Source organism: Kitasatospora sp. NPDC048540, assembly GCF_040651175.1.
GTDB lineage: Bacteria > Actinomycetota > Actinomycetes > Streptomycetales > Streptomycetaceae > Kitasatospora.
This window is the reverse complement of record NZ_JBEZIR010000064.1, coordinates 1-47143: the sequence shown is the minus strand read 5'-3', so window position 1 is coordinate 47143 and position 47143 is coordinate 1. Positions and strand designations below refer to the sequence as shown.

The 47143-nt window shown below is 72.8% G+C and carries 36 protein-coding genes; 19 read left to right on the top strand and 17 right to left on the bottom strand.

The genetic code is table 11. The features are described 5' to 3' along the window. Positions 1–272 precede the first annotated feature (272 nt). The 8 genes from AB0D08_RS23795 to AB0D08_RS23760 all read left to right on the top strand — a co-directional run bounded on the left by AB0D08_RS23795 (position 273) and on the right by AB0D08_RS23760 (position 10234). The gene (locus tag AB0D08_RS23795) at positions 273–1172 is read left to right on the top strand and encodes a sugar ABC transporter permease (protein ID WP_233289184.1); all 900 of its coding nucleotides are present in this window, start codon (positions 273–275) and stop codon (positions 1170–1172) included. A 2-nt stretch (positions 1173–1174) separates the two neighbouring features. Further along, positions 1175–2056 carry a carbohydrate ABC transporter permease gene (locus tag AB0D08_RS23790; protein ID WP_033822516.1) on the top strand — a complete coding sequence of 294 codons (882 nt, stop codon included), beginning with the start codon at positions 1175–1177 and terminating at the stop codon, positions 2054–2056. A gap of 38 nt (positions 2057–2094) precedes the next feature. Beyond that, on the top strand, positions 2095–3498 hold the full coding sequence (locus AB0D08_RS23785) for a GH1 family beta-glucosidase (RefSeq protein WP_033822517.1): 1404 nt from the start codon (positions 2095–2097) through the stop codon (positions 3496–3498). A gap of 240 nt (positions 3499–3738) precedes the next feature. Beyond that, positions 3739–5097, top strand: coding sequence for a hypothetical protein (locus tag AB0D08_RS23780; protein WP_359891371.1), 1359 nt, complete (start codon positions 3739–3741; stop codon positions 5095–5097). A 6-nt stretch (positions 5098–5103) separates the two neighbouring features. Further along, entirely contained in the window at positions 5104–6492 is a 1389-nt protein-coding gene (locus AB0D08_RS23775; RefSeq protein ID WP_359891369.1) for a hypothetical protein, read from the top strand. Continuing rightward, positions 6489–7904 carry a CHAT domain-containing protein gene (locus tag AB0D08_RS23770; RefSeq protein ID WP_359891366.1) on the top strand — a complete coding sequence of 472 codons (1416 nt, stop codon included), beginning with the start codon at positions 6489–6491 and terminating at the stop codon, positions 7902–7904. Before AB0D08_RS23775 ends, AB0D08_RS23770 begins: the two co-directional genes overlap by 4 nt. Then, the gene (locus AB0D08_RS23765; protein ID WP_359891365.1) at positions 7901–9331 is read left to right on the top strand and encodes a hypothetical protein; all 1431 of its coding nucleotides are present in this window, start codon (positions 7901–7903) and stop codon (positions 9329–9331) included. Before AB0D08_RS23770 ends, AB0D08_RS23765 begins: the two co-directional genes overlap by 4 nt. Before the next feature lie 120 nt (positions 9332–9451). Then, positions 9452–10234 carry a glucosamine-6-phosphate deaminase gene (locus AB0D08_RS23760; protein ID WP_033822523.1) on the top strand — a complete coding sequence of 261 codons (783 nt, stop codon included), beginning with the start codon at positions 9452–9454 and terminating at the stop codon, positions 10232–10234. 102 nt (positions 10235–10336) lie between these two features. Here AB0D08_RS23760 and AB0D08_RS23755 read toward each other — a convergent pair whose 3' ends face one another. The 8 genes from AB0D08_RS23755 to AB0D08_RS23720 form a co-directional block, all read right to left on the bottom strand. Continuing rightward, positions 10337–10765, bottom strand: coding sequence for a MarR family transcriptional regulator (locus AB0D08_RS23755; RefSeq protein WP_033822524.1), 429 nt, complete (start codon positions 10763–10765; stop codon positions 10337–10339). 85 nt (positions 10766–10850) lie between these two features. Then, complete coding sequence (locus AB0D08_RS23750; protein WP_051813288.1) at positions 10851–11657, bottom strand: putative quinol monooxygenase; 807 nt, start codon at positions 11655–11657, stop codon at positions 10851–10853. Positions 11658–11726: 69 nt separating this feature from the next. After that, entirely contained in the window at positions 11727–12770 is a 1044-nt protein-coding gene (locus tag AB0D08_RS23745) for a beta-ketoacyl-ACP synthase III (RefSeq protein ID WP_359891361.1), read from the bottom strand. A 23-nt stretch (positions 12771–12793) separates the two neighbouring features. Beyond that, positions 12794–13459 (bottom strand): HAD-IB family hydrolase, encoded by a 666-nt coding sequence (locus tag AB0D08_RS23740; RefSeq protein WP_359891358.1) that lies wholly within the window; start codon positions 13457–13459, stop codon positions 12794–12796. Positions 13460–13502: 43 nt separating this feature from the next. Beyond that, positions 13503–14552, bottom strand: a complete 1050-nt coding sequence (locus tag AB0D08_RS23735; protein WP_051813292.1) for a ScbA/BarX family gamma-butyrolactone biosynthesis protein — start codon at positions 14550–14552, stop codon at positions 13503–13505. Between the two features lie 89 nt (positions 14553–14641). Continuing rightward, positions 14642–15712, bottom strand: a complete 1071-nt coding sequence (locus AB0D08_RS23730; protein WP_033822527.1) for an aldo/keto reductase — start codon at positions 15710–15712, stop codon at positions 14642–14644. A 34-nt stretch (positions 15713–15746) separates the two neighbouring features. Then, the gene (locus AB0D08_RS23725) at positions 15747–16697 is read right to left on the bottom strand and encodes an aldo/keto reductase (RefSeq protein WP_359891354.1); all 951 of its coding nucleotides are present in this window, start codon (positions 16695–16697) and stop codon (positions 15747–15749) included. Positions 16698–16751: 54 nt separating this feature from the next. After that, the gene (locus AB0D08_RS23720) at positions 16752–18260 is read right to left on the bottom strand and encodes an MFS transporter (RefSeq protein WP_233289181.1); all 1509 of its coding nucleotides are present in this window, start codon (positions 18258–18260) and stop codon (positions 16752–16754) included. A gap of 97 nt (positions 18261–18357) precedes the next feature. On the opposite strand from AB0D08_RS23720, the gene AB0D08_RS23715 reads away from it, so the two are divergent. From AB0D08_RS23715 to AB0D08_RS23675, 9 genes are all read left to right on the top strand, one after another. Next, positions 18358–20037, top strand: coding sequence for an FAD-dependent monooxygenase (locus AB0D08_RS23715; protein ID WP_359891351.1), 1680 nt, complete (start codon positions 18358–18360; stop codon positions 20035–20037). A gap of 79 nt (positions 20038–20116) precedes the next feature. Next, positions 20117–20437, top strand: a complete 321-nt coding sequence (locus AB0D08_RS23710) for a putative quinol monooxygenase (RefSeq protein WP_033822529.1) — start codon at positions 20117–20119, stop codon at positions 20435–20437. Continuing rightward, positions 20434–21318 carry an NAD(P)-dependent oxidoreductase gene (locus tag AB0D08_RS23705; RefSeq protein WP_033822530.1) on the top strand — a complete coding sequence of 295 codons (885 nt, stop codon included), beginning with the start codon at positions 20434–20436 and terminating at the stop codon, positions 21316–21318. Before AB0D08_RS23710 ends, AB0D08_RS23705 begins: the two co-directional genes overlap by 4 nt. Positions 21319–21413: 95 nt before the next feature. Further along, positions 21414–22322, top strand: a complete 909-nt coding sequence (locus tag AB0D08_RS23700) for a zinc-binding dehydrogenase (RefSeq protein WP_033822531.1) — start codon at positions 21414–21416, stop codon at positions 22320–22322. 483 nt (positions 22323–22805) lie between these two features. Continuing rightward, positions 22806–23594, top strand: a complete 789-nt coding sequence (locus AB0D08_RS23695) for a hypothetical protein (protein ID WP_033822532.1) — start codon at positions 22806–22808, stop codon at positions 23592–23594. A 416-nt stretch (positions 23595–24010) separates the two neighbouring features. After that, on the top strand, positions 24011–25288 hold the full coding sequence (locus tag AB0D08_RS23690; protein ID WP_149038362.1) for a hypothetical protein: 1278 nt from the start codon (positions 24011–24013) through the stop codon (positions 25286–25288). A 91-nt stretch (positions 25289–25379) separates the two neighbouring features. Continuing rightward, on the top strand, positions 25380–25685 hold the full coding sequence (locus tag AB0D08_RS23685; protein WP_033822534.1) for a GNAT family N-acetyltransferase: 306 nt from the start codon (positions 25380–25382) through the stop codon (positions 25683–25685). 847 nt (positions 25686–26532) lie between these two features. Continuing rightward, entirely contained in the window at positions 26533–33036 is a 6504-nt protein-coding gene (locus AB0D08_RS23680) for an RHS repeat-associated core domain-containing protein (protein ID WP_359891345.1), read from the top strand. Positions 33037–33060: 24 nt separating this feature from the next. Beyond that, entirely contained in the window at positions 33061–33492 is a 432-nt protein-coding gene (locus AB0D08_RS23675) for a hypothetical protein (RefSeq protein ID WP_359891342.1), read from the top strand. Positions 33493–33592: 100 nt separating this feature from the next. Here AB0D08_RS23675 and AB0D08_RS23670 read toward each other — a convergent pair whose 3' ends face one another. From AB0D08_RS23670 to AB0D08_RS23640, 7 genes are all read right to left on the bottom strand, one after another. Beyond that, entirely contained in the window at positions 33593–35092 is a 1500-nt protein-coding gene (locus AB0D08_RS23670; RefSeq protein ID WP_359891339.1) for an NCS1 family nucleobase:cation symporter-1, read from the bottom strand. Positions 35093–35185: 93 nt separating this feature from the next. Then, positions 35186–36202 (bottom strand): TIGR03842 family LLM class F420-dependent oxidoreductase, encoded by a 1017-nt coding sequence (locus tag AB0D08_RS23665; protein ID WP_359891336.1) that lies wholly within the window; start codon positions 36200–36202, stop codon positions 35186–35188. Positions 36203–36217: 15 nt separating this feature from the next. Continuing rightward, positions 36218–37618 carry a dihydropyrimidinase gene (gene hydA, locus AB0D08_RS23660; RefSeq protein WP_033825523.1) on the bottom strand — a complete coding sequence of 467 codons (1401 nt, stop codon included), beginning with the start codon at positions 37616–37618 and terminating at the stop codon, positions 36218–36220. 11 nt (positions 37619–37629) lie between these two features. Further along, positions 37630–38472 carry a nitrilase-related carbon-nitrogen hydrolase gene (locus tag AB0D08_RS23655; RefSeq protein ID WP_033825522.1) on the bottom strand — a complete coding sequence of 281 codons (843 nt, stop codon included), beginning with the start codon at positions 38470–38472 and terminating at the stop codon, positions 37630–37632. A gap of 137 nt (positions 38473–38609) precedes the next feature. Beyond that, complete coding sequence (locus AB0D08_RS23650; RefSeq protein WP_359891332.1) at positions 38610–39275, bottom strand: hypothetical protein; 666 nt, start codon at positions 39273–39275, stop codon at positions 38610–38612. Positions 39276–39434: 159 nt separating this feature from the next. Then, positions 39435–40238, bottom strand: coding sequence for a hypothetical protein (locus tag AB0D08_RS23645; protein ID WP_359891329.1), 804 nt, complete (start codon positions 40236–40238; stop codon positions 39435–39437). Between the two features lie 194 nt (positions 40239–40432). Next, complete coding sequence (locus AB0D08_RS23640; protein ID WP_359891327.1) at positions 40433–41008, bottom strand: helix-turn-helix domain-containing protein; 576 nt, start codon at positions 41006–41008, stop codon at positions 40433–40435. A 197-nt stretch (positions 41009–41205) separates the two neighbouring features. Here AB0D08_RS23640 and AB0D08_RS23635 point away from each other — a divergent pair, with 197 nt between their 5' ends. Both AB0D08_RS23635 and helR read left to right on the top strand, forming a co-directional pair. Beyond that, a complete protein-coding gene (locus AB0D08_RS23635) occupies positions 41206–42006 on the top strand; it encodes an SDR family oxidoreductase (RefSeq protein ID WP_051814260.1) in 801 nt (266 codons plus the stop codon). A gap of 151 nt (positions 42007–42157) precedes the next feature. Beyond that, positions 42158–44350 carry an RNA polymerase recycling motor ATPase HelR gene (gene helR, locus AB0D08_RS23630; protein ID WP_359891323.1) on the top strand — a complete coding sequence of 731 codons (2193 nt, stop codon included), beginning with the start codon at positions 42158–42160 and terminating at the stop codon, positions 44348–44350. A gap of 61 nt (positions 44351–44411) precedes the next feature. Here helR and AB0D08_RS23625 read toward each other — a convergent pair whose 3' ends face one another. Beyond that, a complete protein-coding gene (locus AB0D08_RS23625; RefSeq protein ID WP_033825518.1) occupies positions 44412–44786 on the bottom strand; it encodes a hypothetical protein in 375 nt (124 codons plus the stop codon). A 25-nt stretch (positions 44787–44811) separates the two neighbouring features. Further along, a partial coding sequence (locus AB0D08_RS23620) for a polymorphic toxin-type HINT domain-containing protein (protein WP_359891320.1) occupies positions 44812–47143 on the bottom strand: 2332 nt, incomplete at its 5' end.

The window sequence follows — 47143 nt, the reverse complement described above, 5'->3', positions numbered from 1 at the left end:
GTCGCTCGACCGTCACGTGCTCGGGCACGGCGACGGTCAGGTCGCCCGCCTCAACGACGGCGCTCACTGCGGCCAGGACTGCCTGGGAAAGCTCTACCACCCTTCGCCCCCTCGCGCCTCCGCCCCTCGCGCCTCCGCCCTGCCGGAGGCAGCCACCCCGAGAAGGACTCCCCGTGGCCTCCACCCTCCGCGCGCCCGCCGAGGACAGCCCGCCCCCGCCGGACCGGCCCGGCCCCGCCGCTGCGGCCGGGCGCCCCGCCTGGCGCTCCCGGCTGCACCGCCTCGACCTCAAGGCCTCGCCGTACGTCTTCATCGCGCCGTTCTTCCTGTGCTTCGCGGTCTTCGGTCTCTTCCCGCTGGTCTGGACCGGCTGGCTCTCGCTGCACCGGGTCGACCTGCTCACCCCGGACGTCGCCGAGTGGCGCGGGTTCGGCAACTACACCCGGCTGTGGGCGACCGACCAGTTCTGGAACGCGCTGCGCAACACCGTCACCATCGGTGTGCTCTCCACCGTGCCGCAGCTGCTGATGGCGCTGGTCCTCGCCCATCTGCTCAACTACCGGCTGCGCGGCCGCGGTCTCCTGCGGGTCGCGGTGCTGGCGCCGTACGCCACCTCGATCGCCGCCGCGACGCTGGTCTTCGTCCAGCTGTTCAACCCCGACTACGGGCTGGTGAACTGGTGCCTGTCGGGGCTCGGGCTGGCGCACACCGACTGGTACGCCGACACCTGGCCCTCGCAGATCGCCATCGCGACCATCGTCACCTGGCGCTGGACCGGCTACAACGCGCTGATCTACCTGGCCGCGATGCAGGCCGTCCCGAAGGACCTGTACGAGGCCGCCGCGCTGGACGGTGCCTCCCGCTGGCAGCAGTTCACCCGGATCACCGTGCCGTCGATCCGGCCGACCATCCTGTTCACCGTCGTGGTCTCCACCATCGGGGCCACCCAGCTGTTCGGTGAGCCGCTGCTGTTCGGCGGCGGTGTCGGGGTCAGCGGCGGATCCGCCCACCAGTTCCAGACCCTCGGCCTGTACATGTACGAACTCGGCTGGCCGAGCCGCCAGTTGGGCCGCGCCTCGGCGGTCGCCTGGACGATGCTGCTGCTCCTGCTGCTGATCGGCGCCGTCCGGTACCTGTTCGCCCGCCGCCACCGCCTCGAACCGAAGGGCTGACCATGGCCGCCACCACCGCCCCCGGCGCGCTACGGCGCCGTCTGCGCCCCGGCGCCGGCGCCCAGGACAAGGCCGGTCCGGTCACCTACCTGGTGCTCGGCCTCGCCGCGGTCGTCTCGCTGTTCCCGCTGTACTGGACCTTCGTCGCGGCCACCTCCACCGGCGACCGGGTCGCCCAGTCGCCGCCGCCGCTGGTGCCGGGCGGCGAGCTGTGGAACAACGTCCGCACCGTCTGGGACCAGGCCGACATGGGCACCGCGCTGCTCAACTCGACCGTGGTGGCCGGCTGCGTCGCGCTGTCCACGGTGCTGTTCGCCACCCTGGCCGGGTTCGCCTTCGCCAAGCTGGCCTTCCGCGGCCGGGGCGCGCTGCTCTCGCTGGTGGTCGCCACCATGACGATCCCGCCGCAGCTCGGCGTCATCCCGCTGTACCGGATCGTCACCGGCCTCGGCTGGGGCAACCACCTCCAGGCGGTGGTGCTGCCGTCGCTGGTGGCCGCGTTCGGGGTGTTCTTCATGCGGCAGTTCCTCGCCGAGGCGGTCCCGACCGAGCTGATCGAGGCCGCCCGGGTGGACGGGGCGCACAGCCTGCGGATCGTGTGGCACGTGGTCCTGCCGATCGCCCGCCCCGCCATGGCCGTCCTCGGCATGCTGGTCTTCGTGCAGTCCTGGAACGACTTCTTCTGGCCCTTCGTGGTCCTCACCCAGCAGAACCCGACCGTACAGGTGGCCCTGGCCGGCATCGGCGGCGGCAGCGCGTACGAGATCAACCAGGCCGTCATCATGACCGGCGCCCTGGTCGGCACCCTTCCGCTGCTGCTGGTCTTCGCCGTGCTGGGTAGGCACATCGTCGGCGGGATCACCGCCGGCGCGGTCAAGAGCTGACCCCACGCACCACCGCATCCCACAGAGGAGCCCACCGCATGACCGTCAACAGCCGACGCTTCCCCCCGGGTTTCGTCTGGGGCGCCGCGACCGCCGCGTACCAGGTCGAGGGCGCCGCCGCCGAGGGCGGCCGGACCCCCTCGATCTGGGACACCTTCAGCCACACCCCGGGCCGGACCGTCAACGGCGACACCGGCGACCGGGCCGTCGACCACCTGCACCGCTTCAGGGAGGACGTCCGGCTGATGGCCGGCCTCGGCCTCACCTCGTACCGCTTCTCGCTGTCCTGGCCGCGGATCCAGCCCACCGGCCGCGGCCCGGCCCTCGAACGCGGCCTGGACTTCTACCGGGCGCTCGCCGACGAACTGCTCGCCCACGGGATCACCCCCGCCGCCACCCTCTACCACTGGGACCTGCCGCAGCACCTGGAGGACCGCGGCGGCTGGCCGGTCCGCGACACCGCGTACCGCTTCGCCGAGTACGCCGCCCTGGCCGCGGAGGCGCTCGGTGACCGGGTGCCGACCTGGATCACCCTCAACGAGCCCTGGTGCAGCGCCTTCCTCGGCTACGGCTCCGGGGTGCACGCCCCCGGCCGGACCGACCCGGTCGACGCGCTGCGCGCCGCCCACCACCTCAACCTCGGGCACGGCCTCGCCGTCGACGCGCTGCGCGGCGCGCTGCCCGCCGCCGCCCGGATCGCCGTCTCGCTGAACCTGCACGCGGTGCGGCCGCTCGAGGGGCGGCCCGAGGACCTGGATGCAGCCCGCCGGATCGACGCGGTCGGCAACCGGATCTTCACCGGCCCGATGCTGCACGGCGGCTACCCCGAGGACCTGCTCGCCGACACCGCGCACCTGACCGACTGGGAGTTCGTCCGGGCCGGCGACCCCGCCCGGATCGCCCGGCCGATCGACCTGCTCGGGCTGAACTACTACACCCCGACCGTGGTGTCGGCGGCGCCGCACACCGCCGGCGCCGCCCGGCACGACGGACACGGCGTCAGCGAGCACTCGCCCTGGCCCGGCGCCGACCGGGTCGCCTTCCACCCCGCCCCGGGCGAGGTGACCGCGATGGGGTGGCCGGTCGAGCCCGGCGCGCTGTCCGAGCTGCTGCTGGCGCTGCACCGCGAGCACGGTCTGCCGCTGCTGGTCACCGAGAACGGCGCCGCCTACGAGGACGTGGTCGGCCCGGACGGCACCGTCCAGGACCCCGAGCGGATCGCGTACCTGCGCGGGCACCTCGCGGCGGTCGCCGACGCCGTCGAGGGCGGCGCCGACGTCCGCGGCTACTACCTCTGGTCGCTGCTGGACAACTTCGAATGGTCGTACGGCTACGGGAAGCGGTTTGGGATCGTCCACGTCGACTACCCGACGCTGGCCCGCACGCCGAAGGCGAGCGCGCACTGGTACGCCGAGGCGATCCGGCGCGGCGGCCCGCACTGACCGTGACCGGCGCGGGCCGGGCCGACCGCCCGGCCCGCGCGGGCGGATGACGGACCGTGACGGCCTCCCGTGACGGGCCGTGACGGCGGCCACCGACCGTCACGGGCGCCCCCGGTCGCCCCCGGTCACCGCCGTCCACGGCCGATTGCCGGCCTCACCCGAACGGCGCAAGCTGGAAGCAGCAGCCCGGCCGTCCCCCGGACCCGGGCCCCCGCCGCAGCCCCTTCGAGGTGGTCGACGATGGCGGACACAACAGATGTGAGGCCCTGGCGGACCCTCACCGGAGGCAGCGCCACCGGGGCCGACGCGTACATCGTGCCCTTCGACAAGTCCGGCGCCTGCACCGGCGAGCGGACCGCGGAAGCCGTGGTGGAGGCCGCCGCCCACGCCACCGACGTGTTCCTGTTCTCGCACGGCTGGAACAACGACTGGGCGGCCGCCACCGGGCGTTACGACGACTTCATCGCCCGGTTCCTGGAGACCGGTCACCGTTGGTGGAACCCGCCGGGCCGCGACTACCGTCCGTTGCTGGCGGGGGTGTTCTGGCCGAGCACCGCGCTGGTGGCACCCGGTGAGCGGGGACCCGTGATCGCCGGGTCGCCGCCGGGCCCCGCCACGACGGCGGCGCTGGCCGAGGAACTGTCGCCGACCGACGCGGCCCGGCTGACCGAGCTGGCCGGGCCCGAGCGGATCGACCGGGACGAGGCACGGGAACTGGCCGAACTGCTCGCCCCCGTGCTGGCCGACGGCACCGACGAACTGCGTCCGGGCAGCCCGGCGCGGCCCGACCCCGCGGACCTGGTCGACGCCTGGCGCGGGCTGCCGCCCGAACGCCCCGCGGGCGGCCCGCCGCCGCGCCCAGGCGGCTTCATCGAGGACGACGGGCCGGGCGCACCCGCGGCCCCCGGCACCGCGGGCGGACCAGGGGAGTTCGCCGCCCGGTTCGACCCGCGGCAGATCATCCGGCTGGCGACCGTACTGCTGATGAAGGACCGGGCCGGGCGGGTGGGCGGCCACGGGGTGGCCCTGCTGCTGCGCTCCCTGCTCGACGCCCCCTCCGGCGCCCGGATCCACCTGGTCGGACACTCGTACGGCGCCAAGGTGGTGCTCTCGGCGCTGTGCGACGGCCCCGCGCCCGGCCGGAAGGTCGAGTCGGTGCTGCTGCTCCAGCCCGCCCTGTCCGCCCTGTGCTTCGCGCGGGACGTCGACGGCACCGGACGGCCCGGCGGCTACCGGCCCGCGCCGGAGCGCTCGGAGCAGCCGGTGCTGACCACCTTCAGCCGTCATGACGTGCCGCTGACCGAGGTCTTCCACCTGGCCGTCCGGCGGCGCTCCGACCTCGGCGAGGTGGTGATCGCCGGCGCGCCGCCGTCCCGCTACGCCGCGCTCGGCGGGTACGGCCCGCAGGGCGTCGACGGGGAGAGCGTGACGGTGGACCCCAGGGAGCCGCCGGAGCAGTACCCGCTGGGCCCGGGCCCCCGGATCGTCGCCGTCAAGGCGGACGAGGTGATCTCCGGGCACGGGGACGTCGCCAACCCGGCCACCGCCTGGGCGCTGCTGTCCCAGGTGATGGGTGCGGGGTCGACGGGTGACGGGTGAGCGCCGATGGCCGTCCAGATCCGCAGCGAGTACGACCTCCCCACGCTGCGCATCCGGCTGTCGGGTGCGGGCCGGGCCGGGCTGACGCACGTCGAGTTCCAGACCGTCCTGGGCGGCGGGCGGCCCGAACGGGTGGCCGGCTGCACCATCGGCCAACTCGGGCTGCCGGAGCGGCTGTCCGCCCGCGACCAGCTCCCGGACCACCGGTTCCGGATCCCCACCGAGCTGGTGAAGGCGCTGGCGGCCGCCGCGGACGGCCTCGGGCCGTCGCCCGGTCCGCCGTCGAACGCGCTCTGGCTGGAGCTCGCCAACCCGCGCGGCTACCTCCACCTGGTCCCCTGGGAGGAGTTGCTCGCCCCGCTGGGCCGTCCCGTGGTCCGGCTGCCGAACCACACCGTCCGCGCGCAGTCCCCGTCGGACACCCTCGAGGTGGCGCTCTGCGCCGGTTCCCGGTCGGCGGGCACCGCCGCGGCCACCGCCGCCGTCCTCGAACAGCTCACCGGGATGTGGATCGAGCACTCCGGGCGCCACGTCCGGGCGCACCTGTTCACCGACCTGGCCGGCCACCGCGAGGTGGCGCGCTGGGCCAGCGGCATGACCCCCTTCCTGGTGGTGCACGATCCGCACGACGCCGCCCGCTGCGCGCCCTCCGCGAACAGCCTCAGCTGCGCCGAGGAGCCGGGCCGGGTGCTCGACCCGTGGCTGCGCTGGATCCGCGACGCGCTGCAGCGCCAGGCCCTGGACGTGGTCCAGTTCGTCACCGACGGCCGGCTCTCCAACGGCCGGGGCGCCCTGGCCCTCGCCGGCACCCCGCTGCGCGGTCCGCAGCGGGCCGCGTCGCCGTTCGTCGGCAGTGCCCAGCTCAGCACGCTGCTCGCCCAGGTCGGCGCCTGGTGCCTGGTGCTGAACGCGGTGCCGGGCATCCGTTCCGGTGCCGCGCTGCGGGAGCTGGCCGATGCGGTCGCGGCGGTGCGCCCGGGCGTCGTCCTGGTCGACGACCTCGATCTCGACCCGGACCTGCGACAGCTGGGCTCGGCCGTCGGCATGGTGCTGGGCGCCGCCGACCCGCCCACGACGGCCATGCCGGGCCTGGTCTGCTGGGCCCACCCCAAGTTCGCCGAGTCCCCGGGGACGGCAGCCATGCTGCTCACCCCGGACCGGCGTTCGACGCTGATCGGCGGCGCCACCCAGGACGCCCTGACCGGTGACCGCACCCCTTCCTGGGTGGCCTCCGGGACCCGTTACCTGGAGGCGCAGCAGTCCGAGTGGATGCCCGACTCGCCGGATGCGGCCGAGGTGGACCCGGACGCGGCCGCCGCGCTGCGTTCGGTCTCCTCGCTCCTCGAGAAGCACGTCCGCCGGCACCTCGACGGCCGCCCCGGAGGTGCGCCATGAGTCGACTGATCTTCCAGCTCTCGGGTTCGGTCGGGCTCGACAACCTGACCCACGTGCAGATCTCGCTGTCGGAGCCGCCGGTGTTCGGCGTCCCCGCGCACCCGTTCCAGTGCACCGGGGACGAGCAGCCGCTGGCGGTGCTGCGCGACACCCGGCTGCCGATCGACGGGGTGACGCGGACGGCCGGGCGGTTCCTGTTCGAGGAGGTGATGCGGCATCCCGGGGTCGCGAGCCAGCTGCCGGTGGCGCTGAACACCCAGCCGCCCGACCGCTGTCCGGTCTTCGTGGAGCTCGCCACCGGCGCCGAGGTGGAGGCGCTGCCGTGGGAGACGCTCTGCGCGCCGTCCGGGGAGTTCCTCGGGCTGGACGAGCGGTGGTCGCTCGGACGGATCGTCAACAGCCCCATCGTCCGGGAGCCGTACTGGTACCTGGAGCCGCCGGTGCGGATCGCCGTGGTGCTGTCCTGCCTCGGCATCCCGGCGGCCGACGAGTGGCAGGCGCTGCGGGACGCGGTCGCGGCGGCTCCGGGGGTGCCGGTGGAGCTGCTGGTGGTGGTGAGCGAGAAGGAGCTGTACGAGCAGGTGCTCGACAAGGGGGGCGGGGTGCGGGTGGAGCTGGTGCCCGAGGACCTGGCCGATCTGCACCGGCTGATCAGCGGTTTCCGGCCGCACCTGCTGCACTTCTTCTGCCACGGCTCGGTGCAGGGCGGCCCGCACCTGCAGCTGGCGTTCGGGACGGACTGGGACACCGGCCGGGCGGACCACAGCCTGAACGTCGAGGCGCGGGAGTTCCGTGACTTCGTCGACGGCGCGGGCGACCCGCCGTGGCTGACCGTGCTGAACTGCTGCGAGGGGGCCGCGGTCGGCGACGGCCCGGAGAGCATGCAGTCGCTGGCGCTGCGGCTGGTGTACGAGGGCGGGCTGCCCGCGGTGGTCGCGATGCGCGAGTCGGTGCCCGGTGACGATGCCAACCTGTTCACCCGGGCGTTCTACAAGCGGCTGCTGGCCGAGCTCGCGGAGCGCGCCGCCGGGTCCGGGGCCGGCCCGGAGGCCGCCGAGCCGGTCGACTGGGCGATGCTGCTGGTCGCGGCGCGGACCAGGCTGGCCCACAAGCACACGGACATGACGCTGAGCCAGGCCGCCGCCTCGACCAAGGAGTGGACCCTGCCTGCGGTGTACCTGCGCCATCCCCACGGCCAGGGCCCGGCCCGGCCGGGCGGCCCGCCGCCCGCCGTGGACAGTGACACCGACGGTGACGGTGACGGTGGGCCGCCGACGCTGCGGGCGGCCCGTAAGGAGATCGAGGCGCTCCAGGGCCTGCTGGCCCAGCTGCCGCCCAGCGCCCCGCAGGCGCTGCGCGCCGAGGCCGAGCAGCGGCTCGGCGAGCTCGCCGGGCTGCTGGAGCACCGGTGAGCGGCCCGGCGGCCGGCCCCGCGCCCGGGGCCGACACCGTGACGGACGCCTTCTCCGGCACCGGGCCGGTGGCCGGTCCGCTCGCGCAGGCTTACGGCAGGTGGGCGCTGACCTCGGTCGAGGTGGGGGCGGCGCGGCGGATGGTGCCGTCCGCGCCCGACCCGGCCGACTGGAGCGACCCGAAGGTCGGCTGGGGTCTGGTGCTGCCCGACGCCCCCGGGCTGGACCCGGACGCGCTGGCCCGGGCCGAGGACGCCGAGCCGCCGCTGCGCCGGCTGTTGGCGGCCCGGCGGGGGCGGGTGCTGCGGTACCGGGCGGGCAGCGGGTACGCCGACTGGACCCTGCGCGACCTGGCCGGCGGCGGCGACCTGCTGACCGCGGCCTCGCCGGCCGGCTCCGGCCCGCTGGAACTCCCGATGTACCTGCTGATCCACGGCACGCCCGAACAGATCCCCTGGCAGGTGCAGTACGCGCTCAACCCGGTGCGGCACGTCGGGCGGCTCGATCTGACCGGCGAGCCGCTGGCGCGGTACGTCGACGCGCTGCTCGACGGCTGGTCCGGGTCGGCGGTGCGCTACGAGGCTCCGGTGGTCTGGTCGGTCGACCTGGGCGAGGGCCCGCAGGACATCACCACGCTGATGCGGGACGCGGTCGGTGCGCCGCTGTACGCGCTGCTCGCGGCGGATCCGGACATGCCGGCGGCGGTGTTCGTCGACGGGTCGGCCACCGGTGCGGACGGCGCGGCGCTGGGCGAGGCGCTCGCCTCGGCCCGTCCGGCGCTGGCCGTGACCACCAGCCACGGTCTGACCGGCCCGGTGGACGACCCGGTGCGGCTGCGCGAGGGCCTCGGGCTGCCGGTCGGCCAGGACCGTACGCCGGTGCGGCCGCAGGATCTGCTGGCCGGGTGGCAGCCGGACGGCGCGGTGTGGGTGGCGCGGGCCTGCTGTTCGGCCGGGTCGGACAGTCCGAGCGCGTACCACGGCCTGTTCGAGCCGGGTTCGCCGGTGGACCGGACGCTGGACGGGGTCGCGGGGAGCGGCGCGGCCGTCGCCCCGCTGCCGCGGGCGCTGCTCGGCGCCGAGCGGCCCGCCCGGGCGTTCGTCGGGCAGGTCGAGCCGGCCTTCGACTGGACCATGTCGTTCCCGCCCAACCGGCAGCGGCTCACCTCCCAGCTGGTGGAGGCCGCGCTGTACCGCGGGCTCTGCCTGGGCCTGCCGGTGGGGCTGGCGATGGCGCCCTACTACGAGCCGGTCGGCAGTCTGCTGCTGCAGTACGCGCGGGCGGCGGGCGTCTACGGCACCAGCGTCCGGGAGGCCGCCCGGACCGCGCTGGACCTGGCGCTGTACAGCAAGGTCACCGCCTACGACCGGGCGGCGACGGTGATCCTGGGCGACCCCACGGCCGCGCTGCGGCTGCCGGGGCGGTGACCGGCCGGGGGCCGGCGCGGGGGCGGGCGCGTTCCGGGTGCTGGACCGGGTGGACCTGAGGGGTGTCTTCACGGCAGACTGGTCTAGACCTCTAAATCGTTCCAGAAACGGTGGACCAGTATGGAAATCGTGATCGTCCCCGACGCCGCCGCCGGCGGCGAGCTCATCGCCGCGGCGATCGCCGATCTGCTGTCCGTCAAGCCCGACGCGCTGCTCGGCGTCGCCACCGGCTCGACCCCGCTGCCGATCTACCAGGCGCTCTCGGCCCGGGTCCGCAGCGGGGCGCTGGACGCCTCCCGGGCGCGGATCTGCCAGCTGGACGAGTACGTCGGCCTGCCGGCCGGCCACCCGGAGTCCTACCGCTCGGTGGTGCTGCGCGAGGTGGTCGAGCCGCTCGGCCTCACCGAGGACTCCTTCCTCGGCCCGGACGGCAACGCCGAGGACATCGCCGCGGCCGCCACCGCCTACGACCGGGCACTGGCCGAGGCCGGCGGTGTCGACCTCCAGCTGCTGGGCATCGGTACCGACGGCCACATCGGGTTCAACGAGCCCTGCTCCTCGCTCGCCTCCCGGACCCGCATCAAGACCCTGACCCGGCAGACCCGGGCGGACAACGCCCGCTTCTTCGACAGCCCGGAGGAGGTCCCGCACCACGTCATCACCCAGGGCATCGGGACCATCCTGGAGGCCCGCCACCTGGTGCTGCTGGCCACCGGCGAGGCCAAGGCGGAGGCCGTCGCGCTCGCCGTCGAGGGTCCGCTGGCCGCCGTGGTGCCCGCCTCGGCGCTGCAACTGCACCCGCACGCCACCGTGGTGGTCGACGAGGCGGCCGCCTCCGGCCTCAAGCTGGCCGGGTACTACCGCGACACCTACGCGGCCAAGCCCGCCTGGCAGGCGCTCTGACACCCGCCCGGGGCCGGGCACGCCGCCGCCCCGGCCGCACCGGGCGCGGGGGCGCTCGGGTGCGGGCGGGGCGTCGGCCGCTCCGGGACCTGCCGGGCGGGCCTACCGGTTGAGGACGGCGGACCAGCGTTCGAGGAACTTCAGCAGCTGCTCGCGCTCCTCGTCGTCGAACTCCGCCGCGATGGACTCCTCGACGGCGACGGCCTCCTCGTCGGCCTTGCTGAGCAGCGCGCGGCCGCTCCTGGTGAGCCTGGCCTCCAGGATGTGGAGGTGGACGGGGTGGGGCTTGCGCTCCACCAATCCGCGGCCCTCCAGGGTGTTCAGCACGGAGGACATCGTCTGCGGGGTGACCAGGCAGCGGCGGGCCAGTGCGGCGCCGGACAGTCCGGGCTCCTCGAAGATGGCCAGCATGACGGTGTACTGGGCCGGGTTGAGGTTGAACGGCCTGAGGGCAGCATGCTTCGCGGCGATCAGTTCCTGCTCGGCGCGCTTCAGATGGTGACCCAGCCGGCGCTCGATCGGAAGCCTCATGCTTGGAGCACCTCTCAGACCTCTTACATTCATCTGCACTCGGATGACCAGCGCCAATCAGATGCAGTTCATCGGTTAGATGTTATCAGCCGTCCTGGTTCGGCACCGAGACTCCGCCCGGGGCCGAGAAGCCGTCGGCGCGGTTGGTGACGAAGAAGCTCGGCCCGGTGATGTGGGCGCGCGCGACCAGGGCCAGGAAGTCGGTGGCCGCCGGTCCGTTCTTGTGTGCGTCGAACGCGGCCTGGTCGGTGAAGGTCTCCAGGAAGACCACCCGGGTCGGGTCCTTGGGGTCGGGCACGAAGTGGTAGCCCAGCGTGCCCGGCTCCTCGGTCAGCGACCGGTAGCCGTCGGTCTGGGCCATCGCGATGAACTCGTCCCGGAACTGCGGCTGCACGTTGTCGAACTCCGCGACGACCGTGAAGACCACGCCGGCGTCGCCGCGCGAGTCGGCCCGCCTGCCGTTCATCTCCAGCGGGCGGGAGGTGCCGCTGATGGTCCGGTTCGGACCGGTGGCGTGGTCCCGGGCGGCGAGCGCGCGCAGTCTGTGCTCGTACCGGCCGTGCTCGTGGATCTCGAACGCTCTGCGGTTGGCGAAGGTCATCGCGACCACCAGCCGGGACGGGTTCCCGGGGTCGGGCACCACGTGGAAGCTCTGGGTGCCGCGCTCGTGCTTCAGCGAGTCGTAGCCGTCCTGCTGGGCGGCGGCCAGGAAGGCCGCCCGGCCGGCCGCCGGGATGTTCTCGAACGAGTCGATCACCAGGTACGCCACACCGTGGTCACCGCGGCTCGGCTCGGTCTGCCCGGGGCGCAGCGGGGCCGCCGTGGCGGCGGGCGCCGCGAGCAGCAGGGTGGCGACGAGCGCGCCCGGGAGCAGTGCGGTACGGAGTTTCATCGGAGGTTCTCCTCTGGAGGGGTGGGTGGTGCCGCTGCGGGAGCGGCGGTTCGGGGGTGCGACCGGGCGTCAGGCGAGCGCGCCGGTCAGCTGCGGGACGGCCTGCGGCCCCGGGACGGGTGCCGCGGCCCAGCGCAGCAGCGTGGTGCCGACGCTCATCCCGCCGCCGAAGGCGGTCAGCAGGACGGTGTCTCCGGTCCGCAGCCGGCCGGCCCGGTGGGCGTGGTCCAGCGTGACGGGGACGGAGGCGGCGCCGGTGTTGCCGTAGCGTTCGACGGTCAGGTGGAGTTCGGCCCTGGGCAGCCCGAGGCTGGGCCACAGGTCGGCCAGCATGGCGCCGTTGGCCTGGTGCGGCACGACGTGCCGGACGGTCTCCGGCGGGGTGCCGCAGCGGCGCAGCAGGGCGGCGACGGCCTCGGGGAGTTCCGCGTGGACGAACTGCCGAACGCCGCGTCCGTCCATCCGGAAGTAGTGGCCGCCCTCGGCCAGGGTCTGCGCGGAGGCGGGGCTGCGGCTGCCGCCGGCGGCGACGCCGATCAGGCCGTGGGCGTCGCCGCGGGTGGTCAGTTCGGTGTCGACGAAGCCCAGTCCGGGGGCGACCGGGCCGAGGACCACCGCGCCGGCGCCGTCGCCGAACAGGGCGCAGGTGCGCCGGTCGGTGTAGTCCAGGATCCGGGAGTAGATGTCGGCGCCGATGACCAGGCCGTGCGGTACCCGGTGGTGGTCGCGGCGGTCGAGCAGTCCTTCGGCGACGCCGAGGGCGAAGGTGAAGCCGGAGCAGACCGAGTTGAGGTCGAAGGCGGCCGCGTTCCGGGCACCGAGCAGGTGCTGGACGATGCCGGCGGTGGCGGGCTGCGGGTGGTCCGGGGTCGAGGTCGCGACGATGATGAAGGACAGCTGTTCGGCCCGGATGCCGGCCTGGGCGAGGGCCCGGCGGCCGGCCTCGGCGGCGAGGTCCGAGGTGGCCTCGCCCTGGGCGGCGCGGCGCCGTTCCCTGATGCCGGTCTTGTCGGTGATCCACTGCGGGGTGACCCCGGCGGGCCCGGCGATCTCGTCGTTGCCGATGACGGCCTCGGGCAGGTACGAGCCGGTGCCGACGATGCCGATGCTCATGGTTCCTCCTGACGGCGGCCGGTTCAGCCGGCCGGCACTTCGGTGATGGAGAGCCGGCGCCAGTTGGCGGCCTCCGCGCGGGCGGTGAGCACCGGGTCGTCGCCGACCACCACGGGGTGGCCGACGGCCTCCAGCAGTGGCAGGTCGCTGGCGTGGTCGCCGTAGGCGCAGGACGCGGCCAGGTCGATGCCGAGGATGGTGGCCGCGTGCCGGGCGATCCGGCCCTTGACCTCGCCGATCACCGGGACGGTGACCTCGCCGGTGAGTTCGCCGCGGCGGATCACCGGTCGGGTGCAGAACGTCCAGTCGGCCTGCAGCTGGGCGGCGATGGGCTGCAGAGGTGCGAAGAACGAGCCGGAGACCAGGACGGTCCGGGCGCCCGTGCCGCGCCGCAGGGCGAACTCCGCGACGGTGCGCGGGACGAACAGTCCGCGCTCGACCTCGCGGGCGAACCAGGCCTCGCCGGCCGCGGTGAGGCGTTCGGCGCTCTCGCCCGCGTAGTAGCGGTAGTAGCGGCGGTTGATCTCCTGCCGGGGGACGCCCTGGGCGGCGGCCGCCCGCAGATCACCGGCGAGGCGCTGGTACGTCTCCTCGGGCCGGCCGCGCCACCACAGGTAGAACTCCAGGAAGCTGAACATCGACTTGGGGTGGATCAGCGTCTCGTCGACGTCGAAGAATGCCGCACGCACGGGTCCTCCTCGTGGGGTGATCGGGGCTGGTTCGGGGGCTGGGCTACTGGGTGACCGTGGCCAGCGTGATCGCGAAGGTCGCCAGCTCGGCGCCGTCCTGGGTGGCCGTCACGGTGACCGGTACGCGCAGGGCCGGCTCGTCGGGCTCCGGCAGGTGCAGCGGGCCGCCCTGGGTGTAGAAGGTGCCGGGCTGCTCCTGGGCTCCGGTCTGCGGTTCGCAGACCTTGGCGGTCAGGACGGTGGCCGGCTCCAGCTCCCCGAACCGGGTCATGGTGACGAACAGTTCGGTCGGGTACACCTTGGCCGGGGACAGTCCGCGGGCCTCCATCGCGGCGAACACCGCGACCTGGCGGGCGGCCTCGGTCAGCACCATGCCGGGCAGGTGGTCCTGGGCGTGGTCGAACAGGCTCGGGTGCTCCGGCGGGACGTGCAGGGCGGCCCGCGCGACGCCGTCGCCGCTGACCGCGTCGGAGAGGATCACGTTGGCGGCGGCCGCCCGGCCGACCAGGTACGGGTCGGTGAGGCTGCGGGCGGGTGCGACCGGCAGTTCGGCGGTGCTGGGCAGCGGGCGGCCGTCGCGGTTCTTGGCCCGCAGGTCGGCGTAGGCCGACGGGTCCCGGAAGCGCAGCCCGACGCCGGTCCAGCCGATCACCGTGCCGTCGACCGACAGCTCGATGCTGGTGTCCAGCCCGGTGATCCGGCCCTCGCGCAGGCGGCGGTCGGTGACGGTCGCCTTCATCGTCACCCGCAGCGGGCGGCTGCCGACGACCAGCAGCTGCGGCCGGATCAGGCTGATCCGCAGGAAGGTGAGGATGAACTTGTCGGTCAGCGGCACCTCGTAGAAGGCGTGCGCGCCGGCCAGACAGGCCTGCCGGCCGGCCTCCAGCAGCAGGACCGGGTCGTAGCGGCCGGGCCGCAGCAGGTGGTCGCCGTAGTAGGCGTGCGAGCGGGGCAGCATGGCCGCGACGGCGTAGGTGTCCTCGCCGGTGGAGCGGAGGTCGGTGAGGAACACCTCGCCGATCGAGTCACGGTGCACCAGCGTACGGTTGACGGTACGGGAGAAGCTGAGCTGATCGGTTTCGGTGACAGTCATACCGGCTCCTTCGGCCTGGGAAGAGGGGACCGCCGGGCGCCCGCCGCACGGGGGGACGCCGGTGCGCCCGGCGGTCGTTCGGGACCCGCTCAGGCGGGGTAGACGTCGCCCGGGAGCTTCCGGTCGGCGCCGACGGTCGCGATGTGCCAGTACGGGTACGGGGCGCGGGTGGCGCTGACCTTGTCGAGGGTGGCGACCTCGTCGGCGGTCAGGGTCCACTCCATCGCCTTGAGGTTGTCCTCCAGCTGGTGCGGCTTGGTGGCGCCGATGACCGCGGAGGTGATGCCGGGCTTGGCCAGCACCCAGTTGACGGCGACCTGGGCGACGCTGGCGCCGCGCTCGTCGGCGATCACCTGCATGGCGTCGACGATGTCGTACGCCTGCTCCTCGTCGGTGAGCGGCGCGGACTCGGCCGGGGTGGCCTCGGAGAGCCGGCTGCCGGCCGGGCGGCCCTCGCCGCGCCGGTACTTGCCGGTCAGGAAGCCGCCGGCGAGCGGGCTCCAGGCGGTGATGCCGACCTGCTGGTCGACGGCGAGCGGGACCAGTTCGTACTCCAGCTCGCGGGCGGCCAGGTTGTAGTAGCCCTGGTAGCAGACGAAGCGGTTGAGGTTGCGGCGCTCGGAGACGGAGAGCGCCTTCATCAGCTGCCAGGCGGCGAAGTTGGACACCCCGAGGTAGCGGATCTTGCCCTGGTGGACCAGGTCGTCCAGCACCCGCAGGGTCTCGTCGAGCGAGGTCCGCGGGTCGAAGCCGTGCAGGTGGTAGAGGTCGATGTAGTCGGTCTGCAGGCGGCGCAGGCTCGACTCGACGGCCTCGTACAGGTGGTGGCGGGTGGAGCCGAAGTCGTTCGGGCCGTCGCCGCTGACCCGCCAGCGGCCCTTGGTGCCGATGATGACCTTGTCGCGGACCTTCTTGAGGGTGTGGCCGAAGAACTCCTCGCCCTTGCCGTTCTTGTAGACGTCGGCGGTGTCGAAGAAGTTGATGCCCGCGTCGAGGGCGAGCTCCATCATCCGTACGACGTTCTGGTCGTCGACGGTGCCGAACTCGGACCAGTTGCGGTCCGGGGCGCCGAGGAAGGAGGCGCCGCCGCCGAAGGTCATGGCGCCGAAGCACAGTTCCGAGACGGCCAGGCCGGTGTCGCCGAGATAGCGGTATCGCATGGGGGGAACCTCTCTGGTTGGGGTCGGCGGGGGCTCAGTAGCGGGTGCCGGCGGTGGAGCGGCCGAGCGCGGTGAGCGCGTCGATCTCCTCGGCGGTGAGGGTGAGTTCACCGGCCCGGACGTTCTGCTCCAGGTAGGCCGTGCGCTTGGTGCCGGGGATCGGCACGATGTGCCCGGCCTGGGCGAGCACCCAGGCGAGGGCGACCTGTGCGGCGGTGGCGTCGTGGGCGGCGGCCACCGCGGCGACGCCCTGGGCGACGTGCTGGTTGGCGGCGATCGTCTCGGGCTGGAAGCGCGGGTTGCCGCGGCGCCAGTCGCCCTCCTCCAGCTGGTGGCCGGCCTCGATGGCGCCGGTCAGGAAGGCCCGGCCGAGCGGGCCGTAGGCGATGAAGGCGGCGTCGTTGGCGGCGCACCAGGGCACCACCTCGTCCAGCTGGTCCTGACTCCACAGCGACAGCTCGCTCTGCACGGTGGAGACCGGGTGGATCGCGTGGGCGGCGGCCAGTTCGGCGACGGTCGCCTCGGACATCCCGATCCGGCGCACCTTCCCGGCGGTGACCAGGTCGGCCATCGCGCCCCAGGTCTCCTCGACCGGTACGGCCGGGTCGACCCGGTGCAGCTGGTAGAGGTCGATGGTCTCGACGCCGAGGCGGGTCAGCGAGCCGTCGGCGGCGGCCCGGATGTGCTCGGGGCGGCCGTCGGGCAGGATGTCGCCGTCCCGGACCACCAGGCCGCACTTGCTGGCCAGCACCACGTCGTCGCGGCGGCCGCGCAGGGCCCGGCCGACCAGCACCTCGTTGGTGTGCGGGCCGTACACGTCGGCGGTGTCGATCAGGGTGACGCCGAGTTCGATCGCGCGGTGCACGACCTTCTCGGACTCGCTGTCGTCGCGCAGCCCGGGGGTGTAGGCGAAGCTCATGCCCATACAGCCCAGGCCGATCTCGCCCACGTTCCAGCCGGTGCTGCCCAAGGGACGGGTCTTCACAGGGTGATGCCTTTCGGAGAGTGACCGGTGCAGGTGCGCACCGGTGTCGGGGTGTCAGGGGTGCTGGAGGTCCTTCTCGCGGATCGCGAGGAAGGTGACGACGGCGCCGGCCAGGGCCAGCACGGCGAGGATGACGAAGGCGGTGTGCATCGCGGAGGTGAGGGCGTCCGACAGCAGGGCGCGTACCGCGGGGTCCGGGTCGATCCGGCCCTGGACGGCGTCGCCGGCCAGCCGGGCGGGTGCCTGTGCGGTCCGGCCGTCGAGGTCGGCGGCGGTCATGCTGGCGAGGAAGCCGCCGGCGGCGGCGATGGCGATGGACTCGCCGGTGATCCGCATGGTGTTGAAGATCCCGGAGGCCATCCCGGAGCGGGCGGGCGGCACCACCGACACCGCGGCGTTGTCCATGATGCCGAAGGCGCTGCCCACCCCGATGCCGAACACCAGGAGCGGTCCGACGAGTTGGAGCACGCTCTGGTGCGGCTGCAGGACCAGCAGCCAGAGCGACCCGACGGTGATCAGCACCGAGGACGCGGCCAGCATCACCCGCAGCGGCAGCCGGTCGGCCACCCGGCTGAGCACCAGCGGCAGGACCAGCACCGGCAGGGTCAGCGGCATCAGCAGGGCGCCGGAGACGGTGGTGCTGCGTTCGCCGGCTCCCTGGAAGTACTGCGGCAGGTAGACCAGCAGGACCACGAAGCCGAACGTGATGGTGAAGGGCTGGCAGACCACCACCACGAAGGTCGGCCGGCGGAACAGCGACAGGTCGAACATCGGCCGCTCGACCCGGAGTTCGGCCACCACGAAGAGCAGCATGAAGAACACCGCGGCGAGCGCGGCGCCGATCGTCGGGGCCGAGGCCCAGCCGTGCTCCGGGCCTTGGACGAAGACCATCGCGACGCAGAACAGGCTCGCGCTGAAGGTGGTCAGTCCCGCCCAGTCCACCCGCTGGGCGTCCGGGTCCCGCGATTCGGCGATGTTCGGGACCAGGAACAGCACCAGGGCGCCCAGCACCACGTTCATCCAGAAGACGCTGCGCCAGCCGGTCGCCGCTACCAGCGCCCCGGCCACCAGCGGGCCGAGCGCGAGGCCGAAGCCGAACGAGGCGCCGAGGATGCCGAAGGCGCGGGCCCTGGCCCGGCCGGTGAACGAGGCCCCGAAGATCGCCGCGCCCGAGGTGAGGATGCCGGCGGCGCCGACCCCCTGGACGGCCCGGGCGAGGTCGATGACCAGGATGTCACCGGCCGCGGCGGCCACCGCGGACATCGCCATGAAGGTGACGATCCCCCAGAGCAGCACCCGGCGCCGGCCGAACCGGTCGGCCAGTCCCCCGGCCGCCAGCAGGCAGGCGGCGAAGGTGACGCCGTAGGCGTTCTGCACCCACTGCGCCGCGCCGTTCCCGGCGTGCACGGCGGCGGCCAGCTCCGGCAGTGCAACGGCCGGGCCGGTGACGGTCAGCGGCAGCAGCACGCTGGCCAGTGCGACGGCGACCAGCGTCGGCCCGCTCCCGCTCCGGCGTCCGTCCGGATGTGCCGCGGCCTGTGAGGCCTGTGCGACGGCACTCACCCCAACACCCCCTGTCAGTGGTCGGATTGATGTACGGCCTTGCATGACCATAAGATGTCGAATGGTTCGCGTCAAGCCGACACAGGAGGTAGTCAAGATGACCACGAGGCCGACCGCGCAGCACCCCGCCGGACACCCGACCGACACGTCATCCGACCTGCAGCACAACGCAGTTGACGAGCCCCACCACGACGTCGACGTGCTCGTGGTGGGCGCCGGGCCGGTCGGCATGCTGGCCGCCGCCGAACTGCTCCGCCGGGGCGTACGGGTACGGATCGTCGACCGGTCGCCGGACACCGCCTCGTTCCCCAAGGCGCTGCTGATGTGGCCGCGCAGCCTGGACCTGCTGGAGGATCTCGGCATCCTCGCCGAACTGCGCCGGGCCGCGGTGCCGATCACCGCGTTCAGCTACTTCTCCGAGCGCCGGCCGCTGGCCACCTTCCGGTTCCCCGGCGACCTCACCCCGCTGTGCCTGCCGCAGAACGAAACCGAGCGGATCATCCGGGCCAGGCTCACCGGACTCGGCGGCAAGGTCGAACACGGCGTCAGACTGCTGGCCCTGGAGGGCCTGGACTTCTCCGGCCGGATCGACGGCACCAGCGGGGTGACCGCCGTCCTGGAGCACGCCGGCGGCCGCCTGGAGCGCTTCCGCGCGCCGTACGTGATCGGCGCGGACGGGGCCGGCAGCGCGGTGCGCGGACAGATCGGCACCGGGTTCTCCGGCAGCACCTACGAGACCGCGTTCGCCCTGGTGGACGCCCACATCGACGGCGAACTCCCGGGCGACCGGGCGCTGTACTACCAGTCCGCCGACGGGGCACTGGTGATCGTCGCACTGCCCGACGGGGTCTTCCGGTTCTTCAGCTCACTGCCGCCGGGCGAACCGGTCTCGGTCGAGCGGATGCAGCGGATCGTGGACGAGCGCGGCCCGCGCGGGGTGCGGATCACCGAACCGGTGGTGTGGCAGTCGGTGTTCCGGGTGCACGCCCGGCACGCCGCCGACTTCGCCCTGGGTCGGGTCTTCCTCGCCGGGGACGCCGCCCACGTGCACAGCCCCGCGGGCGGCCAGGGCCTCAACACCGGCCTCCAGGACGCTCACGCGCTGGCCTGGCGGATCGCCGCCCACCTGGGCGGACGCCTGACCGGCGCGGCCCTGGCCGAGTACGCCGGCGAACGGCAGGCCGTCGCCCGCCGGGTGGTCCGCGACACCGACGCCCAGACCCGCGCCTGGCTCACCTCCGGCCCGCTGCGCACCGGGCTGCGGGATGCGGCGTTCCGGCTCGGCGACCGCTCGGGCCTGGCCGAGCGGCTGTACGGGCCGGTGATGGCCGGCCGGCGCCTGGCGTACCCGGTGCACCGCGCCGACCAGCTGCCCGGCGGGCGGACCGGCTGCCGGCTCGCCGCGCGGATACCCGGCCGGGTGCGGGTCGGTTCGGTGTTCCCGCGGGCCGTCGCCGTCCCGCTGGCCATCGCCGGACCGGACGCCGACCCGGACCGCTGGCACCTGGTGGTCACCCCCGGACCGGGGACCGACGGCTGGGTCCGGCGCGCCGAACGGCTGGCCGGGCAGCGGGCGCAGCTGCGCCTGGTGACGGTCCAGCGCGCGGCGCTGACCTCGCACGGCGCCTGCGGCCGGCCCGGCTACCACCTGGTCCGCCCCGACGGGCACGTCCAGGCGCACGGGCACGGCGGCGACCTGGACCGGCTGGAGGACGAGCTCCACACCCTGTTCGGACCGCGCCCGGCGGCCGGCCCGGCCACCGGCGGCCTACTATAAGAGATCGAACATTGATAAGGTCTGTACCCACACACAGACCTTTGATGGTTCGACCCAACACGCCTGGAAGAAGAGGAACATGACCGAAGTGACCGTGGTCGGGCGGGCGGTTGCCAAGCCCGGCAAGCGTGACCAGGTGGAGCGACTGCTGCGCGCGGTGATCTCCCCCACCCACGAGGAGGAGGGCAGCCTGCACTACTCCATGCACCAGGGCATCGACGACCCCGACACCTTCGTCGCGGTCGAGCGGTGGACCAGCGCCGAGGCCCTGGAGCAGCACCTCGCCACACCCCACCTGCAGCACCTGGCCGAGCAGATCGGCGATCTGCTCGCGCAGCCGCTGGACATCAGCACCTTCAGCCAGCTGCACGAGGGCGGCTCGGACAAGGGCGTGCTGTGAAGGCGCCCGTCGTCGCGCTCCTCGGTACGGGAATCATGGGCGCGGGCATGGCGCGAAGCCTTCGGCGTGCCGGACTGGAGCTGAGGGTCTGGAACCGCACCCGGGCCACCGCCGAGCCCCTGGCCGCGGCCGGGGCCTTGGTGGCCGGCAGCGCCGCCGACGCCGTGCGCGGCGCCGACGTGGTGATCACCATGGTGACCGACGGCCCGGCCGTGCTGGCCGCGATGGAGGCGGCCCGGCCCGGCCTGGCGGCCGGCCAGGTGTGGCTGCAGACCTCGACGGTCGGAGTCGGCGCGGTGTCCGGGCTGGTCGCGTTCGCCGCCGCCGCCAGCCTGCGGCTGATCGACGCGCCGGTGCTCGGCACCCGGCAGCCGGCCGAACAGGGCCAGCTGCTGGTCTTCGGCACCGGCCCGCAGGAGGCCCGGGACCAGGCCGCCGCGGTGCTGGACGCCATCGCCGCCCGCACCCTGTGGCTGGGCACCGACGCGGCCACCGGCACCGCCACCCGGCTCAAGCTGGTCGTCAACAGCTGGGTGCTGGCGACCGTGACGGGCGCCGCCGAGGCACTGGCGCTCGCCGAGGGGCTGGGCCTGGAGCCGCGGCTGTTCACCGACACCATCGCGGGCGGCGGCCTGGACAGCGGGTACCTCCAGGGCAAGTCCGCGGCCATCCTGAAGGGCGACTTCGCACCGCAGTTCGCCCTGGCCACGGCCGCCAAGGACGCCCGTCTGATCGTCGACGAGGCGGTCCGGGCGGGTCTGCGGCTGGACATGGCGGCCGCCGTCGCCGAGCGCTTCGCCCGCGCCGTCGAGCAGGGCCACGGCGACAAGGACCTCTCCGCCACCTATCTGGCCGGCTTCGCGGACCGCCGCGAGAGCTGAGCGGCCGCCGGCCGCCGGGCCCGCTCCCCGGACCGGGCCCGGCGGCCGCTCCCGGCGCACCGAAACCTCCCGTTCCACCGATCCGAAGGAATCCCATGCGAGCCATCGTCAACACCCCCGCCACCGGCGGCGTCGCCTTCGCCGAGGTGGCCGAGCCGCTCCCCGCCGACGGCGAGGTCCTGATCGAGGTCAAGGCCGTCTCGGTCAACCGCGGCGAGATCCTCAACCTCCCCGGCAGCCCCGAGGGCTGGCGTCCCGGCTGGGACGTGGCCGGTGTGGTCCTGGAGAGCTCCAACGGTTTCACGGCCGGGCAGCGCGTGGTCGCGCTGTCGCTGGCGGACGGCAGCTGGGCCGAGCGGATCGCCGTCCCCGCCGAGGCGGTGGCCGCCCTGCCGGACGCCGTGGGCTTCGCCGAGGCCGCCACCCTGCCGGTCGCCGCGCTCACCGCGCTGCGGCTGGTCCGCGAGTCCGGCACGCTGCTGGGGCGCCGGGTGCTGGTCACCGGCGCGGCGGGCGGGGTCGGCCGGATCCTGGTCCAGCTGGCGTCCGCGGCGGGCGCCGAGGTCACCGCGGTGGCCCGCAACGCCGCACGGGCGAAGGGCCTGAACGAGCTGGGCGCCGCCGCCGTGGTCACCGAGATCGACGCCGCGGACGGCCCGTTCGACGCCGTCTACGAGTCGGTGGGCGGCACCTCGCTGGCGTCGGCGCTGAACCTGGTCGGCCCGGGCGGGACGGTCTTCAGCTACGGCAACTCCTCCGGGGAGAGCACCCCGGTGGACTTCTTCCAGTTCTTCGGCGGCCACGAGCAGGCCGTGCTGCGGCACTTCGTGTTCGTCACCGGCGCGCAGGTCGGCCCCGACCTCGCGGCCCTCGCCCGGCTGGTCGCCGACGGGCGGCTGGACGTCGGGGTCTCCTTCACCAAGGACTGGGCCCACGTCGAGGAGGCGCTCACCGCGGTGCGCGAGCGCACCGTGGCCGGGAAGGCCGTGCTGACCATCGGCTGAACCGGACGGACCGGGCAGGAGACAGGGCGGGCGCCTCCACGGCGCCCGCCCTTCGGCGTCGGGTCGCGGACGGGCCGCCGACCGCCCGGACCAGGAGGTATGAGCTGCGTTTGGGGAAACTTGACGTTGTCCAAACTGATATGAATACTTTCTGACGCATCGTCAACAGCGGTCCCGGGCAGCCACCGGCACCGCGCCGAGGGGAGGAATCGTGCGCCCGGTTCCCCACGGCACCCCGGCCCCCCGCCCGGCGGCACCCCCTCCACCGGCCGCCGCCCGACCCCGGGCCGCAGCACCCTCCCCCACCTACCACGCCATAGTATCGACACGTCGGCATCACGAATCCGCCACACCCGACCCCCGGCGCGACGCAGCCCCGAGGACCGGATCCCGAAGGCCCTCCCGGCGGGGGCCGCGAAGACGGGACCGGGTCGAACAGGTCGGCTGACACCGCGTCGGATCGCAGAAGGTGGAGACTCCCAGGTGGATCGAAAGGCACTGCAGAAACTGCTCACGGCATGCCGCGGCCGGGTGGACCCGTCCGCGTACGGCTTCGAGCGCCGGGAGGGGCGCGGCCGCCGCGCCGTCGGCCTCTCCCAGTACCAGATGGACCGGCTGCTGATGCGCGCCGAGGGGACGTACGGCCGGTTCGAGCGCGGGGATCTCGACAACCCCTCGCTGGAGTTCCTGCGTGATGTCGGCCGCACCCTGAAGATGAGCGAACGCGAGTGGACCGCCCTGTGGCTGTACGGTGCGGGCCACCAGCCGCCGTGCGCCCTCGCGCCGGCCAAGACCGATCCGCTGCCGGACGTCTGGCGGGGCGTGGTGGACGGCATCACCCACATCGCGTACGTCAACGACGCGGGCTGGAACGTGGTGGCCCACAACGCGGCGGCCGCCGCGATGTTCCCGCGCGGCCAGATGCCCGCCAACGTGATGCGCTGGATGGCGCTCGACCAGGAGGCCCGCGAGTTCTCCCTGCCGGACTGGGAACGGACCTGGGCCCCGGCGATCCTCTCCCAGCTGCGGGCCGCGCACGCCACCTACCCCGAGAACGAGGACCTGGCCCGGCTGGACGCGGAGGTCAAGGCCGACCCCTGCGCCGGGCCGATCTACGACGGCCCACTGGACGCCTACATCCACCCGGACGGTGACGAACGGCCCATCGTCCACGCCCAGTTCGGTCCCGGGCGGCTCCGGATGGCGACCGCGCAGCCGCTCGGCTCCCCCGGCTCACGCCTGATGATCATGACGTTCCGCTTCGACGACTGACGCCGGGCGGACTCGCGGCGGCTCGCGGACCGGTCGCGGAGCAGTCGCGGCGCGGCCGACCGCCGACCGCAGGACGGCTCGGCCACCACTCGTGTCAGGTCACAGTCAATTCATGTTTCACCGACGCTCGGGCTGTTCTACCAGGAAAAACTTCCCCTAGATATCGCCAGGCCGATGCGTGAGAGTGATGTTCCATGAGCAGGACGTGAGATCCGGGGTACTGCCACAGCTGTCGCATCGGGGAGGGCGGACACCGCCCGGGCAGCCGCACGCCCGGCCCTGAACCGCGGCCGGTCACGGGTCGGCGACCACACGCGCCGAACACCTGCGCCACCGCCCGGTCCGACAGTCTCCACCCCACTGAACTCCGTTGCAAGGCATGCGGGTTCACCCTCATCTCCGGATTGGAAGGAACCATGACGCGCCCACTAGCGGTGACCGGCGGCGAACCACTCGGCGGCTTCCCGGCGGCAGACCTCCAGGACCCCCGCCCCCGTCCCGGCCGGGCCGGCCGCCCCGGCCCGCCCAGCTCGCGGCAGCTTCGCCAGGCCCTCGACCGCGCCCGCGAGTTCGGCCGCCTCCGGACCAAGTACGAGCCCCTGCGCGCCAATCCGGCCCCGGACCTGCGGGACATCCCGCCGCTGTCCCGGGAGGAACTCAGCCGCGCCATCTGGGACCGCGTCCAGGAGGGCTTCCTGAACGACAGCGGCGCCGCACTCTACGTCGGCGGCGGCACCCTCGGCCGGCCGACCGTCACCTTGGTGCCGCCCAGCCTGTTCGCCGCCGACATCATGGCCGCCTGGCGGCCGCTGCGCCGCCGCGACGTCCTGATCAACCTCTGCCCGGGCAGCCGCACCTGGCCCGGCTACGACCTGTGCAACGCGCTCGCCGCCCGGGCCGGCGCCTCGGCCATCCCCTTCCAGGCCTTCCGCGAGCACGAGTTCGCCCAGTGGCTCGGCCTGCTGGAGGGCTTCGGCGGCACCGCCGTCGCCGCCGACTCCGCCACCATCCGCGCACTGCTGACCTACTGCCACCACATCGGCTACCCGCTCACCTGGGCCCGCACGGTGATCTGCGTCGACTCCGGCCTGGAGAGCGGCACGGCCGAGCTGGTCCGCCGCACCCTCCCGGGCGCCGAGGTGTGGAGCCTGTACGGCTCGCCCGAGGCCTGGGCGATCGGGCACAACGGCCCCGGCTGCGACCGCAACACCTTCCACCCGTTCGGCCACCAGCACGTCGAGATCTGGGGCGGCGAGGTGCTGGTGACCACCGTCCACGACAGCCAGGTCGCCCCCGTCCTGCGGTACCGCACCGGCGCCTACGGCGAGTTCACCGCCTGCTCGTGCGGCGATCCGGCGCCGGCCCTGCGGCTGCTGGACGCCGCCGGGGACGTCCTGGGCTTCCGCGGCGCCCGGCTGTCGCGGGCCGAACTGGTCGCCCTGGTCCGCCGCCTCGCGGAGGTCGAGGACGTCGAGCCGGTCGTGGTCGACCGCGGTCAGCCCACCGAACGGCTGCGCCTGGAGATCCGGCCGAGCGCGGGCGCGGTCGCCGACCAGTACCTGGAGGACTGGATCCGCGAGTGCGTCATCCGCGAGCACATCGCGATCGGCCAGGCGGTGGCCCGCGCCCCCGAGTCCTTCGAGGTGCTCGCCTCCGCCCGCTCCCGCGCCTGCGCGGCCCCGGCGGTCGCCTGAGCGGGCGGTGGTTGATCAATCATTGGTTCAATAATAAACTACCTCTCGAAGCGGCGCTCTCCCTCCGCGCCGCCCCGAGCAAGGAGTACCCATGGCCACCGACGTGACGGACAACCAGGCCGCTTCCCGGTTCGAGATCTCCGACGACGGTGAACTCGCCGGCTTCGCCGAGTACCACCGGTACGAGAACGAGATCGCCTTCATCCACACCGAGATCGACCCCCGGTTCGGCGGGCGCGGACTCGCCGGACAGCTCGCCCGGGCCGCCCTCGACACCGCCCGTGAGCAGGGCCTCGCGGTGCTCCCCTACTGCCCCTTCATCCGCGGCTGGATCGGCAAGCACCCGGAGTACACGGACCTGGTACCGGCCGCGCAGCGCGACCGCTTCGGCCTCTAGCCCTTCACCTCCCGGGAGTCGACGACGTACGTCACCGGCCCCGGCCCACGGCCTTCGGCGGCGCGGATCAGGCGCCGGCGGAGGCCGTCCGACTGCGAACGCCGCGATGCCGACCGCGGAGCGCGGCGCACGCCGCCACCTCACCCCCCCTTCCGGTGATCTGCATCACAGCGGACGAGGGCATATGTCCACGTTCATCACGGCGATGGCGAAAACGCACGCCCGGCATCGTGTTGACCCACCCATTACTACCCGTTGGTGAATTGACATACCTTAATATTCCATGAGAATAACTCCCGCACGATGATCAAATCACGGGGCGGGGGCCATGGAATCGTCGGTACGGGTCGGACGGAGAAGGGCCGCATGCGGCCGGCCGAGCACGGCGGTGACCACACCCGCCGTCCTCACCGTGAAACCTGCGACTGCATCGCCGGGATCCTCTGCGGGCGATCCGGTCGGGTCCACGGCACCGTCATCGGATCGGCCCGAGAATCCGGCCACCGAGGCCGCCCACCCGGGTCGACGACCCACCTCCCGCCGAAGCAGGCGCGTGAGAACGGCAGTTGGGCCGACATCTCCGCCGCACGGCGAGCCACCACGGTGAACGGCAGCGCCGTGGAGTACCGGCATTCCACGGTCGGCCCTTCGGCCTAGGGCGGATTCCCCTCCCGCGACCCAGCCGGCATCCGGCGCCACCGGGCGCGCGCAGCGGCCCGCAACCCACGTCACCGAACCGACGCGCCTCCAGGCCCGGTCGAGCGTGCCCGCCGGGTCGCCACCCGCGCCCATCTCTCCGACTTCCCCTGATTTCCCTGTTGTTCGAGACACCGAAGGAAGCACACGAATGAGTACGGAACGGGCAGCCGCACGGCGGCCCCGGGCCAGAGTCTCCGCCCTGGTGGCGGCGGCGCTGGTCGGGTCGCTGCTGCCGACACTGCCACTGGCCGCCGCCGCGGCGGCCGCCGACTGGACCAAGCCGTCGGCGGCGTCCCCGGAGAAGCCGGTGAAGGGCTCGACCGGGAAGGTCAAGGCCCTGAAGGCCGACACCACGGTGAGCAAGCCGCAGGCCAATCAGACCGCGTGGCCCGGCGCCGACAGCGCCACGGTCACGCTGCCCGCGGAGGCGGGCAGGGCCGTCAAGGCGGGCAAGCTGCCCGTCTCGCTGGAGCCGGTCACCGCCGCTCCCGCATCCGAGGCGCGGCAGGCCCCGTCCACGGCGTCCGGTGCGCCGGAGGCGGCCAAGGTCGAGGTCCTCGGCCAGGACCTCGCGCGCAAGGCTGGCATCTCCGGGGTGCTGCTGAGCGTCTCGGCACCGCAGAGCGCCGAGGGCACGACCGCGAAAATCGGCGTCGACTACAGCGCCTTCGCGCAGGCCGGCGGCGCCGGGTACGGCTCGCGGCTGCGCCTGGTGCAGCTGCCGGCGTGCGTGCTGACCACGCCCGAGCTGGAGGCGTGCCGTACCCAGACGCCGCTGCCGGGCGGCAACAACGTCGAGCAGCAGACCGTGACCGCGGACGCGGTGACGCTGGCCGAGCCGCGGCCCGCGGGTTCCATGCGGCTCCAGGCGACCTCGGGCCCGCTGACGGTCCTGGCGGCCACGGCCACCACCTCCGGTCCGGTCGGTGACTACAAGGCGACCCCGCTTTCCTCCGCGTCCTCGTGGTCGACCTCGCTGAACAGCGGCTCGTTCACCTGGTCCTACGACATGCCCGTCGCGCCCATGCCGGGCGGACTGACCCCGAAGCTCGGGCTGTCCTACAGCTCCGGCTCCATCGACGGCCGCACCTCCAACACCAACAACCAGGCGTCCTGGGCCGGCGACGGCTTCGACCTGTCCCCCGGATTCGTCGAGCGCACCTACAAGCCGTGCGCGGACGACGGCGCGCCGAAGACCAACAACAACAAGCCCGGTGACCTGTGCTGGGCGACCGACAACGCCACCATCAGCTTCGCCGGGCACTCCGGCGAGCTGATCCCGGTCTCCGGTGACGAGTTCCGGCTCAAGGGCGACGACAACACCAAGGTCGTCCGCCTGCGCGACGGCGCCCGCGGCAACGGCGACAACGACGGCGAGTACTTCCGCGCCACCACCACCGACGGCACCAGCTACTACTTCGGCTACAACCGCCTGCCCAACTGGAGCAGCGGCAAGCCCGAGACGAAGTCCGTGTACACCGTCCCGGTGTTCGGCAACAACGCCGGCGAGCCGTGCAACGGCGCCGACTTCGCGTCCTCGTGGTGCCAGCAGGGCTGGCGCTTCAACCTGGACCTGGTGGTCGACGCCCACGGCAACGACATCACCTACTGGTACACCCCCGAGACCAACAACTACGGCCGCAACCTGAAGTCCACCGACCGCACCCCCTACGTGCGCGGCGGCTCGCTGGAACACATCGAGTACGGCCAGCGGCAGGGCGACCTCTACTCAGCCACCGTCAAGCCCGGCGGCCGGGTGGAGTTCGCCACCGCCGAACGCTGCCTGGAGACCACCGCGGCCAACTGCGACCCGGCGCAGATCGACGCCAAGCGGCAGTACTGGTACGACACCCCCTGGGACCGGAACTGCAAGGCCGGGACCGACTGCAGCGGCCAGTTCTCGCCGACCTTCTTCACCCGTACCCGGCTGACCGGTGTCACCGCCAAGGCCCTTCAGGCGGACGGAAGTTACGCGGCCGTCGACACCTGGGCACTCACCCACAAGTGGGGCACCGCCGACTTCGACTACCAGCTGCTGCTCGACTCCGTCCAGCACACCGGCTCCTCCGCCACCCCCTCCATCACGCTGCCGAAGACCGCCTTCGCCTACAAGCAGCTCGCCAACCGCCTCGACAAGGTCGGCGACGGCCGCGCCCCGTTCATCAAGCAGCGCCTGGGCACCATCACCGACGAGCTCGGCGGCCAGATCGACGTCAACTACAGCGCCGCGGCCTGCGACTGGAACAGCCTCCCCACCCCGCAGACCAACACCACCCGCTGCTTCCCCCAGCAGTACCAGGCCTCCGACGAGACCCCCGTCACCACCGAGTGGTTCAACAAGTACGTCGTCGACGCGGTCATCGCCACCGACCGCACCGGCGGCGCACCCGACATGGTCACCCACTACACCTACCTCGGCGATGCGGCCTGGCACTTCGACGACGAGGACGGCATCACCAAGGAGAAGCTCAAGACCTGGTCCCAGTGGCGCGGCTACGCCCACACCCGGGTCGAGACCGGCGGCGTCTCCGCCATGTCCACCCAGGCCGACCACTACTACCTGCGCGGCATGGACGGCGACCGCAACGACCCCGCCGACAAGACCAAGAAGCGCTCGGTCACGGTCGACGACGGCCAGGGCACCACGCTGACCGACGACGACGCCTGGGCCGCCTACGAGTACCGCACCGAGCAGTACGACAAGCCCGGCGGCAAGATCCTCACCAAGACCGTCAACACGCCGTGGAAGAAGGAGACGGCCAAGCGCGTCCGCGACTGGGGCACCACCACCGCCAACCTCACCGGCACCCAGGCCGGCCGGTCCTTCACCTCCCTGGACAACGGCGCCGGCGCCTCCTGGCGCGAGAGCCGCACCAGCACCACGTACGACGGCTACGGCCGGGCCACCCAGTCCGAGAACCTCGGTGACACCGCCGTCCCGACCGACGACCGGTGCACCCGCACCACCTACGCCGACAACACCGGCGCCTGGCTCCTCGGTGGTGTCGTCCACACCGAGACGGTCGCCGCCAACTGCGCCGCCACCGTCAACCGCGACACCCGCGCCGACGGCTCCTCCGACGTGCTCTCGGACGTCCGGACCCGCTACGACGGCCAGGGCTACGGGGTGGCGCCCACCAAGGGCGACGTCACCCTGACCCAGACGCTGAAGTCGCGCACCGGCAACGCCGCGACCTACCTCGACCGTGCCGCCACCTACGACGTCTACGGCCGCACCCTGACGGCCACCGAGCAGGCGTCCACCACCGTGCAGGACGTCACCGGTGGCACCGCGCCCGTCACCACGGCCTCGCCGGACGCGCGCACCACCACCACGGCCTACACCCCGGCCACCGGTCGCCCGACCAGGACGACCGTTACCCTGCCGCCCGCCAAGGCCGGTGACAGCTCCACCGCGCAGACCACGGCCGTCGACTACGACCTCGGCCGCGGCCTGCCGACCGGCAAGATCGACGCCAACAGCCGCCGTACCGACCTGACGTACGACGCGCTCGGCCGCTCGCTCAAGGTCTGGCTGCCCGACCGCTCCAAGTCGCTCGGGAACTCGCCCAACCACCAGTTCGACTACAACGTCACGGAGGGGCAGATCGCCTCGGTGGCGACGAAGTCGCTCAACGCCGACGGTTCCCAGCAGACCTCGTACACCCTGTACGACGGCCTCGGCCGCGCCCGCCAGACCCAGTCGCCCGGCGACAACGGCGGCCGCGTCCTCACCGACACCTTCTACGACGAGCGCGGCCAGGCCGCTCTCGCCTACGCCGCCTACTACGCCACCGGCGCACCCGCCACGACCCTGTTCAAGGTCGAGGACGCGACCGGCGTCGAGACCCAGACCGCCCAGACCTTCGACGGCCTCGGACGCGTGGTCAAGTCCACCGCCCTGGCCGGCAACGGCGTGGGCACCCCGCTCGCCACCACCCTCACCGAGTACGGCGGCGACCGCGTCACCGTCACCCCGCCGCAGGGCGCCACCCCGACGACCACCCTGGTGGACGCCGCAGGTCGCACCACCGAACTGCGCCAGTACAAGGCGGCCACGCCCGTCGGCGCCTACGACACCACCGCCTACGCCTACGACGCGGCCGGGCACCTCAGCAGGCTGACCGACCCGGCCGGCACCGTGTGGAGCTGGCAGTACGACCAGCTCGGCCGCCAGCGCAAGGCCGTCGACCCGGATTCCGGCACCACGGCCAAGACCTACAACGACCGCGGTGAGCTCACCAGCGCCACCGACGGCCGCGGCAAGACCGTCGCCACCGTCTACGACAACACCTCCCGGGTCGTGGAGACCCGTGACGGATCCGCCACCGGCCCCCTGCTCACCTCGCAGATCTGGGACCCGGCCGGGAACAAGGGGGTGCTCTCCTCCAGCAGCCGCCACGTCACCGTCGGCGGCACGACGTACGAGTACCGCACCTCCTACCAGCTGTACGACGTCCTCTACCGGCCCCGGCGGACCACCGTCACCGTTCCCTCCGTCCCCGGGCAGGAGGGCCTGGCCGGCGCGTACGTCTCGGGTACCGCGTACCGTCTGGACGGCACGACCCAGAGCGCCAGCTACCCGGCGGCCGGCAACCTCGCCGCCGAGTCGGTGTCGTTCACCTACGACGCTCTGCGCCGCCTGACCGCGGCCGGCGGCCTCAGCACCTACCTCACCGGGCAGACCTACAGCCTCACCGGCAAGCCGCTCCAGTCCACGCTGAGCAACGGCACCGCCGGCAAGGAGCTGTACCTCACCAACGGCTACGAGTGGGGCACCCAGCGCCTGACCAGCAGCCGTACCGTCCAGTACGGCGCCGCGACCCCGGCCCGGGCCGCCGCCTACACCTACGACCAGGCCGGCAACGTCACCTCGGTCACCGACACCTCGGCGTCCGGCACCGACCGGCAGTGCTTCCAGTACGACCACCTGGCCCGCGTGACCGAGGCGTTCACCCCCGGCGGCGCCGGCTGCCCGGCCACCCCGGCCGGCACCGCGCTCGGCGGCCCGGCCCCCTACTGGACCAGCTGGACCTACAACACCAACGGCACCCGGGCCACCGAGACCCGCCACAACCCGGCCGGCACCACCGCCCAGGACGCCACCACCACCTACAGCTACCCCGCGGCTGACGCCGCCCGGCCCCACTCGCTGACCGGCACCAGCACCGTCACCGGCGCCCTCGGCACCCCCGTCACCGAGACCTACCAGTACGACACCTCCGGCAACACCACGGAGCGCCATCTCAAGCCCGCCGCCGGCCGGACCAGCGACCAGGTGCTCACCTGGGACGTCGAGGGCCGGCTCGCCAAGGTCGCCGACACCGTCAAGACCACCAGCGGCAGCACCACCACGACCACCGGCAGGACCAGCGACTACCTCTACGACGCCGGCGGCAACCGCCTGATCGGCCACGCCCTCGACACCGCCGACCCGGCGGCCGAGAACTGGACGCTGTACCTGGGCAACACCGAGGTCAACCTGGTCAAGGGCGCCGCCAAGGCCACCGCCACCCGGTACTACCCGCTCGGCGGCGCGACCGCGGTCCGGACCGACGACAACAAGGTCACCTTCCAGGTCAACGACCACCACAACACCGCCGAGCTCGGCGTCGACGCCACCACCGGTGCCGTCACCCAGCGCCGCAGCACCCCGTTCGGCGCCACCCGCGGCACCGCCCCCACCGGCTGGGCCGGCAACCACGGCTTCCTCGGCGGCACCAACGACCCCACCGGCCTCACCCACCTCGGAGCGCGCGAGTACGACCCCGCCACCGCCCGGTTCATCTCCGTCGACCCCCTGCTGGCGGCCGACGACCCGCAGTCCCTGGCGGGCTACACCTACAGCGACAACAACCCGCTCAAGTACAGCGACCCGTCGGGCCTCGCCCTCGAGGAGTGCGCGAGCGGCATGTACCGGTGCCGGGGCGGGACGGAGGTCCTCGGCGAAGGACCGCGGTACCAGGCGATCGTCGCGCAGAACAAGGCCGAGGAGCCGTACCGGCAGGACGCGTTGAGGAGGTACCTGGTGAGCCAGGGGGTCAAGGTGCCCGGCTGGACCGGCACCGCACCGTCCAGCGCCGCGGAGGAGATGAAGAAGGCACGCCGGGCCTACGGCGAGCAACTGGAGCGGGAGTACCGCCAGAACACCAACTTCAAGTACGAGACGACCCCCGGGCAGAAGCAGATCCCGGGAGCCGAGCCGTACGACGAGATCGCGACACACAAGGCCAAGAAGTCCGAACTGATGGTCTGCGCGTACATCGGCGTGGCCGACTGCTACGACGTGAAGCAGATCACCGGCTGGGCCGCCAACGCCGCGGAGGCTGAGTACGATGACGAGGACGGCGAGACCGAACACAAGAACGCGTTCCGGCACTTCACCTGGCAGGCCATGATCACGGCCAAGTACGGGCGCCAGGAGGCCGCGATGGTGGCGGATTCCCACGAGGCGTACGGCGACCGGGAAGGCACGAACTATGCCGACCACCTCTCGGACCTGGTGAACAACGAGTACGGCCGGAAAATGGGGGAGAAGATCGCCGCGGCGAACCGCGGTGCTTCGGATGCCCAGCTCAGGAGCGTGATCGCCGACGCGGCAAGGGATTACCTGACCGGTGGGAACTATGCCCGACCCGATGACTTCAAGTAACCCGCTTCGGAGAGGAGCTGTCGGATGACCGGACCACTGGGGTCACGCCGGGCACGCGGGCGCGTCCTGGCCGCCGCACTGGTGGCAGCCCTGCCGCTGGCGGCCTCGTGCGGCGTGGAGGGCGTGCAGGAGGACGACGACCGGCCACCTGTCGTGGGGGCCTGGAAGTCGCCGAGTTTCGGCACGATCCAGCTTCTGGAGGGCGGCAGGCTCGGCGAGGTGAGCCTGCGTCCCGCCGCATGCGACAGCAAGTCGTCGGCAGCCGCGACGACCTACACCGGTACCTGGACCTACGGAAGGCTGGACTCAGCCGGCGCCGGCGTGGACGTCACGATGACGGCGGCCGCCGGTGGTCCGCCGTGCCAGGTGTTCCTCGAGTTCCTCACGCACCAGGGGCAGGACCGGCTGCACCTGGCCTACGCGCCGGCAAGTGACGAGCCGTTCGTCCGCCAGTAGACCGGACCCCGCGAAGTCACCAGGGGCCGCCACCATCCCACCCGGGATGGGGGCGGCCCCGCTCGCTGTCCGTCCGGCAACGACGGCGATCGTCTCCGCCTCAGCCGCGTTCGGCCCGCGACCCCGTGCTGAGCGCGAGGTACAGCAGCAGCGCGCTTGCCAGCCCCACCGCCCAGCCGTAGTCGGCGAGCGGTTTGAGGGCTGGGATCAGGCCGTCGGCCGGGAAGGGGCCGCCGTGGGAGCCTCCGACGGCCAGGACGCCGCCGACCAGCAGGGCGGTGACGGCCCGCCAGTTCCAGCCGGCGGCGTACCAGTAGCGGCCGCCGGGGAGGTAGAGCTCCGCGAGGTCGAGGGCGGTGCGGCGCAGCAGCCAGTAGTCGGCGATCAGGATGCCGGCCACGGTGCCGAGCAGGCCGCCGACCACGCCGAGCCAGGTGAAGATGTAGATCTGCGGGTCCTCGATCAGTTTCCAGGGGAAGATCAGGATCCCGATCACGCCGGTGGTCAGTGCGCCGGTACGGAAGTTGATGTAGCGGGGCAGCAGGTTGGCGAGGTCGTAGGCGGGGCTGACCACGTTGGCGGCGATGTTCACGGACAGGGTGGCGATCAGCACGATGAAGAGGGCGAACAGGATCCCGGCGGTGCTGTCCATCTTGGCGGCCAGCGCGATCGGGTCCCAGATCGCCTCACCGTAGACGGCCTGGGAGCCGGAGGTGACCAGGACCGAGAGCAGGGCGAAGAGTGTCATGGTGGTGGGCAGTCCGAGTGCCTGGCCGCGGATCTGGGCGCGCTGGCTGCCACCGAAACGGGTGAAGTCCGGGATGTTCAGGGCGAGCGTCGACCAGAAGCCGATCATGCCCATCAGGGCGGGGAAGAAGACCTGCCAGAACTCGCTGCCCCAGCCGAGCTTCGAGGGCTGGTCCAGGAGCGGCCCGAGGCCGCCCGCCTCGGCGGTGATCCAGGCCAGCAGTGCGAGGGCGCCGACGATCACCACCGGGGCCGCCCAGTTCTCGAACCGGCGCAGGGTCTCCATCCCCCGGGCGATGATCGCCATCTGGATCGCCCAGAAGAGCAGGAAGGACAGCCACTGCGTCCACGGGTGACCGCCGATCTCGGCGGCCGTCTGCCAGCCGTGGCCGAGCAGCTTCCCGGCCAGCAGGAAGATCCCCTCGCCGCCGATCCAGGTCTGGATGCCGAACCAGGCGCAGGCCACCGCCGCCCTGATCATCGCCGGGAGGTTGGCGCCGCGCAGCCCGAACGAGGCGCGGGCGAAGACCGGGAACGGGATGCCGTACTTCGTGCCCGCGTGGCCCGTGAGGATCATCGGGACCAGCACGATCAGGTTGGCCAGGGCGATGGTGAGCACCGCCTGCTTCCAGTCCATGCCGAGTGCGACCAGGCCGGAGGCCAGGGTCCAGGACGGGATGTTGTGGGCCATGCCGACCCAGAGCGCGATGAAGTTGTAGGTGGTCCACCGGCGGCGGGCGACGGGGACCGGGCGGAGGTCCTCGTTGGCGAAGCGGTGGTCGGAGAGGTCGGCGCCGTCGGCGAGTTCGACCCGGCCGTCCGGTTGGGTGGTCTGCGCTATGGGCGTGGACATGGGCGGCTGCCTCCGGGTGTGGGGGTGGCGGCCACCCGTACGAGGGGTGGCCGCCGGGAGCAGTCGGGGTCGGACGCGGGGTCGGAACGCGGGTCAGGCCAGCGTCGGGATGACCTGCTCGCCGTAGGCGTCGATGGTGGCCTCGACGGCGTCGTGCATGGCGTAGACGGCGAACTGGTCGACGCCGAGCTCGCGCAGGTGCGCGAGCTTGGCGCGCTGCGCCTCGGGCGGGCCGATCAGGCAGAACCGGTCGACGACCTCGTCGGGGACGAAGGTGGTGTCGGGGTTCCCGGCCCGGCCGTGGTGGCTGTAGTCGTAGCCCTGGCGTTCCTTGATGTAGGCGGTGAGCTCCTCGGGGACCATGCCGGAGTGTTCGCCGTAGCGGCCGACCAGGTCGGCGACGTGGTTGCCGACCATGCCGCCGAACCAGCGGCACTGCTCGCGGGCGTGGGCGAGGGCCTGCGGCGAGTCGTCGGCGGTGACGTAGGCGGGGGCGGCCACGCAGATGGTGACGGAGGCGGGGTCGCGCCCGGCCTCGGCGGCGGCGTCGCGGACCGCCTTGACCATCCACTCGGTCAGGAACGGGTCGGCCAGCTGCAGGATGAAGCCGTCGGCCTGACGGCCGGTCAGGGCGAGCGCCTTGGGGCCGTACGCGCCCATCCAGACCGGCAGTTCGGCGCCGGGCCGGACCCAGGGCAGGTGCATCTCGGTGCCGTCGACCTCGACGGTGCGGCCCTCGGCCAGCTCCTTGATCGCGTGCATCGCCTCGCTCAGCCGGGCCAGGGTGGCGGGTTTGCGGCCGGCCACCCGCATCGCGGAGTCGCCGCGGCCGATGCCGCAGACGGTGCGGTTGCCGAACATGTCGTTGAGGGTGGCGAAGAGGGAGGCGGTCACCTCCCAGGTGCGGGTGGAGGGGTTGGTCACCATCGGGCCGACGGTGAGCCGTTCGGTCTCGGCGAGGATCCGGCTGTAGATGACGAAGGGTTCCTGCCAGAGCACCGCGGAGTCGAAGGTCCAGCCGTGGCTGAAGCCGGCCGCCTCGGCACGCTTCATCCGGTCGATCAGCAACCGTGCGGGCGGGTCGGTCTGGAGGACGAGTCCGATGTCCACGCTTCTCCTTAGGTGTCAGCCGAGGTACTGGCAGGTCGCGCGGGGCTGGTAGCGGCCGTGGCCGGCGCGGCCGAGCCAGGCCTCGCCGTCCAGGACCACGGTGCCGCGGGACAGCACGGTGCGGACCTTGCCGGTGATCTCCCGGCCCTCGTACGCCGAGTAGTCGACGTTCATGTGGTGGGTGGTGGCGGAGATGGTCTGCCGGGCGGTCGGGTCGTAGATCACGATGTCGGCGTCGGCGCCGGGGGCGATGGTGCCCTTGCGCGGGTACAGGCCGAACATCCGGGCCGGGGCGGCGCAGGCGATCTCGATCCAGCGGCGGCGGGTCAGGTGGCCGTCGACGACGGCCTGGTGCAGCAGGTCCATCCGGTTCTCCACGCCGGGCAGACCGTTGGGGATCTTGGAGAAGTCGCCGCGGCCGAGCTCCTTCTGCCCGACGAAGCAGAACGGGCAGTGGTCGGTGGAGACCACCTGCAGGTCGTCGGTGCGCAGTCCGCGCCAGAGCGCGGCCTGGTGTTCGCGCGGGCGCAGCGGGGTGGAGCAGACGTACTTGGCGCCCTCGAAGTCCGGTTCGGCGAGGTTGTCGGTGGACAGGAACAGGTACTGCGGGCAGGTCTCGCCGAAGACCGGCAGTCCTTCGCGGCGGGCGGCGGCGAGTTCGGCGACGGCGGACGCGGCGGAGACGTGCACCACGTACAGCGGGGAGCCGGCCACCTGGGCGAGTTTGACGGCCCGGTGGGTGGCCTCGGCCTCGAGCAGTTCGCGGCGGACCTCGCCGTGGTAGCGGGGGTCGGTCTTGCCTGCGGCGAGGGCCTGTTCGACCAGGACGTCGATGGCGATGCCGTTCTCGGCGTGCATCATGATCAGGCCGCCGTTGTCGGCGCTGCGCTGCATGGCGCGCAGGATCCGGCCGTCGTCGCTGTAGAAGACGCCGGGGTAGGCCATGAACAGTTTGAAGGAGGTGACGCCCTCCTCGACCAGCAGGTCCATCTCTTTGAGGGTGGACTCGTTGACGTCCGACATGATCATGTGGAACGCGTAGTCGATGGAGCAGCGGCCCTCGGCCTTGTCGTGCCAGGTGTCCAGGCCGGCCCGCAGCGGGGCGCCGACGGACTGGACCGCGAAGTCGACGATGGTGGTGGTGCCGCCCCAGGCGGCGGCCCGGGTGCCGGTCTCGAAGGTGTCGGAGGCGGCGGTGCCGCCGAACGGCAGCTCCATGTGGGTGTGGGCGTCGACGCCGCCCGGGATGACGTACATCCCGGTGGCGTCGATGACGCGGTCGGCGCTCCAGCCGTCGGCGACCGAGCTGCCGGTGGCCGCGAGGGCCATCACCTGCTCGCCCTCGATCAGGACGTCGGCGCGCATCTCCTCGGCGGCGGTGACCACCAGGCCGCCCTGGATCACGGTGCGGGTCATCGGGTCCCCTCTCAGGCCTCGGTCAGCGGCAGGTAGGCGTCCGGGCGGCGGTCGCGGTAGAACGCCCACTGCTGGCGGACCTGCTCGATCACGTCGAGGTCGAGGTCGCGGACCACCAGCTCCTCGTCCTTGTCGGAGGCCACGTCGCCGACGAACTGGCCGCGCGGGTCGACGAAGTAGGAGGTGCCGTAGAAGTCGTTGTCGCCGTACTCCTCGACTCCGACCCGGTTGATCGCGGCGATGTAGTACTCGTTGGCGACGGCGGCGGCGGGCTGCTCCAGCTGCCACAGGTACGCCGACAGGCCGCGGCTGGTGGCGGAGGGGTTGTAGACGATCTCCGCGCCGGCCAGTCCGAGCGCCCGCCAGCCCTCGGGGAAGTGCCGGTCGTAGCAGATGTAGACGCCGACCTTGCCGACCGCGGTGTCGAAGACCGGCCAGCCGAGGTTGCCGGGCTTGAAGTAGTACTTCTCCCAGAAGCCCTTCACCTGCGGGATGTGGTGCTTGCGGTACTTGCCGAGGTAGGAGCCGTCGGCGTCGATCACGGCGGCGGTGTTGTAGTAGAAGCCGGACTGCTCGACCTCGTACACCGGTACGACGATCACCATGCCGAGTTCCCGGGCCAGGCCCTGCATCCGCTGCACGGTGGGCCCGTCCGGCACCGGCTCGGCCCAGGCGTAGTGCTCGGGCTCCTGGACCTGGCAGAAGTACGGGGCGTTGAAGACCTCCTGGAATCCGATGATCTGCGCGCCGTCGGCGGCGGCCGCGCGGGCCGCCCGCTCGTGGGCGTCGATCATCGTCTCCTTGTCGCCGGTCCATGCGGTCTGGAACAGCGCGGCGCGCACCACTCGGCTCATCGGGTTCTCCTTCGACGAAGGCGCTCTAGACCGTCGACAGTAGAAGTTCCCGGGCCCGGTGTGCAGTGCCACGCTGTAACGCCACGCGGGTCATTTCGTTCCGCCGCGAAATGGTGACCGGCCGATGATCGGACCGGTCAGAAGAGCGTCCCGGTCAGGGCGGCCACCCCGCCCAGCACCAGCCCGGCCCGGATCGCCCGGCCGAGTGCCGCCAGGTCTCCCGGATCGGCCGCCGGTTCCTCGGGCGGGAGCACCGCCAGCAGGACCCGGCGCTCGGTGTGTGCCGCCCGACGCCAGGGGTGGGTGGTCGGGTGGCCGCCGGGATTGGCCCACCACGGGCCCGTCGGGGCACCGATCGCGGTGATCCGCCCGGCCGCCGTGTGCACGGTCCAGCCGGGCAACTCCCGTGCCGGGACCACCCCGAGCAGGTCCAGTGGCGGCAGGCCCTCGGTCCAGCGGTCCGCGAGGTGCCCGAGCAGACCGCCCGGGTATGGCGCGCCCGGGTGGAAGAGCAGCGACGGCAGTTCCTCGCCCGGCACGCCCGACATCCCGGGGTCCAGCCGGTCCGCGCCGCGGGGCCGGTCGTCCGGCCGCCAGGCCGCCGCCTCGGGCAGGCCGAGCCGTACCCGGGCCGCGGCGATCTGGGCGGGCGCCCAGACCCGGGAGGGGCCGCACGCGGTGTGGGTGCGCACCGCGGTGTGCTGGTCGCTGCGGGGCCCGTCGATCCGTACCCCGTCGGCCGCCGCCGGGCCGGTCGGGTCCACCGGCCGGTCGCACAGCGGGCAGGGGGCGCCGTCGGGCACCGGTGCAGCGTCCGCGAGCAGCCGCCGGACGCCGGGGTTGCCGGGGGCTGTGCCGTCCGCGGCGGGCCCGCTCCAGTGCTCGTTCAGGACGGTCTCCTCGGTCGGGCGGGCCGCCGGGCACCGGGGCGGTGCGCGGGGCGCACACACCCTAGTGCCGCGTCAGTCCTCGCCGAGTGCGGTCAGCGGATTCTCGCCCTGCCAGAACTCCGGTCCGTAGTTCGGACGCAGGAGTTTGAAGATCTCGCCCCGGAAGAACGCGGTGACGGGCCAGGGCCTGCTGTAGATGAGCATGTCCTCGATCTCCGCGTCGCCGTTGAACCGGAACACGGCCGCCACCTGCCAGGTGTGGCCGTGGACGTGCAGGTCGTAGGCGGCCACCACGTGCTCCCCGGCCTGGGTGAAGATCCGGTAGCCGGGTTCGCCGCCGACCTGCTCCACCGCCTGGAGCACGGCGGCGACCCGGTCCCGCCCGGACACGGTCGCGGTGAGGACCGGCGAGTGGAAGGCGACATCGGTGGCGAGCCCGGGCGCGGCGGCCGGCAGGTCGAGGTAGCCGTCGGCGGGGCCGCTCGGGACGTACGGGGTGGACACGTCGATGTCCTCGGCGAGCACCTGGTCGACGGGCACCATCTTGTCCCGGGCCAGCGCCACGAACGGCCACGGCCGCGCGTAGGCGTCCACCGCCTGGTAGGTGCCCTCGGGTCCCGGGGTCAGGACCACGAGCAGCCCTACCGGATGGCCGTCGACGGAGCCGGCGAAGGTGACGACATGACGTTCCTCGCCTTCCAGGACGAACTCGGGTTGCGCGATCGAGAACGCCTCGGCGAGCTCGCGCAGGAAGGCCGCCGCACGGTCCCGCCCGACGAGCCGGTTCATCGTCAGCGGCGTCGCCAGGGATACGGAGGCGGACAGCGCTTCGGGGTGTGCGCCCAGTGCGGCACGGGCGAGGGATTCACGGCTCATGGGAGATCTCCCCTGGTCCGGTGGTGGGATCGGCGTGATCCCCGGCGCGGCGCCGCCATCGCCAGAACACGCGACCATGCATCAAGATCACGTATTGCGCTACCGCGATTCCATGTCTGCGGTGCCGCCCGCGCCGCTGCCGGGAGTACGGCAGGCCGACGCGGTGGTCCGGCGGCCGGATCCGGGGGCGCCGGTCAGTTCCGTACGGTGCAGAGGCCGTCCAGGGTGAGGTCGAGCAGTCGTTCGGCCTGCGCCCGCTGGTCCGGCTTTCCGGAGGCGAGGGCGATGCCGGTGAGGGCGGCGAACATGTCGTCGGCGCCGACGTCGGAGCGGACGGTACCGGCCTCGACCCCGGCGGCCAGCAGCGAGGTGAGCGCCTCCAGCATCAGTTCGCGGCTGCGCGCATAGGGGTTGACGCCGGATTCGACGAGGGCACGCAGGGCGTCGGCCATGCCGAACTTGGCGGTCGCGTAGTCGATGAAGCGCCCCATCCAGGCGCGCAGGGCCTCCCGCGGCGGGAGCGCGGCCAGCAGTTCGGTGGCGGCGTCGCAGAGCCGGCTCAGCTCGTTGCGGTAGGCGGCCTCGATGAGCACGTCGCGGGTGGGGAAGTTGCGGTAGAGCGTGCCGGAGCCGACACCGGCCTCCTTGGCGATCCGCTCCAGGTGCGCGTCCAGCCCGTCCTCGGCGAAGACCCGCACGGCGGCGGCGAGGATCTTGTCCCGGTTGCGCTGTGCGTCGGCACGTAGCGGGCGGCCCGTCTCGCTGGGCATCTGCGGTCTCCTGTCGTCCGGCTTGCTAACCGGAGGCACCTCCACTTAGAGTCCAGGAACCGGAGGCGCCTCCGTTTCCACTCTAGGGCACGCCTGCCCGCACCCGCCCGCCAGGGGCCTGCCAGGGCACACCCGCGCACGCCCGGGCCACCCGCACCGGCCGGCACCCGGCACCCACCCCCTCCCAGGAGCACCCCATGCCCGCTTCGCCGACGACCCTCCCGACCGCCCCCGCCGCGGCCCTCCCACTCGAAGGAAAGGTCGCCGTCATCACCGGCGGCGCGTCCGGGGTCGGCCTGGGCATCGCCCGGGAGTTCACCGCCGCCGGGGCCCACGCGGTCATCACCGACCTGCGGCAGGACGCACTCGACGCGGCGGTCGCCGCGATCGGCCCGAACTGCTCGGGGATCGTCGCCGACGTCACCCGGCTCGCCGACATGGAGGCCGCCTACCGGCAGGTGACGGAACGTCACGGACGCCTCGACGTGGTCGTCGCCAACGCCGGGATCGGCGCGCACGCCCCGCTCGGCGCGATCACCGAGGAGCAGTTCGAGCGGACCTTCGACGTCAACGCCAAGGGTGTCCTGTTCACCGTCCAGCCGGCGCTGGAACTGCTGCCGCCCGGCGGCGCCGTCATCGTCATCGGCTCCACCGCGTCCATCCGCCCGCCACGCGGGATGAGCCTGTACGGCGGCTCCAAGGCCGCGGTACGCGCCTTCGTCCGGGCCTGGATCCAGGACGTCAAGGGCTCGGGGATCCGGATGAACATCCTCAGCCCCGGCGCGGTCGACACCGACTCCCTGCGCAGCGCCCTGGCGATGGCGCAGGGCGCCGAGCAGGTCGAGGCCGCCGTCAGGTCCATGGGCGAGGGCAATCCGACCGGCCGGATCGCCGACCCGCGCGAGCTGGGCCGGGCCGCGGTCTTCCTGGCCGGCGACGCCGCGAGCTTCGTCACCGGCATCGAACTCTTCGCGGACGGCGGCATGGCCCAGGTCTGAGCAGACCGGGCGAACACGAAAGGCAAGGAGCGAAACCCACTCCTTGCCACTCCTAACGTATAGCGCACCGGGGGCCTTGCGGCAAGGCCCCCGGTGTACCGCAGAATCGCTGGCCGAAGCCGGAAACCGCGGATACGGGGAGATCGACGAAGTGCCTGCGTTCCTGTCATCAGATGAACCTGCCGCCGCTACGGCCACCAGCGCGTTCGACCTGCCCGAGCGGCTGCGCGCCAAGGCCGACCCGGCCCTGATCGCCGACGACGAACGGCACTTCGCGGCCGTCGCGCAGAGCCTCGCCGCGACGATCGCCGAACTGTCCGACCGCCTCGACGCCACCCGCCGCACACCCGGCGGCGCCGGCCGGGAAGCGATGGACCGGGACGCGGAGATCCACCGGCTGACCGGCCGGCTGCGCGCGCTGCGCCGCTTCGGCCTGGACCTGTGCCTCGGACGCATCGTCGCCGCCGACAGCCCCGAGCCGCTGTACATCGGCCGGCTCGGCCTCACCGACAGTACGGGCCGCCGGCTGCTCACCGACTGGCGCTCCCCCGCGGCCGAACCGTTCTTCGCGGCGACCCACGCCGACCCGATGGGCCTGGCCAGCCGCCGCAGGTACCGCTGGACCGGCGGCCGGATCGGCGACTACTGGGACGAAGTGTTCACCGCCGACGGGCTGGAGGGGCACGCCGCCCTCGACGACCAGTCCGCCTTCATCGCGAGCCTGGGCGCCCACCGCTCGGCCCGGATGCGCGATGTGCTCGCCACCGTCCAGTCCGACCAGGACGCCGTCATCCGGGCGGGCTCCCGCGGCGCCCTCGTCGTCGACGGCGGCCCGGGGACCGGGAAGACCGTCGTCGCGCTGCACCGCACCGCCTACCTCCTCCACTCCGACCCGCGGCTCGGCCACCGCCGGGGCGGCGTGCTGTTCGTCGGCCCGCACCAGCCGTACCTGGACTACGTTTCGGACGTCCTGCCCAGCCTCGGCGAGGAGGGCGTACGGACCTGCACCGTGCGCGACCTGGTCGCCGAGGGACCCTCCGCGGCCGTCGAGTCCGACCCCCTGGTGGCCCGGCTGAAGGCGTCCGCGGAGCTGGTGAAGGCCGTCGAACCGGCCGTCGGGCTGTACGAGGAGCCGCCCACCGAGGGGATGACGGTCGAGACCCACTGGTCCGACCTCTGGCTGGACGCCGACGACTGGGCCGCCGCCTTCGCCGCCCCCGACCCGGGCACCCCGCACAACGAGGCACGCGACCAGATCCTCGAGGAACTGCTCGCCATCCTGGCGGACCAGGACGACAGCGAGGCGCCGCCCGAACTGCTGCGCAGGTCACTGCTGCAGAACCGGGAGCTGCTCGGGGCGCTCGACCGGGCCTGGCCGATGCTGGAACCGACCGACCTGATCGGCGACCTGTGGTCGGTGCCCGCCTACCTGCGCAGGTGCGCGCCCTGGCTGGCCCCCGACCAGGTCCGCGCGCTGCAGCGGGCGGACGCCCAGGCCTGGACGGTGTCCGACCTGCCGCTCCTGGACGCCGCCCGGCAGCGGCTCGGCGACCCGCACGCGTCCGTGCTCCGGCGCCGGCAGCGGGCCGCCGTCGCCGCCGAACGCGAACGGATGGCCGGCGTCATCGACAGCGTGATCGCGGCCGACGACGACGGCGAGGGCGCGGTCACCATGCTGCGCGGCCAGGACCTGCGGGACGCCCTGGTCGACGACGGCGCGCTGCCGGGCGCCGAGACGGACCCGCTGGCCGGGCCGTTCGCCCACATCGTCGTCGACGAGGCCCAGGAACTGACCGACGCCGAGTGGCAGATGCTGCTGCTCCGCTGCCCGTCCCGGAGCTTCACCATCGTCGGGGACCGCGCCCAGGCCCGGCACGGCTTCACCGAGTCGTGGCGGGAACGGCTGACCCGGGTCGGCTTCGACCGGATCGAGGTGGCCTCGCTGAGCGTCAACTACCGCACCCCGCAGGAGATCATGGCCCAGGCCGAGCCGGTCGTCCGGGCCGCGCTCCCGGACGCCAACGTGCCCGTCTCCATCCGCAGCAGCGGCATCCCGGTCCACCACGGCACCATCTCCGAGCTGGACGGGATCCTCGACGGCTGGCTCGCCGAGCACGCCGAGGGCACCGCCTGCGTGATCGCCGCCGCCGACGCGGCCCCGGGCGGCTTCCGGGCCGATCCCCGGGTCCGCTCGCTGACCCCGGAACTGTCGAAGGGGCTGGAGTTCGACCTGGTCGTGCTGATCGACCCGGAGTCCTTCGGCGAGGGCGTCGAGGGCGCGGTCGACCGCTACGTCGCGATGACCCGGGCGACCCGCCGACTCGTCGTCCTCACCGGCCCCTGACCCCGGCGGAGAAACCGGTGACGGCCCGCCCCCACGGAGGGGACGGGCCGTCACGGGCCGGTCAGGCCCGGGGTGGCCGGTCGGTCACGGTGTTGTCCGGCCACGGAGGGTCGGGGAGGGAGTCCACCAGGGCTTCCACCCTCCCCGCCACCGCACGCAGCACGGCCGTGAACTCCTCCATCGGCACCTCACCCCGGCGGTACGAGTCGAACCCGCCGTGCAGGGCCTCGTGCTGTTCGAGGAACGCGTCCAGAAGATCCAGGTCGGCCTCGGACGAGCCGGCGGCGGAGAGCCTCCCCACCACCGCGAACCACCACGAGATCCGTGCGTCGGCCAGCGTGATCCGTCCGGCCAGTTCCCTGACCGGGAAGGCCCATGCCTCCGGCCAGGTCCTCAGCTCGGTCATCAGATCGGTGAAGGACGGTTGATCGCTCACGGAAATCGGTGCTGCTTCCTTCTGCTCACGGGAAGTTCTTCCTGATCCAGCCGACGATACTCCTCCCGCTGGGCAGCGGTTCGCCGCCTCCTGCCTCGATGACCCTGCTGCAGTACGTCAGGCAGCTGTTCGAGAGCGCGTCGTAGGGTCCCTGTCCCGCACTCCCCCGGTAGGCCTTCTTGGCATAGGCGATGGCGGCGGCGGGGTTCGGCAGTGGCACCGTCGTCGACCCCCGGTAGCTGCCGACGTAGTTCGACGTGTGCGCCATCGGCTTCAGCGTGCCGTTCGGGTTCATGGCGTGGGTGTTGTACGACTCACCGTTGGCCGTCCTGATCTCGACCGTGTAGTGCTGTCCGTCCTCCAGCTCGAACTTGTGGACGGTCGCCGTCCCCGGGCAGTTGTGGACGAGGACCGGTGTGTTGCCGGCCAGCACGTAGTAGGTGTGGATGTCGTCGACGGTGAGGTTGTAGGCCGTCTGCGGGGCGGTGCGGTAGTTGTGGACCGACTCGACCGTGGCGGTGGTGCCGTCCGCCTGGCGGAGTTGGTCGCCGGCGGTGAGGTCGGCGGCGTCGGTCCAGCGGTTGGTGGTGAGGTCCCAGGCGGGGTGGTGCTGGGTGGACGTCAGGGTCGCGGGCGGTGCCCGGTCCCCGTTCGAGGCTGAGATGGTGAGGTCGGTGAACTCCTGGTCGTCCGGGGTGGTGATGGTGGCGACGACCTGCTCGGGGGCGGTGGTTCCGGTCTGCGGGTCGGTCGCGGTGACCTGGTCGGCGGTGGTGAGCTGGTCGATCGGCTTGGTGCTGCCGTCGCCGAGCAGGACCTGCGTCCCGGCCGGGAAGCTGTTGCACGGGCCCTTCGGGCCCTTCGGGCCGATCAGGCCGTCGGTCATGGCCATGGCCGCGCCCCAGGCCGCTCCGGTGGCCTCGGCCGTCAGCTGGCCCTTGATGGAGTGGTCGGCGTTGCCGTCGAGCATGTTGTCCAGGCCGGAGCCGAGGGCTCCGACGGCTGCGCCGCAGCCTGCGACGGCCGCGACGGCGGTGGCTCCGCCGGTTTCGAGGGCGCCTGCGGCGCCGCCGGCGTAGCACATGGTGCCTGCGGCGATCTCCACGGTGGTGACCACGATGGCGCGGACGGCCGGGTGGTCGGTGGTGAAGTTCTGGGTCCGCTTGGCGCCGTTGCTGATGTGGCATCCGGCGCCGTCGAGGGAGAACCAGCTGCCGCACTTCTTGGTGCCGCGGCCGTTGCCGCCGCCCCCGCCACCGCCGCCGTTGCCTCCGCCGCCACCGTCACCGCTCTTGCCCGGCTTGCCAGGCCGCTGGTTGACGGTGAAGACGGTGCCGATGTTCTGCGAGGTGGCCGGTGCGCACGGCGGGTGCCAGTTGGTCGCGCAGTCACTGGTGCCGTGCAGACCGGTGCCGCACTCGTAGGCGAACGCGCTGCATCCACCGGGGAGGCCGCCGCCACTGGGTCCGTCGACCTGGGTGCCCATGTGGGAGCAGTGGTACAGGCCGCTAGCGCACTCCTCCAACTGGAGGCCGCTGGGGTCGGAGGCGTTGATGGGGTTGTTGTTGCTGTAGGCGTAGCCGTTCCACTGTTGTGGGTCGTCGGCGAGCATGAGGGGGTCGGGGTTGAGGAAGCGGCCGTGGACGGGGTCGTATTCGCGGGCGCCGAGGTTGGTCAGGCCCGTGGTGTCGTCCTTGGTGCCGCCGACGAAGCCCTTGTCGCCGGCCCAGGTCCCGGTCGCGGGCTGGGTGCCGCGGGGGTTGCCGAAGGGGTCGGTGGGGCGTCGGGTGACGGTCTGGGCGGCGTCGGTGTCGATCTGGACGCCGTTGGTGCCGTGCGGGTCGGCGCACTGGTAGACCAGCTGGCCGCCGGCCTGGGCGGTGACGCGGGTGATGGTGATGCCGCCGGGGGCGGGGTAGGAGCGGACGTCGGACATCGAGCCGGTGGCGGTGTCGAGGGTGAGCTCGTCCACACCGAGGTTGATGGTGGTCTTGCCGGGGTTGCGGCGGATCAGCTGGTTGCCGTCCGCGTCGTACAGGTACGACGTCGCCTGTGCCTGGCCGGTCTTGCTGACGGAGTCGAGCTTGTCCTCGCCGTTCCAGGTGAGGGTGGTGGTGCCGGTGGTGTCGGTGACGCTGGTGGTGTTACCGGTGGCGTCGTACTGGTAGGAGGTGGTCTTCGGTCCGGTGGGCGAGCTGGTGGAGCTGGTCAGCAGGCCGTGCGGGCCGCCGGTGCCGCCGCCGGTGTTCGGGGCGTTGGTGGCGGTGTTGACGCTCTTCGGGGTGCCGAAGGTCTGGGTGGTGGTGACGTCCTTGGACGTGTCACCGGTGACGTCGTGCTGGACGAGGGAGGTCCGG

Coding starts and splice junctions, on each gene's coding strand:
- AB0D08_RS23790 (WP_033822516.1), top strand. CDS start 1,175: ATGGCCGCCACCACCGCCCCCGGCGCGCTACGGCGCCGTCTGCGCCCC.
- AB0D08_RS23785 (WP_033822517.1), top strand. CDS start 2,095: ATGACCGTCAACAGCCGACGCTTCCCCCCGGGTTTCGTCTGGGGCGCC.
- AB0D08_RS23780 (WP_359891371.1), top strand. CDS start 3,739: ATGGCGGACACAACAGATGTGAGGCCCTGGCGGACCCTCACCGGAGGC.
- AB0D08_RS23775 (WP_359891369.1), top strand. CDS start 5,104: ATGGCCGTCCAGATCCGCAGCGAGTACGACCTCCCCACGCTGCGCATC.
- AB0D08_RS23770 (WP_359891366.1), top strand. CDS start 6,489: ATGAGTCGACTGATCTTCCAGCTCTCGGGTTCGGTCGGGCTCGACAAC.
- AB0D08_RS23760 (WP_033822523.1), top strand. CDS start 9,452: ATGGAAATCGTGATCGTCCCCGACGCCGCCGCCGGCGGCGAGCTCATC.
- AB0D08_RS23755 (WP_033822524.1), bottom strand. CDS start 10,765: ATGAGGCTTCCGATCGAGCGCCGGCTGGGTCACCATCTGAAGCGCGCC.
- AB0D08_RS23750 (WP_051813288.1), bottom strand. CDS start 11,657: ATGAAACTCCGTACCGCACTGCTCCCGGGCGCGCTCGTCGCCACCCTG.
- AB0D08_RS23745 (WP_359891361.1), bottom strand. CDS start 12,770: ATGAGCATCGGCATCGTCGGCACCGGCTCGTACCTGCCCGAGGCCGTC.
- AB0D08_RS23735 (WP_051813292.1), bottom strand. CDS start 14,552: ATGACTGTCACCGAAACCGATCAGCTCAGCTTCTCCCGTACCGTCAAC.
- AB0D08_RS23730 (WP_033822527.1), bottom strand. CDS start 15,712: ATGCGATACCGCTATCTCGGCGACACCGGCCTGGCCGTCTCGGAACTG.
- AB0D08_RS23715 (WP_359891351.1), top strand. CDS start 18,358: ATGACCACGAGGCCGACCGCGCAGCACCCCGCCGGACACCCGACCGAC.
- AB0D08_RS23710 (WP_033822529.1), top strand. CDS start 20,117: ATGACCGAAGTGACCGTGGTCGGGCGGGCGGTTGCCAAGCCCGGCAAG.
- AB0D08_RS23700 (WP_033822531.1), top strand. CDS start 21,414: ATGCGAGCCATCGTCAACACCCCCGCCACCGGCGGCGTCGCCTTCGCC.
- AB0D08_RS23690 (WP_149038362.1), top strand. CDS start 24,011: ATGACGCGCCCACTAGCGGTGACCGGCGGCGAACCACTCGGCGGCTTC.
- AB0D08_RS23685 (WP_033822534.1), top strand. CDS start 25,380: ATGGCCACCGACGTGACGGACAACCAGGCCGCTTCCCGGTTCGAGATC.
- AB0D08_RS23680 (WP_359891345.1), top strand. CDS start 26,533: ATGAGTACGGAACGGGCAGCCGCACGGCGGCCCCGGGCCAGAGTCTCC.
- AB0D08_RS23675 (WP_359891342.1), top strand. CDS start 33,061: ATGACCGGACCACTGGGGTCACGCCGGGCACGCGGGCGCGTCCTGGCC.
- AB0D08_RS23670 (WP_359891339.1), bottom strand. CDS start 35,092: ATGTCCACGCCCATAGCGCAGACCACCCAACCGGACGGCCGGGTCGAA.
- hydA (WP_033825523.1), bottom strand. CDS start 37,618: ATGACCCGCACCGTGATCCAGGGCGGCCTGGTGGTCACCGCCGCCGAG.
- AB0D08_RS23655 (WP_033825522.1), bottom strand. CDS start 38,472: ATGAGCCGAGTGGTGCGCGCCGCGCTGTTCCAGACCGCATGGACCGGC.
- AB0D08_RS23645 (WP_359891329.1), bottom strand. CDS start 40,238: ATGAGCCGTGAATCCCTCGCCCGTGCCGCACTGGGCGCACACCCCGAA.
- AB0D08_RS23640 (WP_359891327.1), bottom strand. CDS start 41,008: ATGCCCAGCGAGACGGGCCGCCCGCTACGTGCCGACGCACAGCGCAAC.
- AB0D08_RS23635 (WP_051814260.1), top strand. CDS start 41,206: ATGCCCGCTTCGCCGACGACCCTCCCGACCGCCCCCGCCGCGGCCCTC.